Genomic DNA, 57,671 nt, shown 5'->3' with positions numbered 1-57,671 from the left:
TTGGCAAATCAGGAACCGCACCCTGATTTAAGGTAGAAACAACCATATGAGTCTTCTTATCTTGATAAATCGATGCCATCGCTTCGCACGCCGCATCCGAGTAATGGGCCCCACCGCGTTCAGCCAACTGTTTCGGCTTATAATCCAAATTAGGATCTTTATACAGCTCGAATAATTCAGTTTCAATCTTCGTCACCTGCTGTGCACGGGTCGCGTTATCCCGATATTCGGCCAGGCCATGTGCCAACATCTCTTCTTGCCGGTAATAATAGCGATGGTAGCCACATGGAATCATCCGCATATTTTCGAGTTGATCTTTAAAAAATGGCACATCGAAAATATTAGTCGGCAACCCTGCATCTTCATCACCAAAAAGTTTATCAACAATTTGCATTGTCACTTCTTGGCCAGTGTTATCCCAGACGCGGTGCCAATGAAAATGATCAAGGCCGGCAAATTTATACGTTAATTCATCTAATGTTTTGTGAATTAATTCTGGTTCACTCGACATTGCCATCACAGGTACATTGCAAAGCCCGATGACCTTGTCCCAGTGACCATATGTTTTAATGGCTTCCGTAATCATGCCACTCGGATTCGTAAAGTTAATCAGCCAAGCATCCGGACACAGTTCTTGCATATCTTTAACGATGTCCAAAATGACCGGCACGGTTCGAAAGGCCTTAAAAATGCCACCCGCACCATTGGTTTCCTGTCCAATCATCCCATAGTAATTAGGAATCCGTTCATCTTTAATTCGAGCTGGCAACAATCCGACCCGGAATTGCGTTGAAACAAAGTCAGCGTCTTTCAGTGCGGTGCGCCGATCTAAGGTTAAATGCACTTCCCAATCTAAGCCGGCCGTTTTGACCATTCGTTTAGCCATCGCCCCAACAATGTTTAACTTTTCTAATCCAGCTTCCACATCGACTAGCCAAATTTCCTTAATTGGCAATTGCGCTTGCCGCTTAATGTAACCTTCAATTAATTCTGGCGTATAGCTGGAACCACCACCAATTGTGACTAACTTCAAAGCATTCCGTGACATATTACTGACCTCCATTAGTTGAGTATTTTTTACTAACTGTAGGATAGTCTGTGGGAATGTTCCCATGTCAAGCAAGAACCAGCCATTTTTAACAAGTCGAACGAAAGACAAGGCGGGGGTGTAATTTTTCAAAAGCTAAATTAGCCTGATGACTTTGATTATAAAGGTAACGAAAAGCATTTTCCGCCTGAACCTTTAACTGAGCATCCACCGTTGTCAAATCCATCAAGCGGCCAAACTCACTGTTATCAAACCCAAATACGCGACAATCCGCTGGCACCGATTTGCCATGTGCACGTAATGTCGCCATAAATTCAGCCGCCACATAATCGGCATAAACGACAACCGCTCTTGGGGGGTGTGGCAATGCCAACCATTTCTCCGCAGCATCCGCCCCAGCATGTTCCTGGGTTGGATAAAAGAGTTGCCAGCGCTGGTCAATAGTCGGATGATTCAGTTGAAAAACTTTAATCGCCCGCAAACGGGCCTGCGTATTTACCGCCGTTGCCGAATTGAAGACGTGTCCAATTTCTGTGATACCTTGTGCTGCCAAGTACGCTAAAATTTTTTGATATAGTGGATAATGATCCACATACGACGAGTAGATTTGGTCCGAATCCAGCCGTTGCCAGGTTGCTAATGGGCCAAACTGCGCATATGGGACAAGCTTTTCCCATGAATTTCGACGCGTTAAGATAAAAGCTGCATCCCATTCATGGGTCATTAACTGATTCAATGCATTGAGTTCATCAGCTGCTGTGGGCGTCTGATAAATATTAACGCGATACTGGTAAGTTTGCGCAATCTTGGAAAAATAATTCACATAATCCCCCGCTACAGGTGTATAGCCACTCATCAAAAAACCAATCGTCTGTGTCCGTTGCGACCGCATCTGACGCGCAATTTGACTCGGAACATAGTGGAGTTCCGTCATCGCGGCCAATATCCGCTTACGGGTTTCCGCACTCACATAGCCATTACCGCTGACCACGCGTGAAACCGTTGATTTAGACGTTTGGGCTAAGTGCGCAATATCAAAAATGGTTGCCATCAAGCCACCCCGCTTTCTTGGTCCCATTATACGAAAAAAGCGGCCAAGTTGGTCGCCTTTTCGATTAATTTAAGCTCTTAGTCTTTAACTCAAAGTTGAAAGTCTTAGACCACCACAACTATCCTAGTACCAGTAATGGTTACGTCTAAAGTAGACTTGTCCAAACTCAGCGCTCCGTCAGTCAAAATCGGCGTGCTGTGGGGACGCCGCCAGCTACAGTACGGTCTGGCATTTCAATTCAAAGCCGCCAAAACGCGTCTTTGAATTGCCCCGTAAGATTAGTCAGCCAGGAACGCCGACTAATCTTACCGACACCGCACACCGCTTTTGACTGACTCTGCTAAGCATAAATAACTGATTTATCCTCTCAAAACCACTGATTAGCTGGAGGTTGTTACTGATAGCATCGGACGTGCAGGTGGCGTTTGACCGGCGTCTTTTGCCGGTCTTACACCACGGACGGTCTGGGAGATTTGTGGTTTTTGCAAAACTTCCAGGCGAGGGTCAAGACGTTCCTAAGGCTTGAACCGTTCCCTCGTCCGCATGTTATCAGCAACAACCGGAAGCGGCAGTATTCGACTAGCTTTCACCGCCTGATTATTGATGTGGTGGAACAAGCCGGCAACCTTTAGTCTTTAAATTGAATCCTAACGTAGTCCCGATAAAGCGGCGTATTCGCCATCAACTCTTGATGTGTGCCGTGCCCACTGACATGTCCATTTTCGATAAAGTAAATATTATCCGCATCCACGATCGTACTCAGGCGATGCGCAATAACTAACGTTGTCCGGCCCTTCATCAATTCACCCAGTGCCTGTTGGACCATCGCCTCGGATTCAGAATCCAAGCTTGCGGTCGCTTCATCTAACATTAAAATCTTGGGATCACGTAAGAACGCCCGCGCAATTGCCAAACGTTGTCGTTGACCACCACTGACTTTTACCCCACGCTCACCAACCTGGGTATCCAATCCAGCCGCCATCTCATGAACGAATTGATCCGCAGACGCTAATTTTAAAACGTGCCACAATTCATCATCACTAAAAGTAGTTTTTAATCCGTAAGTTAAATTGTCCCGAATCGTCCCGGCCATAATCGCCGAGTCCTGACTCACGTACCCAATTTGTGAGCGCCAATCTGTCAAATTCAAGTCATCGACATTTTGATCACCAATCGTCACCTGACCACCCGTTGGTTGATAGTAACGTTCCAGTAACCCAAAGATCGTGGATTTCCCACCGCCAGATGGTCCGGCAAAAGCGACGACCGTATTCGGCTTCGCTTCAAAATTGACATCACGTAAAACTGGTTGATCATCATCGGCGTAAGCAAAGTCCACATGTTGCATCGCTAAAGTCTGATCAGCAACTGATTGATTTACGCCTGCAGTTAATGCTTCTTCAGGTTCATTCAGCAAATCACGTAATCGTTCTGTCGACCCATTCGCTTTAGCTAAAGTGGTAAAGAATTGACCTAAGGTGCCGGCCGGTCCAATAATTTGGAAGAGATACATTAAAAATGACACTAATGTCCCCATCGTCATCGTGCCACTGGCAACCCGAGCGGCGGCGTAGACTAACACCCCAACAAATAAGGCCATCATGCTCGCAGTCATCACTGGTCCCGCAACGGAATCATAGATAGCTTCTTTAAGCCCAATCTGATAGAGGCGTTTAATTTTGGTAGCACCTGTTTCAGTTTCAAAGTCTTCCGCATTTGATGATTTGACCAAGCGAACTTCACTCAGCGTCTCATCAGCAGTCCCATTAAAATCGGCCAAGGCGTCTTGGCGTTGCCGACCAATCTTCCCAGTAGCTTTCATAATTGGAAACATGATCAATAACACAACGGGAATTGCAATAACCATCACTAAGGTCATTTTCCAATCCATCAGCGCCATGATCACGATGGCACCAACGAGTTGCATTAATGACGTCACCATCTGTGGAAATGAGTTTGCCAGTAATTCTTTGACTTGCGTCGAATCATTGACTAATCGCGATGTCATTTCACCAGTCTTCACATCATCAAAGTAGGCGACGCGCAACCGCACGAGCTTGTGCCATAGTGTTGACCGCAAATTAGCGACAACATTTTCACCAAAAATACCTAACAACGTTCCAGAAGCGGCACTAATTACCGCGCTCAATAGAAATAACCCAATCACACCGCCCAATAAAGTCTGGTTAATCCCATGACTAAAGCCATTGATCAATGTTTGCGCAAACTTTGGCACCATTAATTGCGCGCCGGTAGCGACTAAACCTAAAGCTAATCCTAACCAGAGTTGCCAATAACGTGGCTTCGTCTGGCGAATTAAATGTAAGAAACCTTTTAAATCAAACTTTCCCGTGGCCCGCTGTTCGGTCCGAGGTGCTGCCATTCTTCGTTCCATCTCTCAAATGCCTTCTTCTCTTATTGAATTTAGAACCAGCGACGGCCCCAACCCGGTCGCTGTGGCCAATCATGATCACGATGATGTCCCATGAAGTCGTGAACATCTAATTCTGGTGTGCTTTTAGCTAATTTATCCAGTAACCGTTGCAAATCGACCTGTTCATCCGCCGTTAACGACCCAAACAGCTTATCCGCCATCTCAGCCACACCTTGATCACGATGTTCAGCCATTTGCTGACCTTTTTCGCTCAAACGAACGATGACGACCCGTTTATCAGTCTGACTCGGGACACGCTCAACTAATCCCACTTCTTCTAAGCGATTAATCGTCGCACTAACTGAACTCGGACGAATATCCAAAATCTCAGCGATTTCGGCGTTCGTCAATCCGGCTGGTGAATCTGCTAACAATTGTAATAAGCGAAATTGTCCCCGACCGTTACCGTGATGCCCGTCCATTCCAACTAAATCATGCTGATGCGCCACCGCCATTAAAAAAGCTCTGTTCTGCATTAAGCGTCCAAAACTATTAAATAATCCAAGACTTTGATCTGACATGTTTTTCCTCCTGTAACTTTAATGGTCATTATGTTAGCACGATAGTTAGATTAATACAACAAAAACTAACTAAATTACTAACTAATATTGAAAAGGCTGCTCTAATTCCTAATATGAAAGGGTTTGTCACACCCACAAAAAAAGAGCCACCCTTTTAATTGGGTCTCTCTTCAAATAGCCGGCTTATTTATCTTGGGCGATGACAAAATAATTACCATCAGGATCTGTGAAGTTAAACGTTAACGTCCCGTTATTATCAACGATTTCTCCCACATTCGGCAGTGTAGCATGTAGGGCATCAAAATTGTCACTAAAAAACATCAATGATGGCGTATTGCCCATAACTTCTGGTGAATATTTCGCAATGAAGGCTTTGGCAAAAAAAGCTAATTCCATACCTGGACCGATTGTCAAAACAATGGTTTTAAAATTATCTGGCAAACTTGAGATCGTTTCAATTTTAGCGTCAAAATAATCCTGCCAAAATTTGACCGCTTGATCCACATCTTCCACGTATAACATAATCCGCGTCTTTTTCATCAGTACACCCCATTAAATTCGTAATTTTAATCCTAATTATAAGCAATTGTCAGTCATTTTGCTTGCCCTAGACACTGTTAATTTTTCAATCGGAATTAGCTCCGATTAAAACTGATAATCAGATTATTTAACGTCGTGCCCAGACACGTCTACAATGGACTTGGAAGGAGTGGTCTTCATGACCCCAAATGAAATGTTGTCTGATTTGCAAAAGCTTCAGCTATTGCCAAGCCAGCCATTACATTGGCAAACCTTCAGTCCAACCAGTCTCTGTGTTGAACTCAACCACCAACGCTATGTCTACCGACTCGATTTAGCCCGTAATGTCGTGACCGTTTATCAAGCCAGCGACCAAACGGAACAATCGGAAGATTTCCACTTTTCAAAAACCGTTCAACTGACTGCAGCGCAAGTAAGTTCGCTACAATCTAAAACACCGTTAGCCAGTTAGATGAAAAAAGACGACCTTTAAAGTCGTCTTTTTTAGTCGTTTAGTTGGCTGGCGTATTTTGTAAACTCCAGTCCACAGAGCCTTGGTAGCTATCCGCATAAACGCTTGGTTTCACATCTAGCATAATTCCCTTAGTTGCTGACCAATCGCTCGTAATTGACGTCTCGCTCTTGCCAGCAACCTTGGTACCTGAGGCAATTAGCGTCGACGCATTTGTCAACACGGTCTTGTTATTCCCATCTTTGTAAATTAAATTTCCGGCCAAAGTTCGTGAGCCCACGGTCGTCGAAGTCAATGGCGTTGCCGTCGCATAAACTGACCAATTTGAGCCGGCTGCTCGGGTATCGCTGACATTGACGTGCCATGCTGCCGTCGGTTGAAAAATCGTTTCGGTCGTTGGAATCTCTAGGTTACCAAAACCAATATCACTAGAAATCGTGCCAAACTGTAAGATACCCGCATGATTGGTGACCGTAATCGTGATTGGTGTCGACTTCATGCCACTACTGTCTTTAGCGTAAACTGGGATTGATAAAGTTTTGTTATCCGCTAAAGCTTTTAAAGCTGCTGATAAATTGGTGGTATCTGACGCATAGGTTACGCCAGTGGTACTGCTATTGTCAGAATAACTTGAAGTAATTCCAGCAGACTTCACCAACCAAGCTACCACGTCACTGTCATTAGTGAAAGTTGCTAAATCATCCGGATAAGTGTCAGCAGTAGTTTTATCACTGGCAATGTTAAGTGACTTTTGTGCCACATCAGCCTTCGCCGTCCCTAGGTCACCGATATCGTTAGTTTCAGTGACTGTCACACTCGTCTTACCCGCTAAGGTGCCACTCAATGGTAATGAATAACTTAAGTCATCGTTAACAGTAGTTGAGACAGACGGATCAGCATCGACCGTAATTTTATTACCTGCAACCGTTCCTTTACCTTCTATCACACTAGTCCCCTGGGCTAACTTATTGGTAATAGTGGGATTTAATGCATGGCGCTGAATCGCAGAGATCGTTGCAAAACTACGAGCCGATTCATTCTCAGCAGAATAGCCACCTAAATAAGGTATATATTTTAGCCCAACCTTTAGCGGACTACTTCCATTCCACATTGACCAATCAATATAGGCCGTTTGAACAGCATTTGATGAGTTAAATGTAAATGATGACACCTGAGTACCAGGAATCAGATTAGTACCAACTTTATTGCTAGCCAAAGTATTAGACGAGTTAAAAACTGAAGTATACAAATCTTTAACTTTATAGTTGTTTTTGGCCTTAGTAGTTAGTGTTCCCGACCAAGTCACGGACAGCATTGTTGTCCTATTCGTCACATTACCGTTTTCAACATTGTTAGCCGTAATTGACGTAATCTTTGGTGCCCCATCTAGTGTTGCATAGCTTTCGCCGTACATCGAATCCCCAGTAACGGTCCCTGCCGTAAATTTCACCGGCGTCATCGTGTCATCAGCCCGACTCGTTAACGGTCGTATTAACACAACAAGCAGTGTACTTACAATGAGAATACTAAGAATCTTTCCAATTTTCTTAGCGTTTGACATGACTAGCCACCTCCCCAGCTCTAGTTTGTTGAATCAGCTTCAACAAACCGGCAACTAACAGGAGCATTGCGCCTAGCACTAGCCAATAAGTTGTGCGAGCTTCAGTTGTTTTTAACCATCCTGGAATTTGACGGTTCGCTTTTGAAACAGTCGCCGCTAACTGCTGATTAGCTTGGCCAGTCGTCTGATTATGACCAGTTGTCAAATGGTCGCCAATTGCCGTCTCCCCGTTAGGAATTTGTTGGTCAATGACCAAGCTTTGGCGTTCCAGCCGCGTCGTTGCGCCTTCATAGAAGCTCACTTGGCCGGTAGTTTGGCCCTGACTAGTAGCCGCCTGCACGGGTAGCGTTAAACCGCCGAATAAGACTAGCCCTAAACTCATTTTTAGAATTAATTTTTTCATCAAGTTCGCCCCCCGTTAGCCCTTACCTAGCCATTTTGACGTCGCTTTTTAATAAAGAAGAACAACCATAAACCCAGTAAGACGATAATTAGCATGCCTAGAGCACCAAAGACCACAAACCAGATCACATTAATCCCTGAATTATCAACAGATTTGTCATTATAGGTCTTCGCTGCTTTGGCTGTAATCGTAAAGTCCTTTTCGAAGACCCATTTATGATCACTATTCTTGACCACCATTTTGAGGTGATAATTGCCAGCCTGTAACTTGGTCTTACCCGTTAACATTGGATAACGGTAAACTGAGTTGGGTGCTAACTGAACATCTGACTTCTTTGCAGTCTTAACAACTTTGCCACTATTCTTATTCGTAATTGTGGTCGCCATTTTCAAATTCGGCACAATCACGGCAGATGTATTGCGGATATAAGGGAAAATCCCACGGTGATAATTAGTCATCCCAACAGTGACTTTACTCAACTTCAATGATGGTGCTGGCACCGTTCCCATCGTGTATTTCAAGCCAATGACATAAGAGTATTGATTTTTAACATTCATCGACCCTTTGACACTACTCGTCACTTTTTGATCAACGCGTTTGAAATACCAACCACCAAGAATCACACCATTAAAATCTTGATCTGGCATTTTAACTTGGGCCGAAACAACTTTTGAACTATTTGCTGGCACCGTCACGGTTTTCGCGCCCTGTAACTTCGTCAAATCAGTCATTTTATAAGTCAACGACTCGTCAAAACTTTTAGCAGGTGTCACATATTCAATCGCACCATTACCATTGGTATAGGCAGTGTGAATCGCCGTTTGAATTTTAATATCTTGATTAGTGACGTTATAAATTCGGGTTTGCAAGGTCTCACTTTGCCCTTTGTTCATTTTTAAATCAAAAAATGAATTTTGCTGATTAATCTGGTTATCGGGAATCTTAGCGGACACACTAAAACCAATCTGATTGGCCTGATTTGACTTAGTCGTATTGGCAGCCTGTGCCAACTGGCCCCAACTCAAACCAAGCACCAACATGCCAAGTATTCCTAGGCCAAGCCATAATTTTTTAATCTTCCGCATTTTTTTAAATCCCCCTTAATCACCTAACAGCCGTTATGTATAAAAAGGTGTGCATCGTTCTCACAATGTCCACCTTTAATTGATCATTCTAATTAATTTTGAGGTGTATCGCCCAACGTCCAATTTAATGTTGTCTTATAAGTTTCAGCCTTGGCCGTGTTTGCAGGGATATTCATTGTGATTCCTGCAGGGTCTAATTTAGAAACCGTCACACCAGCACCATTGCCATCTTTGGCACCTAAAACCTGCACACCGGCAACTGAATCGTCAGTTGTTGCTAAATCAACAGTTTCACCGGTTGCATAGGCACCATTGGCGTTACTGTTCTGGGCGTCGTTCCCACTATTAGAAACAGTTCCTTTTGGTAAGACCAAGGAAGCGCCCTTAATTGTCGCGCCACTATCACTAGTCAATGTGTTCCCTTTAACTAAAACTGACCAGCCAGCATTGGTCCCACGGACATCAGAGACTTCAACAACAGCATTGTTCTTCCATAAAGTCGTTGCTGCACTAGTGGTGTCCAAGCTAAGTGACTTGTCATTCAAAACATCAATTTCACTTGAGCCAAAGTCAAATGAAGCTGGTACGTAAATCAATGACAAGTCGCCACCAGCAGCGGCACCGTTATTGCCGTCACCTGGATCAGTTGGTGTATCTGGATCGTCAGGATCAACTGGCGTAACGGTTTGCGTACTTTTGGTGAACGTCGTCGTAACATTAGTTGTCCCTTTAGTGTTAGGCGTTGCATCCGCATTGGCAACTAAAGGTGCAACTGTTGCTCCCAATAAAGCACTTGACATCAATAAACTTCCGATAATTTTCTTCATAAATGTACATCCCCTTTGTGTATTAACCATATTTATAATTTACCACATTAACTTTTATTTTCAACAACTTTAAACCAATATAAATATCATCCTATAGACAAAGTCAAGTGCGTCAACCATTTGGACTTAAAAATTTATTTGCAAAAAATTTAGTTAATGGTCTATTTTACAAGTTGCATACAATTTGATTCGATTTATTAATAGCACTTTAGTTATTAAAGCAGCATTAAACTGCTGACATCAGTATGATTTACAATCATTTAATTAAGCCACCATTAGTTAAAAATTGCTCTTTTCCACTACCAATTTCAGACTAAAATTCGTTATTATCCGAATCGGTACAGTTTATATTCAGTGACATTTTTTGATCAGAACGGTTTAACTAGCCTAATTAATCTGAAATATAATTCATATTAATGATAGTTCATACAATATAGCTCTTTTGTGTCAATATATAATTTAATGCAGTTCGTTGTATCCTTCTAAAAAAACAGCCCTCACGGCTGTTTTTTGACCACGCTACTCACGAAACTTAAACGTTGCAACCACTAGTATCGACAGCAAAGCCAATGGAATAATAACCTGTAGTGTCTTTAGAAAGGCGTCATTTAAATTGCGTGTTAAGTGGTGTTGAATACGCTGAACGCCTAATCTTAATTGTTGATTGGTCGTCCGCACTTTTTTATCAATCGTCTGATTAACGGCAATTGCGACCGTAGCTTGAACCTGTTGACGTTGTTTAGTTGGAATCATGGTCACGGGAATGTGATGCAGCATCGCCACTTTGCCCAATTCCACTTGAGTCGATTTCTGAATAAGTTGTTCGCGCTTGTTATTCGAAATCGTAACCCCCTTAAACACGACATGGCGATTAACTTGGCTGTTACTATTGCTCGACTGATCGAATTTATGCGTCAACTTTTGATTTGCTTGTGTCTTAACGGCTTGGGCGACATCTAAGCGACTAACAATTTGTCGACTAGCCGTTAACGTCTGTTCTTTAGCGGTTTGCACATTATTGCTCAATAATGACATAAAGACCGCAATTGACAAGATCATCCCAACTTGTCGCAAGACATTGGCAACACTTTGAGAATCAGTTAATTTAATCCCATGAAAATCAGCAACTACCAAAATATTCACCGTGGCAGCAACTAACCCGTAACCGATACCCAAGCAAATCTCACCAACATAGAGTTTGGTATACTGATTGGTCACTGGCAACTGTGTAATTAACCAATAACTTCCGGCAATCATTGCAAAACCAGCACCTACTAAAAACTTGTTATTTAACCGTTTGACCAATAGCGAAGTTAAAATTACCGACAACATGACAGCAACTGAATATGGCGTAATTTTCAGAGCAGCACTAAGCTCATCTTCGCCATGCACCTTAGTCAATAACGTGGGCATCAATGCAGCAAATGCACCCAAGAAGAAATTGCACAAAACCAATGCTAACCCTGAACCATCAAAATTACGACTCTTAAATAAGGACAAGTCAATCATTGGTTCAGCCGTATGCCGTTCATGACTAATAAATCCCACAAATGCTAATAGTGAACCACCGGCCAAGCTTAAAATCGTCAGTGATCTCCAGCCCCAGGTGTAACCCTTAATTAATGCCAGAGACAAGCAGAACAAGGTTGCCATAATCAGGATAGCTCCGAGCCAGTCAATTTTAATAGTCTGAGTAACTTCGTGTTTCAACGGTAATACCGCCACAAAAATGATTAAATCCAAAATAACCAACGGGACATTCATCAAGAAGACCCATCGCCAGCCAAAATACTGTGCAACAAAGCCACCAATACTAGGGCCAAGCGCAACTGCAAGACCTTGAACACCAGCTAACAATGCAACCACTTTGTTTCGATTTTCCTGTGTGCTCAGCTCCAAACCAATTACCATGCTCGTCGGAATAATGCTAGCAGCACCGATACTCTGAATCGCCCGTCCAACTAGCATCCAAGGTAAATCGGGTGCGTTACCAGTTAGTAGTGATCCAAGTCCAAAAACAATTAGGCCACCTAATACCATCCGGTTACGACCGAAACGAACCGCCAAGCGACCTAACGGAATAATCATGGTTGCAAATAAAATAGTGTAGATGTTGAGTGCCCACGATAAATCATTCAGACTGACATTAAAGGCACTTTGAATCTTTGGTAAAACAATGGTCATAATTGAAACATCCATCATACAGAGTAAGTTGCTAATCAATAGTACGGGTAAAACGGTCTTTAATTTGTTCATCGCAATGACCCCCCAGTCAGATTGAAAGTCGATGATTTGCGCAAATCTCGGTTGTCACAGTTGTGACATTTCTTTCAAAGCCTAGTATACTTGGGGCAACAAAAATGTCGAGCCCTTATCGACAAGTGCTACATATCCGTCAATCTGTGACAGGAGGCCAACAACATGGAAGGACACGCCAAGATCGCCAAACAATCTCAATCCTGGGTTATCGACGCTTTTTTCGAACTACTAGTCCAAGAAGACTATGAATCACTGACAGTAAAGGCCATAGCCGACCAAGCACAGCTTTCTCGGCGAACCTTTTATCGCTTCTTTAAAGATAAAACTGCAATTCTAGATTATCTGGACCAACAATTTCTAACCGACTATGCGAAGGCATTACAAATGCTCAACTCAGAAACCGTGACCTTTGATGAAGTTGTGGTGCTTTTCTTCCGCTTTATGTGGGATCGTCGTCACCGACTACGCATACTCATCCGACGTAACCTCTTTATGGCCCGCTTGCCAACGGTGATGGCACAAGCGCCTAAGTTATATAAACACTTTGAAGCCCCTTGGCATCGCGCAGGCAATGCTGAGCAAGTTAAACTACTAATGACTTTTATGTTGGGGGGCTATTGGAGCGTCATCAACGACTGGCTTGCACAGACAGATCCAGTTCCACCAGAAGAATTGGCTAACAACTTGTTACTAACCTTGAAAACACGGCGAGCTTAGATACAATTGTTCAACAACTCAAAAAGCGTGTCGGCAGAAACAAATCCGCTGACACGCTTATTTTATGCTATTAAATTATTATTCTGACCGTAACGCTGTCGCAGCATCCTTTTTCGCAGCCATCCGTGCTGGAATATGACCACCAAGCACCGTTAAAACGGTACTAATGATGATTAGAATAACACCATGCATTGGATTCAAATGCGCCACATTATTCAGCCCAGTCACATTGCTTAAAACGGCATTGATTGGAAACGTCAATAACCAAGCAATCACAACACCAAGCACCCCTGAAGCAACCCCTAAAATCGTGGTTTCAGCGTCAAAGACCCGGGTAATATCTTTCTTCCGAGCCCCTAAGGCCTTTAAAATTCCGATTTCTTTGGTCCGTTCCAAGACAGAAGTGTAGGTGATAATCGCAATCATGATCATACTTGTCACTAATGAAATTCCCGCAAAAGCAATCAAGACATAGGTAATCGCGTCCATCAAGCCACCAGTTAGGCTAGAAACTGTGCCAGCCAAGTCGGTATAAATAATTTTATCGTCCTTGGACTTACCCTGGTTGTATTTGTCCAAATAACTCAAGACTTTATCCTTATTCTTGAAACTATTCGGATAAATCAAAATGCTAGCTGGCGTGCTTGAACCACCCAACGTGCTAATCAAAGTGTCCCGCATATCGGAATCAACTCTCGTCCCAGTCATCACATTCGTATCACTGTCTTTTTGCGCCTTTACAATATCAGAATTTTTATTAGCCTTGATGATATTTTGCGTTAATTTATCACTGTACGCGATACCAGAAGCCAAGACATTGTCAGAATCTTTCGTCTTAGCCCGTAATACCCCGACTACTTTGATAGTTTGGTTATTAGCCTTGTTATACAACGAATCAGTGATTTTATTTGGCAAGTAGTTGCCAGTTGGTAATTTTTGATAGTAGTCATTATTCGTCACAACTTTTAAAGTGGTCCCAACGATTTGACTGAACTTGAATTGATCGCCACTCTTAGCCGAATAACCTAAGTTTTTCAACGCATTGATGTTAACCGTATTATCGCGGTTCGCAATCAAGACAACCTCATTCGCTGAGGTTGGATACTGTCCAGATACGACCTGATAATGTTTCTTCAAAAAGTTAGCATTATCACTAGTTGGGTAAACAGACGTTGCCACACCGGACATACTGCTCATCGCCGCTGACATGGACGTTGCGGTAGAACTCTTACTGTTCTTATTTGAGAACGTAACCGACTTCGTTTTGCCATCGACCTGCCGTAACAGGTTCATGCCAGTACTGTAAGTATACGTCACGTTATTGCTTAAACTAGGTGACATGTTTTTAATATAGGTAAGATAGTCGATTGTTAAATTATTCGTATGCGTTGCTTTGTCCGCTTGACTAACTCGCGCCGTCACTGTTTGGTTGGAAGCTTTAGCCGTCTTAATCTTATCCGATTGCTTCTGCTGCTGTTGCGCAGTCTGTGAGATCGTAATTGGCATTTGAGCCAACGTATTCGTTTGTGTTTTGTTCACTTGGGTTTGAAAGCCAGTCGACAATGATAAGACGACGGCGATCCCGATAATCCCAATACTTGAGGCAAACGCTGTTAGTGCCGTCCGCCCTTTTTTCGTCTTAATATTCGTAAAGGACAACTTCAAAGCAGTCCAATAAGTCATTTTGGTTTTTTGTAATGCAAAATTTTCATTACTGGTTTCTTCATTATAAGGATTCGAATCATGCTGAATCTTGCCATCCGCAAACTCAATAATCCGGCTCGCATATTCGCGGGCCAAATCAGGATTATGCGTCACCATGATGACTAACCGTTCAGCGGATAATTCCTTGATCAGATCCATAATCTGGACACTGGTTTCGGTATCTAACGCGCCGGTTGGTTCGTCACACAATAGGATTTCTGGGTCATTGGCAATCGCCCGCGCAATCGCGACCCGTTGCATCTGACCACCGGATAGCTGGTTCGGCCGTTTGTTCATATGTGGTCCTAAGCCAACTCGTTCAAGCGCCTTAACTGCCTTGGCTTTCTTCTCAGCATTACCAACACCGCTCAGCGTCATGCCCATTTCAACGTTATCTAAAATACTTAGATGACCGATAATATTGTAACTTTGGAAAATGAACCCAACGGAGTTATTCCGATAAGCGTCCCAATCGCTGGCCTTGAAATCTTGGGTAGACTTACCCTTGATAATCAAATCACCAGAATCATAAACATCCAAGCCACCGATGCCATTTAACATGGTCGTCTTCCCAGATCCACTGGGACCCAAGATTGCTACGAATTCCTTTTTCCTAAACGCCACCGAAACGTCATCCAGCGCTTTCGTCACGGAATCACCAACATGGTAATACTTTTTGATATGCTTGAGCTCCAACATTTAAGTTAATTCCTTCCTGTTAATCCTAATTTTTTTAGCGCCAAACTATGGTCACCTCAACACCCAATGCAGCCGACCAGCCATTGAAAATATGCTAGACAAGTAAGCTTACAACTGACTGACATGAATCGGATAACCTTTTATCGTCATTATACTGATATTCCGCAATATCTGAAAAACATAGAACTTGAATTTTAAAATTCTTTTTCTTTTAATCTAAAATAAATACCGTAATCAACATCGAGCATCTTCTATCCACTCTGTTCAGAACTTTCATCTTTATTGAACTAAAGATTGAAGGTATCAAAACTGTTGCCAATGTAATACCGTCAACAACAACAAGAAGCGGCAGTAATCGACTATTTCCCATGACCTAATTATTAACGAGCCGGAGCACTTTGAGAATTTTCAACTTGTAATCTTTGATTATTGACTAAAGGTTGAAAGACTCAAAAACATCACAAATGTCGTGGTACCAGTAACCGTCACATCTAAAGTAGACTTGCCCAAGCTCAGCGCTCCGTCAGTCGAAAGCGGTGTGCTGTGGGGGACGGCGCCAGCCAAAGGACGGTCTGTCGCCTCACTTCAAAGCCGGAAAACCACGTTTTTGAAGTGCCCCGCAAGATCAGTCAGCTAAAAACGCCGACCAATCTTGCCGACACTGCACACCGCTTTCGACTGACTCCGCTAAACGTAATTAACTGATTTATCCCCTCAAAACCACTAACTTAGTTGGAGATTGTTGCTGATAGTATCGGACGTGCAGGTGGTGTTTGACCGGCGTTTCTTGCCGGCCTTACACCACGGACGATCTGGGAGATTTGCGGTTTTTAGCAAAGCTTCTGGGCGAGGTTCAAGACGTTTCTGAGGCTTGAACCGGTCCCTCGTCCGCATGCTATCGGCAGCAACCGGAAGCGGCAGTATGCGGCTATTTTTCACCTCCTGATTATTGATGTGGTGGCGCAGGCCGGAAATTTTCAACTTGCAACCTTTAGTTATTGAAAAAAGCGCAAAAAAAACACGCTGCACAACTGGTAGCGTGTGAATAATTTAATTTTAAGAATTAAGTTGTTTTATTAAGCCTTCAAGAGTTTTTCGACGGCATCCTTTAACTTGCCTTCGTCCATACTCATGTAAGGTGCTACTTCGTCAGACGTCTTAGTCGTATCATGATTGTCATCATCCATGAAATGATTCCAAATAGCATCACGTACAGGTAACTTGGAGTCACTCCAATCAAACACGTCGCTCATTGATTCGTCTAAAATACTAGTCTTTTCAACTGCTGCAGCCATAAAAAACAACTTCCTTTCTTTTATTTGGAACAAGTTCATTATAGTTCAATTTTTGGCAAGTGTTCATATTTTGTTCGTGTTACCAAAAACAGACGATCGATAACGTCGTCTGTTCAAGAAGTGCAACTATTGATAAATCGACTTTAACCCTGCAATATCGCTAGCGGTTAACTGCGAGTGTCCTTGGCTGACTGGATACATTACCGAATTAACATCCGTACTGTGATCCAAGCCAAGCGCATGCCCGAGTTCATGGACCGCCACCGCGTCGCTAAATGCCATTGAATAGTCACCATTCAAACTAGCCTTGGCCTGATTATGACTGGTCGTCCCTTGCCAGTTCATCAACTGATAAATTTTAGGACCGCCTTCGCCTAACTCAATACTCGTTTCACCTTGGGGCATCTTTTTATGATATAACGAAAATTCAATTGAATTACTATTTTTAGGCGCCGTCCCAGCAACTAAATGCACCAACCCAGTCTGATTATAAATCGCAATCGCATCTTTAAAAACCCGCTGTCCGGCCGTTGGCACATCCGAGTCAAAAAAATAATAGTACGTTTTGGACAACGTCACCCCTTGTACAATACTTTCCACGGGCGTGGCATTAGTTGCAGTGGTACTACTACTTTTACGAGTTGCCTGTGCCGTTTGCCGCTGACTCGTTTTAGTCGTTTGACTACTGTTGGTCGTGCTGGAATCAGACACATCCGCGCCCATCAATTTACTACCTAAGTGACCACTCAATGCCGCCGACAATTTAGCTTGCGTATAACTAGCTGCGGCCCATACTTTCGGAACTAACGTTGTTCGATTTTGAAAGCCCCAAATAACCGCTACAATTAGGACAATTGACCATAACAAACGTTTTACAAATTTCACAGCGCAAACTCCTTCATCTGAAATACTAGCTAACCGTAATATCCAAATCCAATTAGGCTTAGTTATACCACAAAAATTCTCTCAATTGGTTTTAGCCGCTCATTCCTTAAAAATCCTTACATCTTTCAGTTACGTAAAAATTCGGAACTAACATTTTTGCGACTCCGAATCGTTGTAACCGAAACGTGCGACAAAAGGGACGGATGTCATCCGCCTTTTGCCGCACGTTCTTCCTATTAACCCACTTAAAACCAGCTTGGCTGATCACCATCTGTATTGGGCTTGTTCAAGCCAATGCTTTCCTTTTGATAAGTGCTTGGGTCTTCAATTACTTTAACAATGAAGTCAGCGACACTAGCACGTGATACTTCCGTTCCTTTAAAGCCATCCGCTAAAGTCGTTGTTTCATAAGAAATTTCTGGCTGATCGGTTAACCAGGCCGGCCGGACTTCCGTGTAAGTCACGCCCGCTGCAACCAATTGTTCTGCCGCTGACCGAAAACCGGGTAAAAAGTAATGAATCGCTTGTTCATTCCAGTCACCAAATTTACCAGTCACTTCATGATGGGCACCCAACGCACTCATAAAAACCAACCGCGTTTGGCCAGTCTGTTGCATAGCCAGTAACAACTGTTTAGTTTGTTCACCTAGGTCCACACCACCCAGATTGGAATAAATCATGTCAACACCAGTCATCGCTTGGCGCAGTTTTTCTGTATCGTTAACATCACCGTCAACCAAAGTAACACGCGAATTGGTCGCATATTGGTTAAGACGCTCAGCTTGCCGCAAGTAAAGCACTAACTCAACTTGGGTCTCGGCTAATAATCGTTCCGTCACTAAGCGAGCAATGGCACCATGTGCGCCCACAATCATAATTTTTTTCACTTTTATTCTCCTATCTACCAAGGTTGGTTAGTTGGGCCAACCGTAAATTCACTAATATTAGTATCAGCCGGTTGATCGATGGCAAAAGCCACCACACTGGCAACTCGTTCTGGCGCAATTTGATACTGATCATAAGTAGTGGCCATGCCTTGCGCGACTTGCTTATCTGTAATTGTTTCAAGTAATTCGGATTTAATCGCTGCCGGATAGATGGTTGCCGTTCGGATATTACTCCCAGCTTGGGCAGATTCCATCCGTAACACTTCCATTAAATCGCGCACGGCCCACTTAGTTGCACCGTAAACCGCACCACCAGGATAAGCTTTTAGACCAGCGACCGAAGAAGTAGTAATAACATGCCCGTGTTTTTGCGCCTTAAAAGTGGGTAAAACGGCCGCAATCCCATTCAGGACCCCTTTAATATTCACATCGATCATCCGATTCCATTCATCCGTTTTGAGTTCAGCTAGCGGCGAATTTGGCATTAAACCAGCATTCAAAAAGATTACATCGACCTTGCCATAAGTGTCTTTGGCAAACTGAACCAGCTTTTGACTATCAACTGGATTGACGACATCCGTCACGCGATAAACGGCTTGCCCACCCGCTTGCTCAATCTTGGCCACTAATTGTTGTAGGTGGCTCTCACGCCGAGCGCCTAATACCAACTTAGCGCCCTTATGTGCCAACAATTCAGCAGTGGCGGCACCAATCCCACTAGAAGCACCCGTAATCACAACGACTTTATTTTTTATCAATTTAATTTTCCTCCAATTTAATTTTTCTAATCTGACGTGCCGGATTCCCGACAACTACCATTTCAGCGGGAACATCCTTCGTGACGATTGCCCCCGCGCCAACAATGGCATGCGCACCAATGGTAATTCCTGGCAAAATAATGGCACCCGCACCGACCCAAGCGCCTTGCTCGATATGAATCGCTTGGGGTTGAACTTGACGCCGGTAACGGGGATCTTCTAAATGATTCACCGTAATCAAACTAACTTTCGGCCCAATCAACACGTCATCGGCTAAATAAATGCCACCCATATCAGTGAACATACAGTCTTGATTGATAAAGACCCGTTCACCAATAAAAATATGTCGGCCAAAGTCACTGTGAAATGGCGCCGAAACTGTACTACTAGCCGGTAAGGGCCGCGCAAAGACTTGATTTAATAGTTTCCGTTGGCCGTCATCAGTGGCCGTCAATTGATTATATTGCGCTAACAAGCGCTTATTTTTACTGACAGTTTGCTCGATAATCGCCCAAGTCGGTGTTTCAACATTGACCGTCTCACCATTGAGAATTCCTTCTAATGTCGCTTGTACTTTGGTTAGCATCACATTTTCTCGACTTTCCTTGGCTTTCAACAAAACCAAGTATAAAGGCGAGTTAAAAACATGTCTAATGCTTATGTAAAATGATAAACTATACATATCAGGTATATGAGGAGTGATCGCATGGAACTACGCGTTTTAGCTTATTTCTTGGCAGTGGTCGACGCAAAAAATATTAGTCGAGCCGCCCGCCAGTTGCACGTTTCTCAACCAACCGTGTCACGACAATTACAAGCGCTAGAGGACGAACTCGGCGTCCCCCTTTTTGAACGCGGGAGTCGGGAGATTCAATTGACGAGCGACGGCCTTTATTTAGCTAATCAAGCTCGCCAAATTACGGCGTTGGTAGACAAAACGCTGACCAATATCCATCAAACGAAAACAATCAGTGGAACGGTACTAATTGGTTGCGGAGAATCACAAATGATGGGCACCGTTGCACAGTCAATCAACACCTTAAAGCATGAACATCCTGGTGTCCAAATCAATTTATTTAGTACTGATGGAAATACCGCAGTCGAACGACTCCAAGCCGGCATTTTTGATTTTGCAATCGTGATGACCCCAATGATGGATCACCGCTACAATTTCATTCGCCTACCTGGAGCCAGTCGCTGGGGGTTACTGCTGCCTAAAAGTTCCCCACTGGCTCGCCAGAAGTCGATCAGCGCTGAACAACTGACTAACATCGACCTGATTGCACCACAACAAAAAGGCATCGATGAACTGTTTGAGAACTGGCTAGGACACAGTACTGATCAGTTTCACATCATTTCAACTTATAATTTGCTCTACAACGCTTCGATCCTAGTTTCAGCCGGTGTCGGTGCCGCATTGTGCTTGGACAACATCATTAATACCAACCACACAGCGCTCACCTTTGTCCCATTAATACCAACTCTCCAATCCATGGCCAGCTTAGTTTGGCTAAAAGGCCGCCCACTCTCAGATGCCGCGTCCGCTTTCTTGAATCAACTTCAAGCAGCCGTTTCGTAGGCTTAACCAAGCGCTTGGAAATTTTCCAAGCGTTTTTTACTGTTTCCAAATATTAGCCGTCATACAATAGACATTGACCTTGGTTAATAAATTTACATTAATAACAGCATTACTAGTTGGTAATCCGTTGACATAATAGTGCTCTTCAGGATTACGGAAATATAAATGTTTAGTTAAGCGAAACCACTGCTCAACTGCTTTTGACATAGCCTGACGCTCAGGTATAATTAAATTAAATTATTTATAATTAATTAACTTTAAGAACGAAAAGGACTGGGAAGAAATGAAAAAACGCTGGTTATTTGAGGGACTAGTGGTGTTGATTCTATTAGTTTTAGCGGCCTTTAGTCTATCAACTTCACACCATCAACAAGCGCACTATACACTTGACCATGAAAAAATTGTTTACAACGGCGGAATGTTAAAAAACAAATTTAATGGTCACGGAAAATTAACTTTAAAGAACAAAGACTATTACGTTGGTAACTTTAAAGATGGCCAATTTTCAGGTCATGGCACGTTTAAGTCACATGAAAAGTGGCAATATCGAGGTAACTTTACAGCTGGTGTTCCTGATGGGAAAGGAACGTTAACGACTGCTAACAAAAAGAATTATCGTGGGGTCTTTAAAAAAGGGGAATTAGTTCATGCGGATTAAATGGTTTAGCTTTGTACGAATTGCTGGCTTAGTTTCAGTATTAACTTATCACTTTTTTAAAAACGCCTATCCTGGTGGTTTTATTGGTGTTGACATCTTCTTTACATTCTCTGGCTTTTTAATTACTGCCTTAATGCTAGATGAATTTGCAAAAACACAGCGTTTTCGATTACTCGCCTTCTATCGGCGTCGCTTCTACCGGATCGTACCACCTTTAGTGCTATCGGTCCTAGTAGTCGTGCCACTCACGTATTTAATTAGTCCCAACTACATTACCGGCCTTGGCAAGCAGATCGCTGCGGCCATTGGATTTACCACCAATTATTTTGAAATTATGACTGGTGGGAGCTATGAATCGAAGTTTATCCCTCACTTATTTGTGCACACTTGGTCACTGGCCGTTGAAATGCACTTCTACCTGATTTGGGGTCTCTTAATTGCCATTTTCACTCAAATTATTCGTCGGTTTGACTTCGACGATGCCAAAAAATCACGGATTTTCCGTCGAAGTGTCGGCATACTTTCATTGATCTTAACCATTGAAAGCTTTACCGCGATGGCTGTCGGTAGTGCTGGTTTAGCAGACTTCTCAAAAGTTTACTTTTCAAGTGTGACTCACAGTTTTCCATTCTTCGTTGGGGCCTTACTTGCCAGTTTCACTGGTATCAAAGATATTCCACGGGCCTTCGATCGCCTCATGGCACGCTCAAATGTGTTTGTCGTCAGTGCCGAACTAATTTTAACGTTTGTGGTCCTAGGGTTACTTGGCTTGCGGATGCAATTTTCAAATCGAGCAACTTACACAGGTGGCATCTTACTCGCCAGTCTCCTTGCCGCTTTAGCAATTATGTTGGCACGTATTCTGCATAACTGTACGCCTAATCGTCAAGAACCACGTTGGGCATCCTTTATCGCCGATATTAGTTACAGCATGTATCTCTACCACTGGCCATTATTTGTGATCTTCTCACAATTAGTCAGTGTTCCGTGGGCCGTTGTGATCACATTGGCTATCGGCGTACCGTTCTCAGCCTTGTCTTACTATATTATTGAACCAATGATTGCCGGTAAACGCCCCCGTGCCCTACATGGTTTCAGCAATGTTCGGCTTCGTGGCTTACAACAAGTTTTCGTTGGCGCCGCCGTCTTACTATTCGCAGTGACCGGCTATACGGCCTACCGTGCGCCGGCCTTGACCGGTCTAGAACGTCAACTTTGGATTGGTGGCATCTATCAGTCAACTGATCAGATGACGACCACCAAGAATGTTGTGATGGCTGCCGTTAAGACGCCGTCGGCTAATGGTCAGACACCTGCTGCTCCGACCAAAGCACCTAAGGGCGTTTCCATTATTGGTGACAGTGTCACACTTGGTACCCGTGATTATCTCGGTAAACACGTTGCTGACAGCACCATTGACGCACAAGGCGAACGGACAATGGACTTGGCCTACAACGTCATGATGACGCAACAAAAGAATCATGTCTTACGCCAAAATGTCGTGATTTGTATCGGGACCAACGCACTGGATGGTTGGCAACAACAGTTGGACAAACTCATTCACGATTTGGAACCAGGTCATCGCTTAATTTTGGTCACCCCTTACGACCAACGGGCTAATCCAAGCTGGAACTCTTCAAAACTAGCCGACTATGAACGCACCTTGCCGGCCAAGTTTAAGTTCATTACCATTGCTGATTGGCAGAAATTGGCCGCACAACATCCAGATGTCTTTAAAGGGACTGATGGCGTCCACTTTGCTGGGCGTGAAAGCGGCGATATTATTTATGCTCAAGCCGTTAATGACGGTTTAAAAGCAGCCGCTAAAACACCGCTTAAAAAATAAGTTAATCACGATTCAACTAAAACACCTCATCAAGAGTTTGGTAATCACCAACTCATGATGAGGTGTTTTTAACTAATTTTTCCGACCAACTTTTGGATGAACTAACGCTGCGAAACAACCACTCAAACTGATAATCAGTATCCATAGTCCTGAGGCTGTATAATACCCGGCCTTATAGCCTGCCGCATTGACGGCTGGTAAAATTCCTTTAAGGCGTAGCGGCCAAACAATCGCAAAATTTAAAACCAACAGCATCACCAAAATAATCATCGCCGGTAACCAATCTCTAGTTTTGACTTGTAATGTTGTCCCCAAAACAATCAAATTAATCAACAGGACTAGCATCAACCAACCACCGACTTGCCAGCCAAAGAAGTGGCTTAAATAAATTAAAAATAACAAACCGATATTCAAATAAGCCGTTACCAACTTGATACGTATACTACGACGGCTCGTCGCCGCTTGGGCTTCATATTGTTTGAGCATACCAAGATCTTCTTTCATTAAGTTATCTAGTGTAATGTCATAGACATCACTAATTTTTACCAGCATTAAAATATCCGGATAACTGCGTTCATTTTCCCAGCTCGAAATGGTCTTCCGTGACACGTGTAGTTTGTCAGCGACCGCTGTTTGGGTCATCTGTTTTTGATGCCGAATCAACTTTAAATTTTCTGAGAACCTCATTTGCCCCACCACCCATAACCAATCATACTAATCACCACCACATCCAGCAAGCTAAGTTACTTAGCAACACTGATATATCAGCATTTTGAACCGTTTTTAGTCATTAAAAAATCAGTCAACTAACTTACCGTTGACTGATCTGATGAAGCATAAAAGCTAATGTTTAATATGCAGATACTGACTAACTTTCTCATTAATCTCCATGGCATGCGTTTCACTATCTTGATTAACAAATGCCATTAAAAATTTAGGATGCATCATTAATGCCTTTAAGAGTTTATTATTAGCTTTAGTTGGGAACGCCCCTGTCTCATATAAAGCAATTGTGTTGGGACTCCATCCCAGTAATTCGGCCAACTCTCGTTGTGTTAACCCAACTTGTGCCCGATAAGTTTTAATTTCCTCTGGCGTAACCAATTTAAACTGCTGTCGATATTGTTTATTAGCTAACTCAACAGCAATATCGTCCAATTGATTGTCAGGAATCAATTGGTTAGAACTAGCATCAAAACGTGCTGGTGCCGTGACAGTATATTCCTGACCATGAATTAAAAACGAATTAGTATAATCTTTGATATAGGTTTTTGACATTTTTTCACCTCATACTCGTAGAAACATGAAAGCTGATAAATTTCACCAAATTATTGACCACGAACTTGAACTTAATATAGTATATCTCACCAAATTGCGTCTCAAATATCCAAAGATACTCACCAGGATAGTCCCAATCCTCAGCTCGTTGTACAAAATCAGTTTCATCAAGTTGTTCAACTATCAGTTTTGCTAGTACCGTCGTAACTGCTCTAGCATGCAGTGCTCGTCGATTTACAAAAATATATTTGTGTTTCTCATCAATGCTTTTAACCTGTGCCACGCAGCAGCTGTATCCATGAATTCTGTCCTCAATAGTTTATTTTCACCCTTTATAATATATACCCTATCACTAGCGTCTGCTACTAATTAGTAGCGAGTTTGTATAAAAAAACTGGAAATAATTAATCTTCAGGTTTTTCCTTATGCCTCTACCTTTTGAAGCTGGTACCCGTTCACTAACAACTGATTGCGGAACCAAGTATTAAACATCGCACCGTACCACACCGCTCCCAATATATTGATGACGAGTTGCACATTGGTACTAAAGAACACTTGAACCAACATGTTAATCGTCATCAATGCCATAAACGGTACCAAGGTTTTCACAATAAAAAATGGCGTCCGATAACGAAAACTAAATAACGCAAAGAACCAAGTGAATAGGAACGCTAGCCAGTTGAATGATCCGCGGACAACTTTGGTGTCCTGCTGACCATTTACCGTTTTGACCAACACTTGATCCTGTTTCACACGACCCTTAAAATTGAACCAATCTGCAAAAGTCATTCTAATGTGCCTTCCCTCTTAAACTGTTTGATAAAAATCCTTGTTATTATAGTAACAGGAATTCAATCATTAAGGCTAGTCAGAAATGCCGATAGTCGGCTTAAGTCATGAGAATTAAAGTAATTCTTGCCCAAAGGCACCTGACCAAAGTCAACACAAATGAGAATCATGATTGACGGCTAGTTTTCATAATGGTATCTTAAGTTATTGAAAGCGATTGCAGATTTTCATAATGGGAGGAATTTATATTGCTAGTAGGAAGTATTGAAGCAGGTGGCACAAAATTCGTTTGTGCCGTGGGTGACGAAGACTACCGTATCAAGGATAGTGTCCATTTTCCAACCACGACACCAGCGGAAACATTGCAACAAGCGATCGATTATTTTAAACAATTTAAGATTGAAGCCTTAGGAATTGCCTCATTTGGACCAATTGAATTACGCAAAAATTCCCCAAAATACGGCTACATCACCTCAACCCCTAAACCCGGTTGGCGTGATACTGACTTTGTTGGCACGCTTAAAAAAGAGCTTAACGTGCCAATGTTCTGGACCACGGACGTGAACGGCTCTGCTTACGGCGAATACGTCATGTCAACCCTAGCCAATGAAAAAATTAACTCGTTAGTCTATTACACCATTGGAACCGGCGTTGGTGCCGGCGCTATCTCTGATGGTAAATTCGTTGGTGGTATGGGCCATCCTGAAATGGGCCATACGTTACTCAAACGCCACCCAGATGATTTAGATTTCAAAGGCGTTTGCCCGTTCCACGGTGATTGTCTTGAAGGCTTAGTCGCAGGACCAACCTTTGATGCGCGGCTCGGTAAACCTGGCAAAGACGTTCCAATAACTGATCACACTTGGGATATCATGGCCTACTATGTTGCTCAAGCCGCCATTCAGTCAACTTTGATTCTACGCCCTGAAAAAATCGTCTTTGGCGGTGGGGTCGTCAGCGAACCCTTCTTAGTAAAAGTTCGCGATCAATTCAAGACACTCTTGAATGATTATGTTGAAGTGCCAGACTTAGACAAATACATCACAATGCCCGTCGTTAAAAACAACGGCTCCGCAACACTTGGTGATTTCGCTTTAGCCATTCGTGAATTACAAAAATAGCTTTAATCGATATCAAAAACAGTTCATTATGACTCAACGCACAACAAAGTCATAATGAACTGTTTTTTGATATTAATTTAGCTAGAGCTTAATAGTGGACCGTTCAAGTGCCACGGTTAGTGCCTGTTGAATTGGTGCCGCCAAATCAATTGCTAAGTTATCAGTCGATCCCAATAGTGGATAATCAGCTTGCATCCCGTTCACTGCGTCAGCGCCAAAATCTCTCCAGTCAAGCCACTAACATCTGGCGCTGAATTCCTCAGTATCGCCTGTGCGAGTGCCGGACTAGTCTCCGGAATCGTGAAGCTTTCATCTGAATGTTTTGGTTGAATTTGATATTGTGCGTGGCGCAAGATTAGCCACTAGCTAACCCCAACTAAGTTCACTAAAAATCCAGCTAGCACTAGCCAATACCACCATTCCTGTTGTGTTAATTGTGACATAGTTTCCCTTATTTTTTTAGATGACAACCACTAATTTTCCGAAGCCATGCGTGCTTTCAATTTGACGATGAGCGGCCGCAACTTCGGGTAAACTGAAGACCTGCGTTGGCGCCATGTCCACTTTTTTAGTGGCAATCAAATCCAGTAGTGCTTGCAACACTTGCCGATCAACGTCTCCAGAATAAAACGAGGTCAAATAACAATTATTGGGGATAGCCGCAATTGGTTCAAAATCTTCCAAGTTCCATTGACCACCCAGTTCGCCGGTGGAGCTGACGATGCCATTAGGCTTCAAATGTTGCAAGGAATCTTTGACCGTTTTAGGACCAATTAGGTCTAAAATCTTATCAAAGTGAGCTGTTTCCGGTAAGGGATCCTCGCCGCCAACCAAAACTTCATCAACACCAACCGCTTTCAATTGGTCACTTTTACCAACTCGACGCGTCGTACTGGTTACAGTAACGTCAGCGGCCATTGCATGGGCTAGCTTGGTGGCAGTCACACCGACACCACTAGTTCCCCCACGAATAAGTAACTGATCATGCGCTTGTAACCGCAGCCCTAACAAGGCACCATAAGCCGTGTAACCAGTCTCTGGAATTGCGGCCAGTTCCGCCCAGGTCAGCGTTGTCTGAACCGGATAAATCTGATCATTAGGAAGCAACACATATTCGGCATAACTGCCATCATAGTCGCGACCCATTTCGCCCATAAACGACAGGACTGTTTGACCAACCGGCAACTGTTCCGGAAGTGTTGAATCAGCAATCTCCCCCACCACTTCGATGCCTAAAATCCGTGGAAAATGAACCGTTGGAGACAGTCCTTCTCGCGTAAAGACTTCAGAATGATTAATCCCAAAACCGCGAACTTTGATCAAACTCCAGCCAGGTTTGACAACTGGCTTATCAACTTCACAATAGGTCAATACTTCTGGCCCACCCGGTTGAGTCACAACTACTGCATGCATTTTACTCATCTCGTCACGCTCCTCTAAATCATTTGCTTTCATTATACGGGTTTTCCTGAGCTATTAATGCAATTGTGATAAAAAAAGCGACAAAAGTGGGACAAAACCCCAGGCTCATTCTGTTATTCCTAATATTTATAGCCGAAACGTGGAACAAAGTCTCCCACTTCCGGTTATTAACAACCTACCGATGAGGAAACGGCTCACCATGATCCTAATTCGAAGTTGTCTTTAACAACGGCTTGAATTTCCAATAGTAGAAACCACAACCAATTAAGGCCGTAATGATATCCGCCAGCGGTTGTGCCCAGACCACCCCTAAATAACCAAACAAGTCATCTGCAACGACAATCACCACTAAGAAAACAACGCCTTGGCGTGCAATAGACATGACAAAAGCCCCCAACGCTTGCCCGGTGGATTGAAAGACCGTTGTAAACACCAAGATAACCCCAATTAAAGGCGTCGTGCTCAGCAAACTACGAAGTAACAGACTTCCCGCTCGGACAATCACCGCTTGCGGCATGAACCAGCTGACAATCGTTGGGGCAAAGATCATCAAAATTACCGCTAAACCAAAGGCCAAGCCGGCTTCAACAAAAAGATCAAAATGAATAATTTGTTTGAGTCGCTTGAATTCTTGAGCGCCAAAATTATAGCCAATCATCGGTTGTACCCCGAAGGCAAAACCGACAATCAGTAACATCACAATCATATAAATTTTACTAGCAATCCCAAACGCTGCGACCTGACTGGCACCATAGTGTGCGAGGTAATTGTTGAGCAAGGCAGTTCCAAAACTCTGCATCAGATTGGTAATCGAAGCCGGAATCCCAATTAACAGAATCGACTTAATTAACGTCCCCGTAATGTGGCGTTGCTGCCAGCTAACACTGTTCACCTGACATTTCGTTAATACAAAGAAGACTAGAACTGCATCTGTCAAAGCGTAACCGATCACGGTTGCGAGGGCGGCTCCCGTTGCACCTAATCCCAGCGGAAAGATAAAAATCGGGTCTAGCACAATCGTCAAAGCTGTCCCAGCGACCGTCGCAATCATCGACTGTGTGGCCAACCCTTCCGTCCGAATCATGTTGCTTGGAATTAGTGAAAAGATAATAAAACTCGCTCCCAACGCCATAATGCGATAAAACTGCGCAGCATAGCGGTAGGTCTCACTAGTGGCACCAAATAAGGTCAATATTTGACGTTCAAAAACTAGTAGCAAGACTGTGACGACCAGCCCCGTCGCAATCCCAACGTAAACGCTAAAACTACTGACACGGCGACTGGTGGCCGTATCTTGTTTGCCAAGTAACCGCGACATCAAGGCACTCCCACCCAGGCCGAAGATGTCACCGACCGCTAACATGAATGAAAAAAGCGGCGTGCATAGTGCTACCCCGGCGACCAGCGCCGTGTTCTGCGTTTGCGACACAAAAAAGGTGTCAGCCAGATTGTAGATCATACTGGCTAACATCCCGAAAACAACTGGTAAAGCTAACTGAAAATAAGCCTGTGGAATCGGCTTTTTAACGAATAATTCTTCCATGGTGACCCTCCGAAAACTAATTTGGATTGGCATGAAGGCATCTAGGTTTTGTCAAACTTGGCCTGATCCATGGAAGCGTGTTTTTCAACTGGATTGCTTTTGTTCTAATAATCGTCTAGATTTGCGCAACGAAGCTAACCATCAGCGTTGCTATTCTGATCTTGCTGATAATTTAAGTTTAACAAATATTTTCATCGAGTTCACGAGTAATCTAGCGCTCAGTTGTTGCGCCGACCTGATAATCAATCAAAATCTGACCATCGCCAAAATTGGTCACACTAATAATCTTGGTCTCTGGATTAGGCGCTTTAAACTGGACCTCAATACTACTTGGCAATTGAGCCTTGAAATGGACTAACTGGCCATCACGTTGCCAACTTGTTTGAATCTCGCCACGAATCGTCGTGAAGGTCGCCGTCAACTGATTGACACCTGGCATAAAGAACGGCTGAATGATGATTTTAGAACTGCCAACCGCATCTGTTGAAAGTTCAATGCCACTGAGTGCTTCATAAAACCACTGAATATAACTGGTAAACATCGCATGATTGGCCGAATAATACTTACCTTGGAAAAGCTCTGCCAGGACTTGATTGCCCGTAGCCAGCATCCGTTTGAAACTGACCGCACTATCCTGAGTCAACCAATGAGCAACAATCTCGTCATGTTGATAGTGATGTAAAACATGATACAGGGCGGCGGTTCCGTATATACCAGTGGTAAAAATGCCTTGGTCGCGCTTAAGCTGTGCTAGTAATTGTGTCATATTCTGCTGAGTATCGCCAACCTTCAGTAATAACGCAAAAGCATACGCCGACTGAGTGCCGTTAGCCAGGGTGCCATCCGCATGGCTAAACTTATCGAGCATCGTTTGTGTCAGCTGTTCGGCCTGTTGCTGATAAGTTTGCGCGTCTTCCGTAGCCTCGACGATCACTGCGAGTCGTTGCATCAATTTAATAAACGCCAAGACCGTACAGTACCCAATAAATTCTTTGTCAGGCGTTTCATCATGAAAATCCTTGACCAAGATACTCCCATGGTCGCCAATACAGTCTTGAACCAATTCTGTCAGTGGTATTGATAATAGATAGGTCAATTGTCGCTTAGCTTTCGGATAAACGGCTTGCACCAAATCACGCTCACCATAAAATTGATACTGTTTCAATAACAAGTATGGCAGTACAAGTTGCCACAAGATTGGGCCTTCGCCCTCCCCAGTGCCATTGGTTTGGATTCCCATATATGGGGCCGTTTCAGGCAGGCCACCACGCGCTGTCTGTTCGATCAAAAAGTCATCCAACGTCTTTCGATAAAACTGTTGTAAGTCGAATGAATAAAGATTTGAGGCCGCCAAAGCAACAATATCACCGCCATAACCAAACCGTTCACGAGCACAATCTTCAAAAATCGAATGCACGTTATTCAGCTTAGTCCGCATTCCAGCGTCAAATAATTGCGTCAGAAAGGGATTGTCTGTTTTGACCTGACCAACAACCGTTAAATCAGTGTGCACATAGGTTGCCTCTAAGGCTTTAATGGCAGCTCGATCACAACCCTGAATCTTAACATAGCGAAAAGAATGATAACAAAATTGATTTTCAAAAGTCTGTTCGCCTTCCCGGCAAATCAAGCGATCCGTCTGAATTGCTAATTTAGGCGCGCCAGGACCACCGGACACCCCGGGAATACTCCCAATATTACCAACATATGACGTTGAAAAGTCCAGTTTACCGGCTGTTTTAGTCTCACTGTACTGCAATTTCACTCGTTGCTGAGCAGTCCCTTGCAGCGTGATTTTGAAAAAACCACTCACGACTTCCCCAAAATCTACGATCAAGGCTTGCCCGTCCGGTAAGACATCGACCGGCGTAATCGTTTGCTGCCGTGTCACTTTGGGAATCATACTTGGTCGTAGTCGAGTTCGTTCCGACGTGGTAACTGGAACCGTATTCGCCGGTTGCCAGGCCTCCAACTCATGATAATTATCCCAAGTTTCGCCTAAATAAAGGTTGTTAAACGTTAACTGACCAGCCCGCATTTCCCAACTGCTATCCGTCGTCAGCACTGTTTGACCAGCGACAATTAGATTCAATAAGACCCGTGGCTCACCGATTTGCCCCAAACGTTCTCGCAAATTATATTTGCCAAAAAGCCGTAATGGTGAGGGATTATACATACCGTTCCCCAATTCAACTTCAATTTGATTGACACCTGAGTGTAAATTCGCCGTCACATCGTAACTATCATAATAGAGACGTTTGGCATAATCAGTCCAATCACTATTAAGTTCTGCATGGCCAATGCGTTGACCATTCAACTTGATCCGGTCATAACCTAATACGGCCACTTTCAACGTAGCTGGCGCATCCCCGTCATATTGGAAGCTGCGACGAAAGATTGGATTGGGATTATGTTGATAGTAACCAGCATCGTCCGGGCCATAGTCACTGATTGGCCCTTGAAGCCAGTCGCCCATGAAATCAAAATTAGGATTTGCTTTGGTCAGCATTTGGCGCCTCCTGTTGCTCTTCAGCAAGCAATTCACGATCAGCAATTCGTACAAATGGTAACCAGACTAAGATAACTGCAACGAAACAAACAATCTGTAAAATAGCGCCGGATAAACTGCCAGTCACTAGATAACCACTGATAATAATTGGCGTCGTCCATGGTACTTGAACGAGTCCAGTTGGAATTGGCACTAATTTCCAAGCAAACGCTGCGTAGGAAATTACGATTGAAACAATATTACTGAAAACTAACGGAATGAAATAAGTCACATTTAACATCAATGGAATCCCGAATAAGGTTGGTTCACCAATATTAAACAGATAAGGAATCCCGGCAATTTTCTTCATTTCTCGATACCGCTGACTGCGGGCAATGAGAATAATGGCAAAAATCGAGCCAATTACCCCAATACTGGCAAAACCATCCCAGAAACTTTGTGAAATAATATTTGGAGCGACTTTACCGGCCAAACTAGCCGTTTTATTTTCATCTTGTAAAACTTGGAAAATTGGCGTCATGACACCATTGACGATTGAATCACCATGGATACCGAAAAACCACAATAATTGGCCAAATAATTTAACTAAAATAACGCCGATTAGCGAACCACCCATCGCTTTTAATGGTGTTCCTAAGACCATGTTGAACAGTGCTAAGGCACTCTGATGGGCGAAGGCGTCTAATACTAACCGAACAGCCCAAAAGACCGTAATCACAACAAAAGATGGAATCAAAGACTCAAATGGCGCTGAAACAGCTGGTGGCACTGATGCTGGCATTTTAATTTTGATCCCCTTGCGGTCGATTGTCCGGTAGATCAAGGCAACCGCGATTGAAACCAAAATTGCTAGAAAGATAGACTGTGCGCCAATCGTGGCAATATCAAGAAAACTCCCTTTAGCAGTCGTCTTATAGGGCGTTAAAACCATGAAACTAACGACAGCGGTTAGTTGAACTTGCATGCCATTAAGTGACATTTTGTCGGCCAAAGTTCGTGAGATTGCCAGTAGGACCAGTAATCCACCAATCACTAGACTGGCATCGTTGACAATCCCTAACTTGGCACCCCACTCAGTAACCGTTAGTCCAAATAATGAGGCAAACCAATGATTAACTTGTGGTACCGGAAAGTTTCCTAGGATTAAGAAAACCGAGGTAATGACGGTAAATGGCATGTAGGCTAACATCCCATCCTTAATCGCGTTTATATAAATATTCTTATTGAAAGCCATGGATAAACGGCCAAGTTGACCTTGAAATTGGGTAAAAAATTTATTCAAAATAATGCACTTCCTTTTCAACTCATTTACTTTACAATGTTATAATAACGGTAAATCAAGCGCTTACACAATGGCTAATTCCATTTAAAAAACTATCTTTTTTGGCTATGAAAGCAGGTCTTCGAATGACTTATCAAGAATTAGCGACTTATCTGACGAGTACTGCCACCCTTAGCAATACGACTGATGAAGCCGTGCTGGATCACTTCAAAAGCAAATATCAGGCAGTCCCTTATCGTCATAAACAATTGTTTGTTTTTAATACCCAGCGACCGTTCGACAATCAATATCATTTAATACAATTGCATCAGCGCAACATGGGGCAAGTTCCTTACCATATCTATCACTATGTGGTGATTATGTATGTCTATCATGGTCAGCTGAGCTTACACGTCGAGGGACACCCCATCACCTTGCATCAAGGTGAGTTGATTATTTTAGATAAATCGGTTCCACACAACGTGGCCCCCACCTCGACTGCTGATTTGGGAGTAAACATTATCCTCGCAGATGATTTTTTCGACCATACAATGCTTAAATCCACTGCCACTAATAATGTCTTGCCGTCCTTTTTGATTGAGTTGATGAGTCAGCAATATGCGCACACCCATTATTTAATCTTTGATACCAAAACATTGCCGATTATTCACAACTGTATTCAAAATATCCTCTGTGAGCAATTGTCAGCGGCCATCAATGCCGACGCAATTATCGATGACTACATTGCCATTTTATTCACGGCGCTGATGCGGATTCAGCCGCTACAAACCAATGTCGATCCCAACGATTTGAAAACGCAACAACTATTGGAAAAAATCGTTGCTTACACGCATAACCACTATCAAGAAGGCTGTTTAAGTGCACTTTGCCAGCAAATCAATTACAGTCCATCATACATCAGTAAACTGATTCGGTATTATACTGGCAAGACTTTTAAGCAATTGATCAACGAGCAACGGATGCAACGAGCAAAATTGCTGCTACAAGATCAAACCTTACCCATTAGTGATATCGCCACTGCCGTAGGGATTAATAATCTAACGAATTTTTATCGTCGTTTTGAGGCCGCCACCGGGAACACCCCACGAGATTATCGTCAAAATTTGAAGACAACAAAAAACGCCACCAGTAAGTGACGTTTTACTAAACTAGTCAGAATCTGCATCGCTCTCATCAGCATCAGGGCCCATAATGTTACCACCAATTTCTGGATGACGTTCCTTCACCCGATTATAGAAGCCTCCGATATCCTCACCGGCGTTATTAGATGCTGATGAAATATCAGCCAGCTCTTTATCTGGAAGTGACGCCACGGCATCCTCATCACAACCAAATGCAGTGACCAACATACTACGTAGTGACCGCGCAGTATCCGCAACTGACTCGGATTCCGACTCACTGGAACTGGCTAAGTCAGCTTTTCTTGAAGACTCAGCCTGTCGCGAAGATTCAGCGGCCACTGAGCTTGAAGATGCTCGATCAAGCGAGGCTCGTCGGCTAGAAGTTGCCCGACTATTGGCGCGACGTTCGGCTACCGACGACGACCGAGCTGCTTTCATGCGATCCATCGAAGACTGCCGCGCTTGGGACTCTTCTTGTTGGGCCTCACGCTGATCATTTTGCGTGTTCGTCTGAGTCTGCCGATACATTCGCCAACTGAATGCTCCCAGGACTGCGATCACAATGATTACAAAGACAAGCACCACTCTAGACCCTACTGACTGTTTGGGTGGTTTGCGACTAACTCGTGGCTGACCGGGTGTCATTTGTGCTGTCGGTACAGTAAACTGATAGCCACAATGCTGACAAAAATTACTGCTCTCTAGGATAACTTGACCACATTGCGGACAAGACTTCACTGTTGGTTGATCCTTTAATGATGTCCCACAGGTTTCACAAAATTGCGCATTCTTATTGTTTAGTGTCCCACAACTTGGACATTGACGCATTTCGACCACTTCCTACTTACTAATGAAATTCCCGTCATAATCACCTATTGATTATCCTGATTCGATTTCGCAGGTGACATTGCCATTGAAGTCGCTGAACTTGGTTACTGATTATTTGGGGTCATTCCTTGATTTTGATAAGGTGGCTGTTGATAACCATAATTTAGTTGTGGCTTATCAATGACCATCAGATAAATCAAGTATAACGAAACTAGTGGGACTAAGTACAGTAGTGATAACCACGCAACGGCACTCCTTTTAAACAAAATTCGCATTCAACGCTTAGCAAAATTCATTAACCATTTAAAATGCAGTTGTCCTTACAGCTTCAAGGCATTAGTCATCGTTTAATTCCTTAAATTTTCCCAAAATTAGGCGAATACTTTTTTCCGAATAATCATGCCGCCGGGCTAGTTCTGAGAGACTGAGCCCTCGTTGATAATCAACTAAAATTTGACGTGCTTCCGCATCCTTAGCCAATAATCTTTTTGGAAATGTCAGCTGGGTCCCACCAAATTGCTCATATAATGCTAAGGCGGCGGTTTCACCCAAGATCCGACTTAATTCTTGATATGTCGAGTGCCAATCTTGAACTGCCGTCATTTATCCGACCTCTTGTTTCAATTGAGAAAACCAACTGACGCGTTCAGGTAGAATAGAGTTGTCTAGTTACTAATTGTTCTTGCCTTTTCGACTTTTTTACAAAAAAATTAACACCATCAGTGTCATTACTGATAGTGCCAATTCAAACTGTTTTTGCCATAAAATAATTGATTAACTTGATACCACATCATTCTTTTCTGGTTCATTACTTGCCAAAAAAGCCGACCAGCTCGTCGACTTAATCATTTTAAGCTTTAATTTTAAGTGTAGCTAATACCTTACCTTGTGAAATTAACCCAGTTTGACTAATTTCAAAATCTGCTGCTTGTTTACCAATCAACCCGCAAGTAACCAATGCAGATTTGTTAGCCGCATGGATCGCATCAATATCTAAAGTTGCCAATATAACATCTGGTGCAACCGCATCACCGACTGCGACTTGCCAGTTAACACTTTGCGACGCTATATCATCTGTAAGCTGGCCGATTTGTACCAAATACTCGCAACCAAAATCAGCGGCAATCGTCACCGTTTGCGACGTAACCTTGGTCACTTGACCAGCAATGGGCGCATGAATTTCGCCTTCCATTGGTTCGATGGCAAAGCCCGCCGTCACCGCAGTTTCGCCAGCTTTGCGTAAATCAACATATAGACCATTAACTGGCACTGCTAGAGTAAGTGTGTGTTTGCGTTGGAATAATTTCATCATTATAAAGACCTCCATTAAGTTAGGGTTCAATTACTGGTGACCACCAGTTTCTTCAATCGATTAAGCGCTTTCTTAATTCGTCTTTACTGTAACCCATCGAACGGGTTTCAGGTCAAGAAAATTCACAAAAATAAATAGCCCACCAAATTAATGGTGAGCTAAATCGTATTTTATAACATTCGATTGAATTCACTTATCTATATCCTAATAGATACAGTTGCATAACGTGAGCCGCTCCACACAAAAAATACCACTCCTATATTCAAGAAGTGGTATCGTTTAATTCAATAAAATTAATTACTTTTCAGTGTGACGTTTCTTACCAAAGAACCCTAACACACTGGTCATACCCAACAACGTAATGCCTAACAAAATTGCGCCTCTTGTTGTCTGTTCATCAGTCTGTGGCAAAGTAGTAGCTTTATTCGTCCCTGACTTCGGTACTAAGGCGTGCATCTCGGTCTTAGTCGTGGCAACTGTTGGGACGACCTTGGTGCCACTCTGAGACCCTTTTGGATCAGCGGTCGTAATCGTATCCGCTTGGCCGTTACTATTGCCATTGGACCCGTTCGTGTCACCACCAGCTGTCCCGTTATCTGTATCGGGATCAATTTCATCAGGATCAGTCGTGGTGATATCACCACCGCCATCACCGGTATCTGGCGTAGCCGTTACAGTAACTGTGATAGTCTTAGTAATCGTATTACCAAAACCATCCGTGTAACTGTAAGTGACTTGGTAACTCCCCGGCGTGGTCGTATCAACGGCATCAGCACCAGTAACTGTCACATTGGCAAAATCAACTGGTTGTCCATTCTCATCAGTAGCGTTCACAAAACTATCCGCCGCTTGCCATTGTGATCCTTGTTGAACAGTCATGTCTTTAACATCCAACCCGAATTGGCTGGCGTTAACAGTCACCGTAATCGTCTTCTCAGCACTGTTCCCATACGCATCAATATAACTATAAGTCACTTGGTACTCGCCAGGAACTTTCGTGTTGACTGCATCGGCGCCAGTTACCGTCACATCTTTGAAATCAACCGCATTACCGGCAGCGTCTGTGGCACCTTTAAAACTATTCGCTGCCGTCCAAGCTTGACCCTGCATAATCGTCGCGTCGCTTGCATCAACCGCAACTTCTGACTTGATGACCGTCACCGTGATTGTCTTCTCAGCACTATTACCATTCGCATCCGTATAACTGTAAGTCACTTGGTAATCACCAGGAACCTTTGTGTTGACTGCATCGGCACCAGTTACTGTCACGTCCTTAAAATCAGCAGGTTGCCCATCAAAATCGACTGCCTGATCAAAGCTATCAGCTGCTGTCCAATCCTGGCCTTGAGTCACTGTGGTATCATGTGCCGTGACAGCCACCTTGCTAGCAACCACTGTAATAGTCGCATTGGCCGTAACTTCACACTTAGCGGCATCCGTATAGTGATAGGTCACGGTATAGATGCCTGGAACCGTTGTATCTACGCCAGGAGTTACCGCATCTCTAGCGCCATTGCTGATCACAACGTCGGCACTCGTCAACGCGTTTCCATAAATATCCGTCCCGTCAGTAAAGTTATCTGATGGTTGCCATTGATTCGTTCCAGTTTGGTTAACAGTAGAATCATGGACATTCAGAGTTGTTTGGCGAGTTTGCCAAACATACGTGTCAGCCATAGTCGCACCGTCAAACTGTGCCATTAATTGATTAGACGTGAACATGTTACCCTTGGTATCGACCCAGTAGCCAGTGTAGCCACCATACCCAGGTGTCACCTGAATTTCAGGCAACGATGCGCCCGTCGCTGCGACGTCAAGCTTATTTTCAGTACCTAGCGTTAACTTTTTCAATGCGGTCACGGCAACTAACATCATGTAAACATCAGTGACGTTGGACATATCAATCCCGGATAGATCAAGTGATGTTAACGCACTGTTCTGATCAAACATATGCGCCATCGTGGTGATTTGAGTAGAACCCCATTGAGACAGGTCATACTCAGTTACACTGGAATCCATTGAGAACATGAAGCTAGCATCTTGAAGACTGACTGGTCGCCACTTAGAAACATCTAGCGTCGTCACATTTGGAATATTATTAAACATCGCGAATCCATTGACGAGATTACCGACATCCCAATTGGACACATTTAAAGTCGTTAAACCAAAGTCTCGGAAGAACATATCGCCCGCGCTAACCAGGCTACTTGTATCCCATTTGGACACATCTAGACTAGTCAAGTTTGTCATGCTACTAAATATGCCATCCGCATCACTTAAATTACTGGTATTCCATTTGGACACATCCAATGTTGTCAGACCAGTATCTTCATAGAACATCCCACTGGCATCTACTAAACTGCTCGTATCCCACTTAGAAACATCTAACTTAGTCAAGGCTGTCATTTGTGGAAACATCTGCCGCATACTTGTGACCTGACTAGTATCCCAATTGGACACATCTAAAACTGCCAAACTCTTATCCTGGTTAAACATATTGGTTGCATCAGTTAAACTGCTCGTATTCCAGTTCGACACATCCAAAGTGGTTAAGTTAGTCATCCCACTAAACATACCATCAGCAAGCTGTAAATTGCCCGTATTCCAACCAGACACATCCAAGTTTGCTAAATTACTATCTTGATAGAACATCCCACCAGCATCAACCAAGCTACTCGTATCCCAATTTGAAAGATCTAGCTGGGTCAAAGCCGTATTTTGTGTAAACATCTGATGCATGTCCGTAACCTGACTCGTATCCCAATTTGCCAAATTTAAATTGGTGAGGTTACTGTCCTGATAAAACATCCCCCTGGTCATTGTCACGCTACCTGTTTCCCAACCACTCAGATCCGCCGTCGTTAAGTTGGCATCCATCATAAACATTTGATACAAACTCGTCACTCGGCCAATCTTCCAGTTAGGGGCCACAACTGTCGTCAATGCCGTCAGCTGCTTGAACATCGCAGTCAAATCATTCACACTACTCAGGTCCCAATTAGCTGCTTTCAATGTCTTCAACTGCTTATCACCATTAAATAGATTGGTAATATCAGTGACATGACTGGCATCAAAGTTATCAGCCGTAAAATCAGTTAAACTTGTCAGTCCAGCAAAGAATGATGCTAAACTCGTAATACTTGAGTTAAGTTGCCAGCCACTCACATTTAGTGATTTCAGAGCGGTATCATTCAAAAACATGCTGGTAATATTAGTGACTTTACTCATATTCCAGCCACTCAAGTCTAAGCTAGTTAAGGCACTATTATTTTTGAACATGTTAACCATGTTAGTCACATTCGCTGTATTCCAGTTAGTGCCAAAATTAATCGTTTGCAACCGCTGATCGTTAGTAAACATCGTGTTCATATCGGTGACGTTATTAGTGTTGAAGCTACTTAAATCCAGACTGGTCAGACTTGAGTCACCAGAAAACATCCCACCCATATTCTTAACATTGCTCGTGTTCCAGCCGGTCAAGTTCAAGTCAGTTAAGACAGTATCACCACTAAACATTGAGTTAGTCGTGGTCACAGCACTGGTATTCCAACTAGACAAATCCAAACTAGTCAACGACTTCAAGCCATTAAAAGCACTACCCATATTAGTGACTTGGCTAGTATCCAGGCCGCTCACGTTGAGACTGGTTAAGGCGCTATCACCATAGACCAGTTGAGCGAAATTAGTGGCTTGACTAGTATTCAAACTCGACAAATCTAAGCTAGTTAAACTCGACATTCCATAAAACATAGACCCAAAATTAGTCGTTTTACTGGTATCCAAATTTTCAATACCGGTAATCGTGGTAACTTTATTTAAGCCTTTAAACAGAGTCCCAGTACTTGTTCCAGCTGTCACGGGGCCATCAAAGACAATCGACGTAATCGAACTAGCATTAGCCAGCCACAGCGCATTCAACGCAACATTGCTAGATAAATTCGCCCCACTCAAAATATGTAACACGCCGTTACTATCAATGTTCCAGCCATCGCCTGCCGCAATATCAGCAGCGGCTGCCCGCATCATCATTATCCGCTGATTAGTCACCAGTTGATCTTTAGTCGCGGTTTGCGGTGCAACTGCGTCAGTCTTAGCGACCGCTAACTGATCCGTCGCACTCTCAGCAGCGGTTAATTCACTAGTTTCATCATCAGTCACTGTACCTGTTGTCGTCAAATCACCAGTGACCGTCTGACCTGATTGAACTGGTGTATTGCCTGTTTCATCAGACTTAGTTGATTCATTCTTCAAGTTATTATTCTCTTGGTCAGTTGGCGTTGCGACACTTGAACTAACGGCCGAGGTATTTTCTTTGGTGGCTGAGCTGGCCACACTCGTTGCAGTCGATGAAGTGCTCATCGCTGAACCGGCCGACTGACTGGTCTGACTTTCTTTAGTAGAAGCGCTAGTACTACTAGTTGCCACACTCGTTGTACTTGAACTAGCGCTTGAAACCTTGTCACTTGCTGTCGAAGTGCTCGTTGCTTCAGTACTAGTTGCAGAACTATCGTTGAGTGCGGAATCGCTTTCACTTTTAACTGAACTAGTCGTTTCCACTCCTAAAGTCACTGTCTTACTGGTTAACTGCGTCGGAACCGTTGTTACTGCAGGCGTCTGCTCGGCGGTATCTGTGGACGCTGTTTCAGCAGCATGCGAAACAACCTGATTACCTTGCCAAGTTGTCATGACTAAGACCCCAGCAAATAACCAGAAGCGACCTTTCTTATACATCTTATAATGTTCTTTCTGAGTTCCTGATAAAGTTAACTGCTTCTTATTACTCATGATCAAAACACTCCCTACCGCTACCCCATGAAAAATTATTAGCGGATTTATTTTTTTGACTACACGGCATTTACTTTTATCGTCATTGATAGTGTACCTACTAAACCAAGGAGATGCAAATACAAGAATCCTTTAGTGGCGGGGTTTGTAGTGCTTTAATTCCTATATGTTCCTGCAACAGTTTGGTTTAGTGAGAGCATAACTTTAGTTTGCTGTAATGCAACCATTAATATTTGTTATCGATATTCTTCAACTTATTAAAAAAACAGCTCAAAAACTCGCTTGTTTTGTTTTTGTAAACTTTGATAAACATTATGATTAGTTATACGCAATTAAGTTAGTCAAGAAGAATAACCTCTCGTAATAGTCAACGCGTTTAACTATATCCGTTATTTTTTGAATAATTTTAAGTTTTACTTACTAAAGCCGCTCCAGAAAAAAAGATGTCACTTCCAAAATTCAGAAGTGACATCTTAACTCGTTTTTATTTACCAGTCCGGCGTTTCTTGTTGAAGAAACTGAATAGCCCGGTCATTCCCAACACAATTGCACCTAAGATAACGGCACCATCCGCTGAGCTTTCGTTAGTTTGTGGCAACTTCTTAGCTTGATCAGCGGCCGCTTTTGGTGCTGATTTAGTTGTTTGACCCATCGGCTTAGTGGTTGCAACGGCTTGAGAACTTGGCATCACCATTTCTCTGGCAGTTGCTTCTGCATCCACCTGCTTGCCCGCAGTCATTGGATCAATCGTATCTGCTTGGCTAGAATTACCAGTAGCCGTGTTTGAACTAGTATTATCACCGGCTGAAACTTTGGGCTGAACCGTAATCGTAACAACTTTTGTAACAGCATTTCCATACGCATCAGTAAAGCCATAGGTCACCTGATAAGTTCCAGGAACTGCCGTGTTGACTTGGTCTGCATCGGTAACAGTCACTTGGCTGAAATCAACGGCATTACCCTTAGCATCCGTAGCGCCAACAAAGCTATCCGCAGCCTTCCAAGTTTGCCCTTGTGTAACAGTCGCATCATCGGCATCAACTGAAACTTGGCTGGCTTTAACTGTGATCATAACGACTTTAGTGGCAATATTGCCGTTGGCATCCGTATAACGATAGATCACATCATAAGTCCCTGGTGTTTGCGTTTTAACTTGATCCGCACCAGTCACAGCCACATTCTTGAAATCAACCGCATTACCGTTGAAATCAGTCGCACTGTCAAGGTTATCTGCAGCTGACCAAGTTTGGCCCTGCATAATTGTCGTATCATGTGCGTCGACAGAAACTTGACTTGCAACGACTGTAACTTTCGCCACCGCACTAACGGCATTCCCAGCCGCATTCAAGTAACTATAAGTCACCGTATATTGGCCTGGCGTAGTAGTGTCAACACTACCATCGACAGTCATATCAGCTGCTTTGAGGGTTTGACCATCCGCATTCATTGCCGTGTCAAAGTTATCGGCGGCCTTCCAAGTATTTTGACCACTTTGATTAATCTCTGAATCATGGGCAGTAACAACCGTTTGATCTGTTTGCCAAACATAAGTGTCAGGAACCGCGGTCGACGTATCGTTGTACAAGGCCATCAACTCGGCGGCGGTAAAGGTCTGACCTTCATTGTTAATCCATTTGCCGGTGTAAGTATCGTTCAATGGCGCATCGCCAAGAACCGCACTACCATCACTGTTCGTTGCAAGGAGAACCTTTGAGCCAAGCTTCAGATTCTGTAACGCCGGTGTCGTTATCAACATATCAGTAACATCGGTCGCGTTAGTCAAATCCCAATTTGAGAGGTCTAAACTTTGAAGTTTAGCATTTCTTGCAAACATATCAGCAACATTGATGGCACCACCAATCTGCCAATTGGTCGTATCAAGAGTCTGAATCCCTGAAACATGCTCAAACATGAAACTAGCATCGGTGACTTTGCTCAAATCCCAATTTGTCGTATCTAATGCTTTAAGTGAAGAAACATAGGAAAACATTTCCTTCGTATTTGCATCCTTAGAAAGTCCCCAGTTGGTCGTATCTAGACTTGAAAGTAACTGGTCATTAGCAAACATATAACCCGAATTCGTCACATTATTAAGATTCCAGTTAGTCGTCGTTCCCAATGATACCAAGGCTCTGTCGCCATTAAACATTGCAAAGGCATTTTGTAAGTTGGCCAGCCCCCAATTGCTTGTATCTAGGGCAGTCAAACTAGTGTCGCCATAGAACATATCATTAGCAGTTGTTAACTTAGTCAGCTTCCAAGCTGTCGTATCAAGATTCTCAAGAGCTGTCATGTTAGCAAACATATTAGCCGCCGTCTGTAAGTTGCTCAAGTTCCAAGCTGTTGTATTCAGATTTGCTAAACTTGACGCGTTATCAAACATAGCGTCCGCATTTTGTAACTGACTCAAATCCCAATTTGTCGTATTCAAAGCTTTAAGTGAAGAAGCATAGGAGAACATTTCCTTCGTATTTGTATCCTTAGAAAGTCCCCAGTTGGTCGTATCTAGACTCGAAAGTAATTGGTCATCAGCAAACATGTAACTCGAATCCGTCACATTATTAAGATTCCAGTTGGTCGTCGTTCCTAATGATACCAAGGCGCTATCGCCATTAAACATTGCAAAAGCATTTTGTAAGTTGGCTAGCCCCCAATTACTGGTATCTAGAGCGGTCAAACTAGTATCACCAAAGAACATATCATTAGCCGTCGTTAGCTTAGTCAACTTCCAAGCTGTCGTATCAATGTTCTTAAGAGCTGTCATGTTAGCGAACATATCATCCGCATTTTGTAACTGACTCAAATTCCAATTTGTCGTGTCAATAGTAGTCAAGCCACCGTCTTCAGCAAACATTGCATCGGCTTTTGCCAAACTACTTGGATTCCAACCTGTCAGTGTCAAATCGGTTAAGGCACCGTCTAGATGGAAAAGATACCCCATATCGGTAACCTTGCTAACATTCCAATTAGCAAGATTGGCACTCGTTAGGCTGGCATCTTGATTAAATGCCCCTCGCATATTAGTCAAGCTAGCTGTATCCCAGCCACTGAGATCGGCAGTTGTTAGCTTGGAATCATTGTAAAACAATTGCATCACACTCGTCACTTTACCCACCTGCCAATTTTTAGCATTGACAGTGGTTAAGGCAGCTAAACCGGCAAATAGATTTGTTAGATCCGTAACGTCGTCCAACCCCCAATTGTTAGCATTTAAAGTCGTTAATGCTGTATCACCGTTGAATAGGTTAGTCACATCAGTCACAGAACCAGCGTTAAAATCGTCTGCGTCTAATTCAGTCAGGCTCTTCAAACCTTGGAAAAACGATTTCAAACTCGTAATGTTGGCGTTTAATTGCCAACCTGACACATTCAGGGTCTTCAGAGCAGTATCACCACCGAACATATTTGTGACAGTCGTCGCCTTGCTAACATCCCAGCTACTGAGGTCCAAACTGGTCAAACTGCTATCGCCAGCAAACATCCCACTCAGGTCAGTTACATTTGAGGTATTCCAACCCGTTAAGTTCAGGTTAGCTAAAGAACTGTCGCCGTAAAATATCGAGACCATATTCGTCGCAGCACTCGTATCCCAACTAGAAAGATCTAAGCTGGTTAACGCTTTAAGACCGTTAAAGGCTCTCCCCATGTTAGTTACTTTGCTCGTATTCCAGCCACTCACGTTCAAGCTCGTTAAACTCGAATCGCCCAAGAACATTTGGGCTGCATTAGTCAATTTGTCGGTATTAAAACTCGATAAATCCAGGCTAGTCAAACTAGTCATCTGGAAAAACATATCGCCAAAGTTGGTCACTTTGCTCGTGTCCAACTGATCTAAACCACTAATCGTTGTAACCTGATTTAGTCCCTTGAACAAATTGGCGGTATTGGTCCCAGCATCCACCGCACTATCAATTGAAATCGACTTGATCTGTGAAGCATACGGAGCCCAAGCCGTGTTTAATGCAGAAGATGTGCTACTGGTCAACACGCCGGTATTAAGGTGTAATACCCCGGCACTATCAATATTCCAATCAGTTCCGCTTGCAATATCGGCAGCGGCTACCGCGGCGCGCAATAACATGGCCCGATTGCTAGTCACTTGTTTTTCAGTACTCGTCGCAGGCGTTGTAACCTTCATATCAGCCAAAACTGGGTCGATATCGTTACTTTCAGAGGTCAAATTTTCGTCAGGAGCAGCTTCAATTGTGGTCGTTGGTTCTGAAACTGTCGCTGATGATGCTGCGGTCGTTGCTTGTGGTGCCGTTTGATTGCTGGTTTGTTTTGTTGCTGAACTTATCGTTGTTGGCTCAGTCGAATGATTCGTTGCTGTCACGCTATCAGTTGTTACTTTTGAGTCACCCGTCGCCGTCGTCTTAGTACCAGTATTACCTGTATCGCTAGCACTCGTCGAATCAGTAGTTACCGCACTACTTTTGGCAGTTTTACTGCCGGTTTCAGTTGTTTCGCTATCAGAAGTATCAGTTTTGTCGGTACTAGCACTAGTAGAACTAGTACTAATTTCATCACTATTGCTAGTCGAAGTTGCACTTGTAGCCGTTTTTGAACTATCAGAACTACTGCTTAATGCGACAGCTTTGTCCGTCAACTTAGCCGCACTACTTGTCACTGAGCTGCTTTCATCACTAGCATTAGTGGTTGTCGTTTCATCAGCATGTGCAATTACTTGGCTCCCTTGCCAAGTTGTCATGACTAACACGCCGGCGAATAACCAGAAACGACCTTTTTTATACATTTTGTAGTGCATTTTTTGATTATTTACGGATTCTTTATTCATTCTCGATTGCCCCTCATTATTGACAATTCGTCAGGCTGGGCCAAAGGTACGACTGTCTCACGGATTACATAGACTAACTATTTAGAATCAATTAATTTTATTCATCGTTAATAGTGTAGGCCTTGCACCGAATCAGTTCAAGCTACAAACGCCGACGTGTAGGCGTTTGTAGCTTGTAAAGGTTAAATCAAGTTCTGGAATATATTGGGTGCTAGTTATTTTAATTTTCTAAAAAATTAATTTCTATATTAATATTTTTTATTGAAATCAATTCAAATGAAAAACTTCGCCTTAAAAATAGCGATTTTTCATTTCGGTCAAAGAAGATAAACATTACAATCAGTTATACTGTCACTAGATCGAGCGATAGTCATATCCATACTAAAAACAGTATAGGCCGTCAACCTTTCGCTACCAGTGTTAACTAACAAAAATTTTTCTGGCGGAATTAAAAAAGAGCCACTGAAATTTTCAGTAGCTCAATTGCATATTTAGTTTTATTTAGGCTGACGTGTCCGTACTTCATACCAGATCCAACCGAGCAACCCGAAGACAACTGGGCCGACCAGCATCCAAATTGTACTTTGAACTTTACCGTGTTCCAAAATTGGTTGAATTAACGTGAAGATATTCGCCCCTAAGACGACCATAAACACGACCCAACTAATAACGGTTGTCCAAGTCTGTGACTTATAAACTTCAAACGGTTTATGAATCGCTTTATTCTTTTTGAATTTTGGAAAGGCATAGAGTAAGAACAAGTACGGTAACGTCATTGAAACGTTCGCCATTAAGGTCAAAATATTATAAAACGCTGATGCATTAGGCGTGACAAATGATGCTAGTAAAATAATGACGATCACGACCACACATTGCACGATCATCGCATAGCTTGGCATACCATTTTGATTCAACTTGGTGAACTTTTTCGGCCATAAAGACTTAGGTGTTCCTAAAATCAAGGTTTTTAGAGGTGAGTACGTTAATGTGAAGAACGCCCCTGAATACGCTAAGAACATGCCTAAACCAGTGTACCGTGCGAACCATAGCCCAATCGTAGTGCTTGTCGCCGTTGTCAATCCTAGCGACTGCCCTAAAACATAGCCTAAATTTTTCATCATGACGTAACTAATATTACCCATATTAGTAGAAGGATCAGATAAAACTGCATCCCAGTTCGTACTAAATCCCCAGCAGAGAATCCCCAAGGCATAGCCGAGGGTAATAATAACCGCGGAAATCATAATACCGCGTGGAAAAGTCTTTTCGGGATTTTTTGTCTTATCGACCATCCCACCTAAAACTTCCAAACCGCCGTAAGCAAAAATTGCAAAGACAGCAAAGCTCATTAAACCAACTGGAGCTTGATAATCAGGATTTGGTGAATGCAACGCATGGACAAATGGTTGTGCCAACTGCCCATGGTTTAATGCCAGCACGATCCCAGAAACCACTAACAGAATCGCATTCAAACTTGTGACGGCCAAGCCGCCCAGACTAGTAATCCGGACAATCCCCTTGACCCCTTTGATGGAGACCACAGTGACTAACACCATCCATAAACAGGACAAGATCCCAATAACTTGTGTTGCATTTAGACCAAACATCGCAAACTTCTGCGTTTGATCACTTCCAAAAAAGGTCGTTGTAAATGGGATCCAGACTTTCGCCGAAGTTGAGACCAACCAGATGATATAGGAAGCAAACCACATAAATGTCCCAACAAATGCAAACTTCGCGTTCACGCTCACCTGTAACCACTGATACATCCCACTACCGTCATCCGATTTGACCGCAGCACCATATTCTGCCATCATCAAGGCAAACGGGATAAAGAACAGCACCGCCGCTAATAGATAAAACAGAATCGACGCGTAGCCCATCAGATAGAATGCGACTGTACTGTTGGCAAAGCCAAACACCGTCGTAAATATCATCATGACTAACGCGGTTAACGTAATCTTATTCTCTTTTTCAGCCATCATTTCGCCCCATCATTTCTGAATTGTTGTCATTTACCCAACTCTTGGTAAATTAACAGTTATCTTTAATAATATCGAAGCCAAAAAATAACGACGTTGAAATTTGATAACAAATTTATAATTTATTTATGTGATTATATCTCTTAAATTTAATTAATTAAGTCTACTTGAGACTTGCTAGCTTGCCGACTACCGGTTGCTTGCGAAAATGCTGGAACGCCATGGGTCATTTTAACGCCAAAGGGCGGTCTTTAAAACTGACCTTGGTCTAAGTCCGGGAAAAACACCCGCACTAAGACCAATTTCATGGCTGAGCATTTTTGCAAGCAACCTATCGGCTAAATTGAACACATACCAAACGTCGGGTGATTCGAAATTGGCTCAGTGGTGTCGTTTTTCTTAGTCGATGGACTTCCGACTTAGAAAAAGCCCGGCTTGGAAGACCGCACTTCGGCTTCCAAACGTGGCCACCACGTTCCAGCTAATTTCGAATCACCCAGAGTGGCAAATACGATCCAATTTATTTTTTACAAATTAAAGGAAGTCTTTTAAGTCATGAAGAAAATTATCCTATTTTTACTACCAATACTAATTATTCTCGCGATTGGCGGCAGTTGGTTCGCCTTGCACTCACAACCGACCCCAAAAGCGACCGTTAATCAGACAAAGCTCAAACCGAAACCTAGTTACCAGCCACTCACTAAAGCGGAACTGAATCACAATTCCAAGCTAACAGACTGTAGTATCGTCTACTACGCAATTAAGCACAGTAAAATCCAACGCTGGCAAGAAGTGTCTAACTTTGATCTCGGCTGGCAACTTGACCAATATCCTATCGATAACGGCATCAAAGTTCTTGTTTGGCCAGATATGGCAATTAAAAAAGATGCTAAGCTTGTCCAGCCGAACTGGTTTTACTTATCCGCAACGGGACAAGTGATCTATCACAGTTTCATCGTGCACTCCTTTCGCGATGATATGACCGAAACAACTGACTTAGAGACGATCATCCAAACACTAAACACCGAACATGCCGCGATGAAAGTTCGACAGATGCTCCCGAATATGCTTATCGTTAAACACAAAAATCCTGCCAGCAATTAGTTGGCAGGATTTTATATATTGGCTTACAAGGGCCCACAATTATGGCGGCAGATAACCATGGGTAGGGTTTAAGCTAAATCATCTCCATTAGTTTTAATAACTTTTTGATACCAGTAAAACGAATCCTTTTTAATCCGTTCTAAGCTACCTTTACCGGCATCGTCTTGATCAACATAAATAAAGCCATAGCGTTTCGACATTTCTGAGGTCGAGAAGCTAATCAAATCAATTGGTCCCCACATGGTGTAACCCATGAGTTGAACCCCATCAGACACGGCTTCACGCATTTGGATAATGTGTTTGCGTAAATAGTCGATTCGATAATCATCGTGAACTTGGTGATCAGCGGTTAATTGATCAACCGCCCCTAACCCATTTTCAACGACGAAAAGTGGTTTACGATAACGATCCCACATTTCATCCAATGTGATTCGCAGGCCAACTGGATCAATTTGCCAGCCCCAGTCGGATTCTTCCAAATAAGGATTTCGACCACCGGTGGCCATATTCCCATTGACCTGTTCACCAGCATCAGCTTTCGTGACGGTCGTCATGTAATAACTAAAACTGATAAAGTCGACTGGATATTTGGCTAAAATCGCTTGGTCATCCGGCGCCATCTTAATTTCAATGTCATTATCGGCAAAGAAACGGTTCATGACTTCCGGATACTCGCCACGCGCTTGAACGTCTGTGAAGAATAAGTTTTTTTCGTCTTCCAGCTGGGCAGCTTGCACATCAACCGGATTAGGCGTGCCCGGATAAGTCTGCATCCGCGCTAACATCGACCCAATCTTGGCCGCTGGATCAATTTCATGTAACTGCTTCGTCGCAATTGCACTCGCGACAAATTGATGGTGTAGCGCTTGGTAGCGAATCTGCATTTGGTAATGTTTGGACATTGCCGTATCAATTGCACCTGTTTCATGGAAGCCCCAGGTTCCGGTATTAATTTCGTTAAAGGTCAACCAATAGGGCACTTTTCCCTTGTAGCGTTTGAACACCGTTTCAGTAAAATGATTGAATGCGGCGATGGTTGCCCGGCTGGCCCAACCATTTTGAGTCAACGTCAAATTAATCGGCATTTCATAATGAGACAATGTGACTAATGGCTTAATCCCATACTTGTGTAATTCATCAATAACGCGATCGTAGAAAGCTAAGCCAGCTTCATTTGGCTGTTGTTCATCACCTTGTGGAAAGATTCGTGACCAGGCAATTGAAAAACGATAAACCTTGAAGCCCATTTCAGCAAAGAGCTTAATATCTTCCTTGTAGTGATGATAAAAATCAACACCCCGCCGTTTGGGATAACGCGTATCGGTTGGATCGGCAACCGCGGCTTTGATTGATTCTGTCGTGACCGCGTCCATTGACATCTTCTTACGATCGGTGGCTTTTTCAACGACTTCTGCGGTCGTCACACCTTTACCATCAACATTCCAAGCCCCTTCGACTTGGTTGGCCGCGGTCGCACCACCCCACAAGAAATCTTTGGGAAATCCCTTTGGATAAGTTGTTTGATACATTATGCCGTTACTCCTTCCTTAGTGCTTGCTTCAGCTGACTTTGGTTGCAGCTGTAATAACCAGTTACCGTTAGCTTCAGTCGCATCGGTTGGCTTAACCGCGCCATAGCTGTTCGTATTCGTAACAATGACCATGACAGTGGTATCGTAACCCGCAGCTTTAATTTTATCAGCATCAAATTTTGTGACGACATCGCCTTGGTTAACGTGCGCATTTTGCTTAACTAACGTTTCAAAATACTTACCGTTTAATTGAACGGTATCAATCCCAATATGAATCAAGATTTCAGCGCCATTATCGGCGGTAATCCCAATCGCATGACCAGTCGGATAAACAGCACTGACCGTCCCAGTCACTGGTGACTTAACTTCACCATTGGTTGGCACAATCGCTAACCCTTTACCCATGGCTTCAGAAGCAAAAACTTCATCTTTGACACTGGTCAATGGAATAATGGTGCCTTCAACTGGTGCCATAATGGTATCAGCACTAATTTCAGTCGTTGTTTCATTACGCTTAGTTTCAGTCGGTGCTTCGTTGGTTACACCGAAGAAGTACGTTAAGACAGCCGCACCTACAAAGGCGACCGCTAATCCAATTAACTCACCAACAAAACCTTGACCTAAATAAGTCGGCAAGGCCAACAAACTAGGTAACGTAAATGAACTGGCATGTACTTGGAATGCCCCAGCAATGGCACCACCAACAGCACCACCGGCAACGGCACAGTAGAATGGTCGTTTGAGTTTCAAGGTTACCCCGTAAATAGTTGGTTCAGTAATCCCGAAGAACGCTGTAATGACAGATGACCCCGCTAATGCTTTCATCTTGGCATCTTTAGATTTCAAGAAAACGCCTAAAGCCGCACCAGCTTGTGATAACACGGCAGCACTTAAGATTGGCAACAATGGATCATAACCCATCTTTGCAATATTGTTCATCATCAATGGCACAAACGTCCAATGAACCCCGAAGATAACGAAGACTTGCCAGAAAGCCCCCATGATCAAACCGGCACCAATTGGTAAGAAGTTATAAACGGCCATCATCCCATTGGCTAACGCATTACTAATAGCTCCACCAATTGGCCCCACAACCATCATGGTCAATGGCACCATCACGATCAGTGACAATAAAGGTGTAAAGATATTCCGAATAGCTTCGGGGAATAATTTATCAAATAATGGTTCCAGATATGACAAGACCCAAACAGCCAACAGAATTGGAATCACAGTTGACGTATAAGTCGTTGGCACCACTGGAATTCCGAAGAAATGCATCGTCGCTGATTTTGACATCACGGCAACTAGCGTCGGGTAAAGTAACGCGGCCCCTAGTGACACGCTGACAAATTGATTGACGTGCAACTGTTTGGCAGCGGTAAAGGCTAAGAAAATTGGTAAGAAATAGAAGATGGCGTCCCCAGCGGCATACCAAATCTTGTACGCACCACTATTGGCAGACAACCAGTTCAAGGCCACTGCTAAAGCAAGTAATCCTTTCAAAATCCCGGCACCCGCTAAGGCACCTAAGAATGGCGTAAAAATCCCAGAAATAAAGGCAATAAACCGGTTGACGATATTCTGTTTTTCACCCTCGTCTTCAACTGGCGTGGTTTGGGCATCATCATTGGCTAAACCAGCCAGATCTGCCAAAGCATCATAGACTTTTGCCACCGAATTACCAATAACGACTTGATATTGGCCCGCACTTTGAACGACGGTAATGACACCATCTAAATTATTAATCGCTTCTGTATCGGCTTTATCAACCGCTTTCAAGTTAAAGCGTAGCCGAGTGGCACAATGCCAAGCTTTTACAATATTTTCCTTGCCGCCGATACCAGTTAAAATCTGTTGGGCGAGTGCTTCGTTATCCATACTCTCTTCCTCCTAAAAAACTAAAAACCCAAGTCACCCACTAATCGCCATGATAGACGTTTAGTGAATCACTTGGGTTTTGCCTAATTGAATAGTTACAATCCCGCTATAATTATTGTGCTTCGTTCAACATACGTTGAATATGAATCGTTAAATAAATTTGTTCATTCATTGACACCGGTTGCGCCGTCGTTTTCTGAATGAAAGCCACAATTTTTGTCACACACGCGAAGGCTTGTGGATATTTCTGTGACACGTGTTCAAATAAGAATTCATCCTCTGTGCCGGCCGACTTATCCGCTTGTTTCAACGTTAACCGTTCGGCAAAGAATCGTAAATGGACTAAGAAACGTTGCAAGCTTAAGCTATCTTCGCTCATGGTCAATGACAATTGATACTTCACAATATTCAAGATGTCATTGATCAATTTTGTCATCGCCACGGTTTGATCCCCATTGGAATCCGACATGCTGTTCTCTACGAATTTCATCGCAATGAACCCAGCTTCATCATCCGGTAATTGAACATCGAACCGGTTCGAAATTAGCGCTAAAGCTTGCCGACCCACTTCGTATTCCTGGTGATAGATTCGTTTAATCTCCCACAGAATTTCATTTTTAATATCCATCTGATGTTGGTGCCGATAGACTGCAAAATGAATGTGGTCGGTCAAAGAAATCAACAAGTAACCGTTAAACTTGGTATTGAGCTGTTTTTCAGCCAACTCAATAATTTCGGACGTTAGCTCGAAGTACTCAGGCTCAATATCGCTCATCAATGATTGAAAGTTCGCCAGCCAATTGTCAGCGGTCGGTGTATAAGTTTTCGTCACTAAGCTTTCATCAACGTAATCTCCTGTTTTCTTCTGAAAACCGAGACCCTTGCCGATTAAGACGACTTCGTGACCCTGCTGTTCAGCAAGCAAAACATTATTATTGAAAACTTTCTTAATTTGCATGCCTCACACCCCTCGACTCTTGGTCCAAAATTAAAAACCCAACAATTTTGTGACCAGTGATAGTTACTAGTATATCACGGTCTTCAAAATTATCAGGTTTTGCCCACTAACGTGTTAGCGGTAACAATCCTTATTTACAGTTTCTTAGTATAACGGGGAGCGAAAACGATTGCAAGGATTTTATTTGCGCTTTCATTTTTTGTAAATTGGTCTAGGTTCTTCAATCATTATTCAAAGCCCTGTTGGTACCTACTTTTAGACTAACTGATTTATTTTTTGATAATCTTACTTTCAATTCCAGTATCAATCAGCGCTTCAATGCGACCCAATAACATCAGGAGCCACCCAAATGCCATCAAAAAGCCGACAACCTCAAAAGCAGTCAATGAAAAGTAGCCGATCCCTTGAAACAGAATTTCAGCCACAACTAACGCAACTCCCACACCATAAGATAAGTAGAGAAAGTCCTTGGTGACATTCGGTAACAGCCAGCGAATCCCGACAATTAGTGCAATAATCAAATAAACCAAGATAATTGCAAACTGATCGTGGACCTGATGTGACCAGGCATTGTTCGGGAAGACCCCGACCAAGCCAAGGTCGACAGCCGTAACCGTGAGTAGGGCCCGTAGCACAAAGAGTCGCCGTGATTGTGGAAAAGCGCTGTGCAAGCTGACAAACAAATAGTCGACTAACGCAATCATCAGCAGCGCCGCAAAAATCAGCGTTGCGTTAAATCCCCAGCCACTGGAAGCACTCTTGGTTCCTAAAAAGCTCAAGTTATGTTGCCACCAATAGCGCTGATTATTCACGGCCATCGAAATCGCAACACCACTAATAATCACCAACGTCAAAACCGTTGACAAGAGACTGGCATCCACAATTAGTGAAACGTAAACCATGGCAAAGTTCGCCACCACGCAAAAAACAAATAAGATGATACTAGCGGTGAAGAAATCAAACCTGGCGCCGTTAAAAATGACCCCCAGTAACCACATCGCGCCAATTAGAATGAGCGCTAAGATCAAAGTAAAAGATAATACAATCACCGGAAAGTTTCGCCAATAAATATTTTTACTGAAATGATTATGCGGATTATTTCTATCGTGGATAAAGAAACCCGCAAATAGTAACATTCCCATCACCACGCCGATGACAATAATCGCTGTCGCTAGTGAACTGTCACCACTCAGTTCCACGGACTTAATGTTTTGTGTTAAACAATAAATATAATAACCAATGCTTGCAACCAAGGCCAACATCACCGGCCACAACCACACGCGCTTTTGAAAAATATTCAGGTGTGAATCCTCGAACTGTACGACCAACCGGCCCCGTTTAACAATCAATTTTGCTGAATCCTGATCTTTAAGTTGAAAATGTTCCCCGATTTCTGCCGGGATCGTTAATTGATAATCCTGCTTTTTCATTGGTTCCTCCGTTGTTCTGAACATTCATAGCCCTAATTATAGCAAACTATCATAAACAACATGACTCAACAAACAAAAATGATTATTTGTACCGATACCGATGCAAAATAGATCTATGGATGCAGCACTATTTTACACAGGTGTGTCTTAATTTGAAAATACTTAAAATCAACAAAAAAGCCATCCTACAACGAAGATGACTTTTCTAATCAGTCTGCCGCATGTACGTCAAAGGCGTTCAATAAGCTTTCCTGTACACCGGCCGCATCCGGATCATGACGGCCCTTACCCGTATCTAATTGTTCGAGTTCCGCCATTTCAGCCTTAGTCAACTCAAAGTCAAAAATATCTAAGTTGCTCTTAATCCGCGCAACATGAACAGATTTTGGAAAGACAATCACACCACTTTGATTCTCAAAACGTAAAATAATTTGGCCCGCGTCCTTGTGATATTTTTCAGCTAGTGCTGTAATCACTGGTTCTTTCAACAACGCTTGGTTACCTTGGCCTAATGGCGCCCACGCTTCCAACTTAACATCATCCGGCGCTAGCAACTGTCGTAATGGTCGCTGTTGAAAATAAGGGTTAAATTCCACTTGGTTCACGGCTGGTTTTGTTGCAAATTGTGGTACAAATTTTTGCCAAATCTTGGGTGTCATATTAGAAACACCAATTGACCGAATCTTGCCGGCTTGCTGAGCAGTTTCCATCGCCCGCCATGCCCCCGGAACATCGCCATAAGGTTGATGAATCAAGTAAAGATCCATGTAGGCTAGTCCTAACTTGGCTAAGGAAGTGTCGATTGCTTTGGTCGCCGCATCGTAGCCAAAGTCTTGTAACCATAATTTACTGGTCACCCAGATTTGGTCACGTGGAATTCCACTATCCTTAATCGCTTGACCAACCTCACCTTCATTAAAGTAGGCTACGGCGGTATCAATATGGCGATAACCTAGTTTTAATGCGTCGCTAACAGCGCGATAGGTTGACCCATCATTAGGAATTTGAAAGGTCCCAAAACCGATTACGGGAATTTCATTACCATCATTTAGCTTGATTGTTGCTGTCATTTATATTACTCCTTTAGTTGTTTGAGACTGGTGCCGAAAATTTGTTCAATCGTGACTGGATCTCGATGATCAAAAAACTGACTCTCGTTTCGATCAAGGGTCGCCAGCGTTTGCATTTCCGTTAAGCTCAGTTCGAAGTCAAAAACGGCCATATTTTCCGTCATTCGAGCTGGATGTACTGACTTAGGAATCACGGTAATCCCGCGTTGTAATAACCAGCGTAAGATGACTTGCCCAACCGTTTTGCCATGGGCTCGCGCAATTTCAGCAATCGTTGAATTCGTAAAAATGTCATGCTTGCCTTCCGCAAACGGGGCCCAAGCTTCGACCCGAACCGCTTCACTTTGATTGAAAGCCACTTCCGTTGGTTGTTGATACCATGGATTAACTTCAATTTGATTAATAACTGGCTTAACGTTCATCGTTAATTCCAAATTCTTTAACTGATCACCATAAAAGTTAGAGACCCCAATGGCACGAATCTTACCGGCTTGATATGCCTCTTCTAGGGCCCGCCAAGCCCCCATCACATCGCCATACGGTTGATGCAACAAATATAAATCAATATAATCCACGCCTAAACGTGTCAATGACCCCTCGATACCTTTTTTAGCGCGATCATAAGTAAAGTCAGAAACCCATAATTTAGAAGTAACGAACACCTCTTCGCGCTTGATCCCACTCTTCTTAATCGCTCGGCCAACCGCAGCTTCATTCTGATAGGCAGTGGCCGTATCGATTAGCCGATAGCCCGCGGCCAAAGCTTCAGTTACCGCAGTTTCACATGCGGCTAAATCTGGAACTTGAAACACGCCGAAACCCAGTTGTGGCATTTCGACGCCGTTATTCAATTTTACTGTTGGAATTGTACTCATTTAAGTTGCCTACTTTCCTTCATTTAACTGTGATTACTTTAACCCCAGCCACAATGTTTGAAAATTACTACTTTAGCATGCTAGTATACAATTAACGTATACTGAGGTGAATTCAAATGTTAGATAACTACTTATTACAAGAGCTTGCGGCCTTTGCCAACACTGGCACATTGGCTAAAACTGCCGAGCAGTTACACGTCACACAACCAACCGTCACTCGTGGCTTACAAAAACTAGAGACAGACTTCGGTGTTCAACTGTTTGACCGGCAGCCCAATCGAATCAGTTTAACGGTCACTGGTCAACTGGCTGCTAAAAAGGCGACCGATTTACTACAGGCTAATCAAGACTTAGTAACAACCATCCGTAACTTCGATAACTCCCAACGAATCCTGAGGCTAGCAGCGACCATCCCGGGGCCACTCATCCTGTTAGCCCCGTACGCTAAATCCGAACAGGTCAAGGTGGATTCGCAACTCTTACCAACTGACAAAATCAAAACCGCATTAACGAGCCACCACTATGCCATTATTTTTTCTAACCAAGAAATCATCGACGACCAACTCAGCTCGCAATCGATTGGCAAGGAACAACTATCGGTCCATCTCAATAAATTTATGTATCAGGCCAACCAAGCCAGCATTACTTTTGCCGAGCTCAAGGATCTCAGCTTTATCGTGCTGCAAGAGATAGGTCCTTGGCGACGGCTTATTCAAGAAGCGATTCCGACGGCACACTTTTTCTATCAAACACAGCGCGATGCCTTTTCTGAAATCACACAATATTCTGATTTCCCGTTTTTCAGTACTAATATCGTGCCATTGAAACCAACTGATCAACGTCCCTCGGC

45 protein-coding genes (2 of these 45 cut by a window edge) are annotated in these 57,671 nt (G+C 43.2%); 9 read left to right on the top strand and 36 right to left on the bottom strand.

Translation table 11 applies throughout. The features are described from left to right. From FFM64_RS09280 to FFM64_RS09260, 5 genes are all read right to left on the bottom strand, one after another. A protein-coding gene (locus FFM64_RS09280) for a 6-phospho-beta-glucosidase (protein ID WP_137607732.1) crosses the window boundary here: on the bottom strand, positions 1-1,048 show its 5' portion. Its footprint begins 350 nt before the window's first position; 1,048 of the gene's 1,398 nt are visible here — the first part of the coding sequence; it begins with the start codon at positions 1,046-1,048; its stop codon lies off the left edge, out of view. Between the two features lie 88 nt (positions 1,049-1,136). Next, entirely contained in the window at positions 1,137-2,099 is a 963-nt protein-coding gene (locus FFM64_RS09275; protein WP_137607787.1) for a LacI family DNA-binding transcriptional regulator, read from the bottom strand. Between the two features lie 628 nt (positions 2,100-2,727). Then, positions 2,728-4,494 (bottom strand): ABC transporter ATP-binding protein, encoded by a 1,767-nt coding sequence (locus FFM64_RS09270; protein WP_137607731.1) that lies wholly within the window; start codon positions 4,492-4,494, stop codon positions 2,728-2,730. Positions 4,495-4,523: 29 nt separating this feature from the next. Further along, positions 4,524-5,054 (bottom strand): MarR family winged helix-turn-helix transcriptional regulator, encoded by a 531-nt coding sequence (locus FFM64_RS09265; protein ID WP_137607730.1) that lies wholly within the window; start codon positions 5,052-5,054, stop codon positions 4,524-4,526. A 183-nt stretch (positions 5,055-5,237) separates the two neighbouring features. Continuing rightward, positions 5,238-5,594: a VOC family protein gene (locus FFM64_RS09260; protein WP_137607729.1), complete on the bottom strand. Its 357-nt coding sequence runs from the start codon at positions 5,592-5,594 to the stop codon at positions 5,238-5,240. 178 nt (positions 5,595-5,772) lie between these two features. Here FFM64_RS09260 and FFM64_RS09255 point away from each other — a divergent pair, with 178 nt between their 5' ends. Next, positions 5,773-6,045, top strand: a complete 273-nt coding sequence (locus FFM64_RS09255; protein WP_137607728.1) for a hypothetical protein — start codon at positions 5,773-5,775, stop codon at positions 6,043-6,045. Between the two features lie 40 nt (positions 6,046-6,085). Here FFM64_RS09255 and FFM64_RS09250 read toward each other — a convergent pair whose 3' ends face one another. The 5 genes from FFM64_RS09250 to FFM64_RS09230 form a co-directional block, all read right to left on the bottom strand. Further along, positions 6,086-7,606: a cell surface protein gene (locus FFM64_RS09250; protein ID WP_137607727.1), complete on the bottom strand. Its 1,521-nt coding sequence runs from the start codon at positions 7,604-7,606 to the stop codon at positions 6,086-6,088. Next, a complete protein-coding gene (locus FFM64_RS09245) occupies positions 7,593-8,009 on the bottom strand; it encodes a hypothetical protein (RefSeq protein ID WP_137607726.1) in 417 nt (138 codons plus the stop codon). The genes FFM64_RS09250 and FFM64_RS09245 overlap by 14 nt, the downstream gene beginning before the upstream one ends. A 26-nt stretch (positions 8,010-8,035) precedes the next feature. After that, the gene (locus tag FFM64_RS09240) at positions 8,036-9,094 is read right to left on the bottom strand and encodes a WxLIP family cell surface protein (RefSeq protein WP_137607725.1); all 1,059 of its coding nucleotides are present in this window, start codon (positions 9,092-9,094) and stop codon (positions 8,036-8,038) included. A 92-nt stretch (positions 9,095-9,186) separates the two neighbouring features. Next, positions 9,187-9,921 carry a WxL domain-containing protein gene (locus tag FFM64_RS09235; RefSeq protein WP_137607724.1) on the bottom strand — a complete coding sequence of 245 codons (735 nt, stop codon included), beginning with the start codon at positions 9,919-9,921 and terminating at the stop codon, positions 9,187-9,189. A 519-nt stretch (positions 9,922-10,440) separates the two neighbouring features. Continuing rightward, the gene (locus tag FFM64_RS09230) at positions 10,441-12,177 is read right to left on the bottom strand and encodes an MFS transporter (protein ID WP_137607723.1); all 1,737 of its coding nucleotides are present in this window, start codon (positions 12,175-12,177) and stop codon (positions 10,441-10,443) included. 165 nt (positions 12,178-12,342) lie between these two features. Between FFM64_RS09230 and FFM64_RS09225 the strand changes: the two genes are divergently transcribed. Beyond that, positions 12,343-12,897, top strand: coding sequence for a TetR/AcrR family transcriptional regulator (locus FFM64_RS09225; protein WP_137607722.1), 555 nt, complete (start codon positions 12,343-12,345; stop codon positions 12,895-12,897). Between the two features lie 78 nt (positions 12,898-12,975). On the opposite strand, the gene FFM64_RS09220 is transcribed toward FFM64_RS09225, so the two are convergent. The 6 genes from FFM64_RS09220 to FFM64_RS09195 all read right to left on the bottom strand — a co-directional run bounded on the left by FFM64_RS09220 (position 12,976) and on the right by FFM64_RS09195 (position 19,711). Beyond that, positions 12,976-15,300, bottom strand: coding sequence for an ABC transporter ATP-binding protein/permease (locus FFM64_RS09220; protein WP_137607721.1), 2,325 nt, complete (start codon positions 15,298-15,300; stop codon positions 12,976-12,978). A gap of 1,076 nt (positions 15,301-16,376) precedes the next feature. Then, a complete protein-coding gene (locus tag FFM64_RS09215) occupies positions 16,377-16,595 on the bottom strand; it encodes a P8 family protein (RefSeq protein WP_137607720.1) in 219 nt (72 codons plus the stop codon). Positions 16,596-16,721: 126 nt separating this feature from the next. Next, a complete protein-coding gene (locus FFM64_RS09210; RefSeq protein WP_171000368.1) occupies positions 16,722-17,480 on the bottom strand; it encodes a matrixin family metalloprotease in 759 nt (252 codons plus the stop codon). Positions 17,481-17,725: 245 nt separating this feature from the next. Then, the gene (locus FFM64_RS09205) at positions 17,726-18,367 is read right to left on the bottom strand and encodes an NAD(P)H-binding protein (protein ID WP_137607719.1); all 642 of its coding nucleotides are present in this window, start codon (positions 18,365-18,367) and stop codon (positions 17,726-17,728) included. Positions 18,368-18,381: 14 nt separating this feature from the next. Then, positions 18,382-19,125, bottom strand: coding sequence for an SDR family oxidoreductase (locus FFM64_RS09200; protein WP_137607718.1), 744 nt, complete (start codon positions 19,123-19,125; stop codon positions 18,382-18,384). Position 19,126: 1 nt separating this feature from the next. Further along, on the bottom strand, positions 19,127-19,711 hold the full coding sequence (locus FFM64_RS09195) for a sugar O-acetyltransferase (RefSeq protein ID WP_137607785.1): 585 nt from the start codon (positions 19,709-19,711) through the stop codon (positions 19,127-19,129). A 120-nt stretch (positions 19,712-19,831) separates the two neighbouring features. Between FFM64_RS09195 and FFM64_RS09190 the strand changes: the two genes are divergently transcribed. The 3 genes from FFM64_RS09190 to FFM64_RS09180 all read left to right on the top strand — a co-directional run bounded on the left by FFM64_RS09190 (position 19,832) and on the right by FFM64_RS09180 (position 23,208). After that, positions 19,832-20,704, top strand: coding sequence for a LysR family transcriptional regulator (locus tag FFM64_RS09190; RefSeq protein WP_137607717.1), 873 nt, complete (start codon positions 19,832-19,834; stop codon positions 20,702-20,704). A gap of 283 nt (positions 20,705-20,987) precedes the next feature. Next, entirely contained in the window at positions 20,988-21,362 is a 375-nt protein-coding gene (locus tag FFM64_RS09185; protein WP_137607716.1) for an MORN repeat-containing protein, read from the top strand. Further along, a complete protein-coding gene (locus FFM64_RS09180) occupies positions 21,352-23,208 on the top strand; it encodes an acyltransferase family protein (protein WP_137607715.1) in 1,857 nt (618 codons plus the stop codon). Before FFM64_RS09185 ends, FFM64_RS09180 begins: the two co-directional genes overlap by 11 nt. 72 nt (positions 23,209-23,280) lie before the next feature. On the opposite strand, the gene FFM64_RS09175 is transcribed toward FFM64_RS09180, so the two are convergent. The 4 genes from FFM64_RS09175 to FFM64_RS09160 all read right to left on the bottom strand — a co-directional run bounded on the left by FFM64_RS09175 (position 23,281) and on the right by FFM64_RS09160 (position 25,275). Then, a complete protein-coding gene (locus FFM64_RS09175) occupies positions 23,281-23,895 on the bottom strand; it encodes a helix-turn-helix transcriptional regulator (protein ID WP_137607714.1) in 615 nt (204 codons plus the stop codon). A gap of 156 nt (positions 23,896-24,051) precedes the next feature. Then, positions 24,052-24,486: a type II TA system antitoxin MqsA family protein gene (locus tag FFM64_RS09170; RefSeq protein ID WP_137607713.1), complete on the bottom strand. Its 435-nt coding sequence runs from the start codon at positions 24,484-24,486 to the stop codon at positions 24,052-24,054. A 4-nt stretch (positions 24,487-24,490) separates the two neighbouring features. Continuing rightward, positions 24,491-24,769 carry a type II toxin-antitoxin system MqsR family toxin gene (locus FFM64_RS09165; RefSeq protein ID WP_223876941.1) on the bottom strand — a complete coding sequence of 93 codons (279 nt, stop codon included), beginning with the start codon at positions 24,767-24,769 and terminating at the stop codon, positions 24,491-24,493. Between the two features lie 140 nt (positions 24,770-24,909). Then, entirely contained in the window at positions 24,910-25,275 is a 366-nt protein-coding gene (locus FFM64_RS09160) for a hypothetical protein (protein WP_137607712.1), read from the bottom strand. A 248-nt stretch (positions 25,276-25,523) separates the two neighbouring features. On the opposite strand from FFM64_RS09160, the gene scrK reads away from it, so the two are divergent. Then, complete coding sequence (scrK, locus tag FFM64_RS09155; protein ID WP_137607711.1) at positions 25,524-26,396, top strand: fructokinase ScrK; 873 nt, start codon at positions 25,524-25,526, stop codon at positions 26,394-26,396. 459 nt (positions 26,397-26,855) lie between these two features. Here the strand turns inward: scrK and FFM64_RS09150 are convergent, their stop codons facing one another. From FFM64_RS09150 to FFM64_RS09135, 4 genes are all read right to left on the bottom strand, one after another. Then, a complete protein-coding gene (locus FFM64_RS09150; RefSeq protein WP_171000373.1) occupies positions 26,856-27,809 on the bottom strand; it encodes a zinc-binding dehydrogenase in 954 nt (317 codons plus the stop codon). A gap of 214 nt (positions 27,810-28,023) precedes the next feature. Continuing rightward, complete coding sequence (locus FFM64_RS09145; protein WP_137607709.1) at positions 28,024-29,361, bottom strand: MATE family efflux transporter; 1,338 nt, start codon at positions 29,359-29,361, stop codon at positions 28,024-28,026. 211 nt (positions 29,362-29,572) lie between these two features. Then, positions 29,573-31,870, bottom strand: a complete 2,298-nt coding sequence (locus FFM64_RS09140) for a family 78 glycoside hydrolase catalytic domain (protein WP_137607708.1) — start codon at positions 31,868-31,870, stop codon at positions 29,573-29,575. After that, a complete protein-coding gene (locus FFM64_RS09135; protein ID WP_223876940.1) occupies positions 31,848-33,152 on the bottom strand; it encodes a PTS sugar transporter subunit IIC in 1,305 nt (434 codons plus the stop codon). The genes FFM64_RS09140 and FFM64_RS09135 overlap by 23 nt, the downstream gene beginning before the upstream one ends. A 125-nt stretch (positions 33,153-33,277) precedes the next feature. Here FFM64_RS09135 and FFM64_RS09130 point away from each other — a divergent pair, with 125 nt between their 5' ends. Beyond that, complete coding sequence (locus FFM64_RS09130) at positions 33,278-34,288, top strand: helix-turn-helix transcriptional regulator (protein WP_171000366.1); 1,011 nt, start codon at positions 33,278-33,280, stop codon at positions 34,286-34,288. 12 nt (positions 34,289-34,300) lie between these two features. On the opposite strand, the gene FFM64_RS09125 is transcribed toward FFM64_RS09130, so the two are convergent. From FFM64_RS09125 to yjeM, 6 genes are all read right to left on the bottom strand, one after another. After that, positions 34,301-35,101 (bottom strand): zinc ribbon domain-containing protein, encoded by an 801-nt coding sequence (locus tag FFM64_RS09125; RefSeq protein ID WP_137607706.1) that lies wholly within the window; start codon positions 35,099-35,101, stop codon positions 34,301-34,303. A gap of 336 nt (positions 35,102-35,437) precedes the next feature. Next, positions 35,438-35,704 carry a Mor transcription activator family protein gene (locus FFM64_RS09120; RefSeq protein WP_137607705.1) on the bottom strand — a complete coding sequence of 89 codons (267 nt, stop codon included), beginning with the start codon at positions 35,702-35,704 and terminating at the stop codon, positions 35,438-35,440. Positions 35,705-35,951: 247 nt separating this feature from the next. Continuing rightward, positions 35,952-36,413 carry a PTS glucose transporter subunit IIA gene (locus tag FFM64_RS09115; RefSeq protein ID WP_171000364.1) on the bottom strand — a complete coding sequence of 154 codons (462 nt, stop codon included), beginning with the start codon at positions 36,411-36,413 and terminating at the stop codon, positions 35,952-35,954. 297 nt (positions 36,414-36,710) lie between these two features. Next, on the bottom strand, positions 36,711-41,198 hold the full coding sequence (locus tag FFM64_RS09110) for a BspA family leucine-rich repeat surface protein (protein ID WP_137607703.1): 4,488 nt from the start codon (positions 41,196-41,198) through the stop codon (positions 36,711-36,713). A gap of 484 nt (positions 41,199-41,682) precedes the next feature. Then, on the bottom strand, positions 41,683-45,993 hold the full coding sequence (locus FFM64_RS09105) for a BspA family leucine-rich repeat surface protein (RefSeq protein ID WP_137607702.1): 4,311 nt from the start codon (positions 45,991-45,993) through the stop codon (positions 41,683-41,685). A gap of 497 nt (positions 45,994-46,490) precedes the next feature. Continuing rightward, complete coding sequence (yjeM, locus tag FFM64_RS09100) at positions 46,491-47,975, bottom strand: glutamate/gamma-aminobutyrate family transporter YjeM (RefSeq protein WP_137607701.1); 1,485 nt, start codon at positions 47,973-47,975, stop codon at positions 46,491-46,493. Positions 47,976-48,530: 555 nt separating this feature from the next. Here yjeM and FFM64_RS09095 point away from each other — a divergent pair. Beyond that, positions 48,531-49,079: a hypothetical protein gene (locus FFM64_RS09095; RefSeq protein WP_137607700.1), complete on the top strand. Its 549-nt coding sequence runs from the start codon at positions 48,531-48,533 to the stop codon at positions 49,077-49,079. Positions 49,080-49,147: 68 nt separating this feature from the next. Here FFM64_RS09095 and FFM64_RS09090 read toward each other — a convergent pair whose 3' ends face one another. From FFM64_RS09090 to FFM64_RS09065, 6 genes are all read right to left on the bottom strand, one after another. Further along, positions 49,148-50,608, bottom strand: a complete 1,461-nt coding sequence (locus FFM64_RS09090) for a glycoside hydrolase family 1 protein (RefSeq protein WP_137607699.1) — start codon at positions 50,606-50,608, stop codon at positions 49,148-49,150. Further along, positions 50,608-52,488: a beta-glucoside-specific PTS transporter subunit IIABC gene (locus FFM64_RS09085; protein WP_137607698.1), complete on the bottom strand. Its 1,881-nt coding sequence runs from the start codon at positions 52,486-52,488 to the stop codon at positions 50,608-50,610. Before FFM64_RS09085 ends, FFM64_RS09090 begins: the two co-directional genes overlap by 1 nt. Before the next feature lie 112 nt (positions 52,489-52,600). Beyond that, positions 52,601-53,446 (bottom strand): BglG family transcription antiterminator LicT, encoded by an 846-nt coding sequence (gene licT / locus FFM64_RS09080; RefSeq protein WP_137607697.1) that lies wholly within the window; start codon positions 53,444-53,446, stop codon positions 52,601-52,603. A 269-nt stretch (positions 53,447-53,715) separates the two neighbouring features. Then, a complete protein-coding gene (locus FFM64_RS09075) occupies positions 53,716-54,876 on the bottom strand; it encodes a DUF998 domain-containing protein (protein ID WP_137607696.1) in 1,161 nt (386 codons plus the stop codon). A 209-nt stretch (positions 54,877-55,085) separates the two neighbouring features. Next, the gene (locus tag FFM64_RS09070) at positions 55,086-55,946 is read right to left on the bottom strand and encodes an aldo/keto reductase (protein ID WP_137607695.1); all 861 of its coding nucleotides are present in this window, start codon (positions 55,944-55,946) and stop codon (positions 55,086-55,088) included. Between the two features lie 5 nt (positions 55,947-55,951). Beyond that, a complete protein-coding gene (locus tag FFM64_RS09065; protein ID WP_137607694.1) occupies positions 55,952-56,821 on the bottom strand; it encodes an aldo/keto reductase in 870 nt (289 codons plus the stop codon). A gap of 116 nt (positions 56,822-56,937) precedes the next feature. On the opposite strand from FFM64_RS09065, the gene FFM64_RS09060 reads away from it, so the two are divergent. Next, a protein-coding gene (locus FFM64_RS09060) for a LysR family transcriptional regulator (RefSeq protein ID WP_137607693.1) crosses the window boundary here: on the top strand, positions 56,938-57,671 show its 5' portion. 139 nt of this gene lie beyond the right edge of the window; 734 of the gene's 873 nt are visible here — the first part of the coding sequence; its start codon is at positions 56,938-56,940; its stop codon lies beyond the right edge, outside the window.

This window comes from Lactiplantibacillus daoliensis, assembly GCF_005405005.1.
Classification (GTDB): domain Bacteria; phylum Bacillota; class Bacilli; order Lactobacillales; family Lactobacillaceae; genus Lactiplantibacillus; species Lactiplantibacillus daoliensis.
The sequence above is the reverse complement of the archived record's forward strand: the minus strand, read 5'-3'. Positions and strand labels throughout refer to the sequence as shown.

Coding starts and splice junctions, on each gene's coding strand:
- FFM64_RS09275 (WP_137607787.1), bottom strand. CDS start 2,099: ATGGCAACCATTTTTGATATTGCGCACTTAGCCCAAACGTCTAAATCA.
- FFM64_RS09270 (WP_137607731.1), bottom strand. CDS start 4,494: ATGGAACGAAGAATGGCAGCACCTCGGACCGAACAGCGGGCCACGGGA.
- FFM64_RS09265 (WP_137607730.1), bottom strand. CDS start 5,054: ATGTCAGATCAAAGTCTTGGATTATTTAATAGTTTTGGACGCTTAATG.
- FFM64_RS09260 (WP_137607729.1), bottom strand. CDS start 5,594: ATGAAAAAGACGCGGATTATGTTATACGTGGAAGATGTGGATCAAGCG.
- FFM64_RS09255 (WP_137607728.1), top strand. CDS start 5,773: ATGACCCCAAATGAAATGTTGTCTGATTTGCAAAAGCTTCAGCTATTG.
- FFM64_RS09250 (WP_137607727.1), bottom strand. CDS start 7,606: ATGTCAAACGCTAAGAAAATTGGAAAGATTCTTAGTATTCTCATTGTA.
- FFM64_RS09245 (WP_137607726.1), bottom strand. CDS start 8,009: ATGAAAAAATTAATTCTAAAAATGAGTTTAGGGCTAGTCTTATTCGGC.
- FFM64_RS09240 (WP_137607725.1), bottom strand. CDS start 9,094: ATGCGGAAGATTAAAAAATTATGGCTTGGCCTAGGAATACTTGGCATG.
- FFM64_RS09235 (WP_137607724.1), bottom strand. CDS start 9,921: ATGAAGAAAATTATCGGAAGTTTATTGATGTCAAGTGCTTTATTGGGA.
- FFM64_RS09230 (WP_137607723.1), bottom strand. CDS start 12,177: ATGAACAAATTAAAGACCGTTTTACCCGTACTATTGATTAGCAACTTA.
- FFM64_RS09225 (WP_137607722.1), top strand. CDS start 12,343: ATGGAAGGACACGCCAAGATCGCCAAACAATCTCAATCCTGGGTTATC.
- FFM64_RS09220 (WP_137607721.1), bottom strand. CDS start 15,300: ATGTTGGAGCTCAAGCATATCAAAAAGTATTACCATGTTGGTGATTCC.
- FFM64_RS09215 (WP_137607720.1), bottom strand. CDS start 16,595: ATGGCTGCAGCAGTTGAAAAGACTAGTATTTTAGACGAATCAATGAGC.
- FFM64_RS09195 (WP_137607785.1), bottom strand. CDS start 19,711: ATGCTAACCAAAGTACAAGCGACATTAGAAGGAATTCTCAATGGTGAG.
- FFM64_RS09190 (WP_137607717.1), top strand. CDS start 19,832: ATGGAACTACGCGTTTTAGCTTATTTCTTGGCAGTGGTCGACGCAAAA.
- FFM64_RS09185 (WP_137607716.1), top strand. CDS start 20,988: ATGAAAAAACGCTGGTTATTTGAGGGACTAGTGGTGTTGATTCTATTA.
- FFM64_RS09180 (WP_137607715.1), top strand. CDS start 21,352: ATGCGGATTAAATGGTTTAGCTTTGTACGAATTGCTGGCTTAGTTTCA.
- FFM64_RS09175 (WP_137607714.1), bottom strand. CDS start 23,895: ATGAGGTTCTCAGAAAATTTAAAGTTGATTCGGCATCAAAAACAGATG.
- FFM64_RS09170 (WP_137607713.1), bottom strand. CDS start 24,486: ATGTCAAAAACCTATATCAAAGATTATACTAATTCGTTTTTAATTCAT.
- FFM64_RS09160 (WP_137607712.1), bottom strand. CDS start 25,275: ATGACTTTTGCAGATTGGTTCAATTTTAAGGGTCGTGTGAAACAGGAT.
- FFM64_RS09150 (WP_171000373.1), bottom strand. CDS start 27,809: ATGCATGCAGTAGTTGTGACTCAACCGGGTGGGCCAGAAGTATTGACC.
- FFM64_RS09145 (WP_137607709.1), bottom strand. CDS start 29,361: ATGGAAGAATTATTCGTTAAAAAGCCGATTCCACAGGCTTATTTTCAG.
- FFM64_RS09140 (WP_137607708.1), bottom strand. CDS start 31,870: ATGCTGACCAAAGCAAATCCTAATTTTGATTTCATGGGCGACTGGCTT.
- FFM64_RS09130 (WP_171000366.1), top strand. CDS start 33,278: ATGACTTATCAAGAATTAGCGACTTATCTGACGAGTACTGCCACCCTT.
- FFM64_RS09125 (WP_137607706.1), bottom strand. CDS start 35,101: ATGCGTCAATGTCCAAGTTGTGGGACACTAAACAATAAGAATGCGCAA.
- FFM64_RS09120 (WP_137607705.1), bottom strand. CDS start 35,704: ATGACGGCAGTTCAAGATTGGCACTCGACATATCAAGAATTAAGTCGG.
- FFM64_RS09115 (WP_171000364.1), bottom strand. CDS start 36,413: ATGATGAAATTATTCCAACGCAAACACACACTTACTCTAGCAGTGCCA.
- FFM64_RS09110 (WP_137607703.1), bottom strand. CDS start 41,198: ATGAGTAATAAGAAGCAGTTAACTTTATCAGGAACTCAGAAAGAACAT.
- FFM64_RS09105 (WP_137607702.1), bottom strand. CDS start 45,993: ATGAATAAAGAATCCGTAAATAATCAAAAAATGCACTACAAAATGTAT.
- yjeM (WP_137607701.1), bottom strand. CDS start 47,975: ATGGCTGAAAAAGAGAATAAGATTACGTTAACCGCGTTAGTCATGATG.
- FFM64_RS09095 (WP_137607700.1), top strand. CDS start 48,531: ATGAAGAAAATTATCCTATTTTTACTACCAATACTAATTATTCTCGCG.
- FFM64_RS09090 (WP_137607699.1), bottom strand. CDS start 50,608: ATGTATCAAACAACTTATCCAAAGGGATTTCCCAAAGATTTCTTGTGG.
- FFM64_RS09085 (WP_137607698.1), bottom strand. CDS start 52,488: ATGGATAACGAAGCACTCGCCCAACAGATTTTAACTGGTATCGGCGGC.
- licT (WP_137607697.1), bottom strand. CDS start 53,446: ATGCAAATTAAGAAAGTTTTCAATAATAATGTTTTGCTTGCTGAACAG.
- FFM64_RS09075 (WP_137607696.1), bottom strand. CDS start 54,876: ATGAAAAAGCAGGATTATCAATTAACGATCCCGGCAGAAATCGGGGAA.
- FFM64_RS09070 (WP_137607695.1), bottom strand. CDS start 55,946: ATGACAGCAACAATCAAGCTAAATGATGGTAATGAAATTCCCGTAATC.
- FFM64_RS09065 (WP_137607694.1), bottom strand. CDS start 56,821: ATGAGTACAATTCCAACAGTAAAATTGAATAACGGCGTCGAAATGCCA.